55 protein-coding genes and 2 pseudogenes (2 of these 57 only partly in view) are annotated in these 57,671 nt (G+C 50.2%); 32 read left to right on the top strand and 25 right to left on the bottom strand.

Going from position 1 to position 57,671, the window contains the following annotated elements; translation table 11 throughout:
• Positions 1 to 367: the 3' portion of a phosphoenolpyruvate carboxylase gene (ppc, locus tag C2M34_RS10845; RefSeq protein ID WP_105258764.1), read on the top strand. Its footprint begins 2,258 nt before the window's first position; only the last 367 of its 2,625 coding nucleotides appear in the window; its start codon lies beyond the left edge, outside the window; it ends in the stop codon at positions 365 to 367.
• Positions 368 to 459: 92 nt separating this feature from the next.
• Positions 460 to 1,347, top strand: a complete 888-nt coding sequence (gene cdd, locus C2M34_RS10840; protein WP_158681429.1) for a cytidine deaminase — start codon at positions 460 to 462, stop codon at positions 1,345 to 1,347.
• Here the strand turns inward: cdd and udp are convergent.
• Positions 1,308 to 2,066: a uridine phosphorylase gene (gene udp / locus C2M34_RS10835; protein ID WP_105258762.1), complete on the bottom strand. Its 759-nt coding sequence runs from the start codon at positions 2,064 to 2,066 to the stop codon at positions 1,308 to 1,310. The two genes, cdd and udp, sit on opposite strands and share 40 nt — an antisense overlap.
• Before the next feature lie 164 nt (positions 2,067 to 2,230).
• Here udp and C2M34_RS10830 point away from each other — a divergent pair, with 164 nt between their 5' ends.
• The 4 genes and pseudogenes from C2M34_RS10830 (at position 2,231) to C2M34_RS10815 (ending at position 7,891) form a co-directional block, all read left to right on the top strand.
• Positions 2,231 to 3,010 (top strand): DUF2189 domain-containing protein, encoded by a 780-nt coding sequence (locus C2M34_RS10830; protein ID WP_105258761.1) that lies wholly within the window; start codon positions 2,231 to 2,233, stop codon positions 3,008 to 3,010.
• A gap of 288 nt (positions 3,011 to 3,298) precedes the next feature.
• Positions 3,299 to 4,408, top strand: a complete 1,110-nt coding sequence (locus tag C2M34_RS10825; protein ID WP_105201509.1) for an arginase family protein — start codon at positions 3,299 to 3,301, stop codon at positions 4,406 to 4,408.
• Between the two features lie 111 nt (positions 4,409 to 4,519).
• Positions 4,520 to 6,181: a hypothetical protein gene (locus C2M34_RS10820; protein ID WP_105258760.1), complete on the top strand. Its 1,662-nt coding sequence runs from the start codon at positions 4,520 to 4,522 to the stop codon at positions 6,179 to 6,181.
• 88 nt (positions 6,182 to 6,269) lie between these two features.
• Positions 6,270 to 7,891: pseudogene (locus tag C2M34_RS10815) on the top strand (diacylglycerol kinase family protein).
• Positions 7,892 to 8,058: 167 nt separating this feature from the next.
• Here the strand turns inward: C2M34_RS10815 and maiA are convergent.
• On the bottom strand, positions 8,059 to 8,685 hold the full coding sequence (maiA, locus tag C2M34_RS10810) for a maleylacetoacetate isomerase (RefSeq protein WP_105258759.1): 627 nt from the start codon (positions 8,683 to 8,685) through the stop codon (positions 8,059 to 8,061).
• On the bottom strand, positions 8,685 to 9,986 hold the full coding sequence (gene hmgA / locus C2M34_RS10805) for a homogentisate 1,2-dioxygenase (protein ID WP_105258758.1): 1,302 nt from the start codon (positions 9,984 to 9,986) through the stop codon (positions 8,685 to 8,687). The genes maiA and hmgA overlap by 1 nt, the downstream gene beginning before the upstream one ends.
• 114 nt (positions 9,987 to 10,100) lie before the next feature.
• On the opposite strand from hmgA, the gene C2M34_RS10800 reads away from it, so the two are divergent.
• Positions 10,101 to 10,547 carry a MarR family winged helix-turn-helix transcriptional regulator gene (locus tag C2M34_RS10800; protein ID WP_105201504.1) on the top strand — a complete coding sequence of 149 codons (447 nt, stop codon included), beginning with the start codon at positions 10,101 to 10,103 and terminating at the stop codon, positions 10,545 to 10,547.
• A 52-nt stretch (positions 10,548 to 10,599) separates the two neighbouring features.
• Here the strand turns inward: C2M34_RS10800 and C2M34_RS10795 are convergent, their stop codons facing one another.
• Both C2M34_RS10795 and C2M34_RS10790 read right to left on the bottom strand, forming a co-directional pair.
• A complete protein-coding gene (locus C2M34_RS10795; protein ID WP_105214262.1) occupies positions 10,600 to 13,743 on the bottom strand; it encodes a TonB-dependent receptor in 3,144 nt (1,047 codons plus the stop codon).
• An 87-nt stretch (positions 13,744 to 13,830) separates the two neighbouring features.
• Positions 13,831 to 14,619 (bottom strand): S1/P1 nuclease, encoded by a 789-nt coding sequence (locus C2M34_RS10790; RefSeq protein WP_158677908.1) that lies wholly within the window; start codon positions 14,617 to 14,619, stop codon positions 13,831 to 13,833.
• A 262-nt stretch (positions 14,620 to 14,881) separates the two neighbouring features.
• Here C2M34_RS10790 and C2M34_RS10785 point away from each other — a divergent pair, with 262 nt between their 5' ends.
• Positions 14,882 to 15,772, top strand: a complete 891-nt coding sequence (locus tag C2M34_RS10785) for a PhnD/SsuA/transferrin family substrate-binding protein (protein ID WP_105201502.1) — start codon at positions 14,882 to 14,884, stop codon at positions 15,770 to 15,772.
• Positions 15,769 to 16,758 carry a hypothetical protein gene (locus tag C2M34_RS10780; protein ID WP_105258757.1) on the top strand — a complete coding sequence of 330 codons (990 nt, stop codon included), beginning with the start codon at positions 15,769 to 15,771 and terminating at the stop codon, positions 16,756 to 16,758. The genes C2M34_RS10785 and C2M34_RS10780 overlap by 4 nt, the downstream gene beginning before the upstream one ends.
• Here C2M34_RS10780 and ushA read toward each other — a convergent pair.
• Both ushA and C2M34_RS10770 read right to left on the bottom strand, forming a co-directional pair.
• Entirely contained in the window at positions 16,745 to 18,364 is a 1,620-nt protein-coding gene (ushA, locus tag C2M34_RS10775; protein ID WP_105258756.1) for a bifunctional UDP-sugar hydrolase/5'-nucleotidase UshA, read from the bottom strand. The two genes, C2M34_RS10780 and ushA, sit on opposite strands and share 14 nt — an antisense overlap.
• A gap of 133 nt (positions 18,365 to 18,497) precedes the next feature.
• Entirely contained in the window at positions 18,498 to 18,683 is a 186-nt protein-coding gene (locus C2M34_RS10770; RefSeq protein ID WP_105214243.1) for a hypothetical protein, read from the bottom strand.
• 236 nt (positions 18,684 to 18,919) lie between these two features.
• Here C2M34_RS10770 and C2M34_RS10765 point away from each other — a divergent pair, with 236 nt between their 5' ends.
• Entirely contained in the window at positions 18,920 to 19,687 is a 768-nt protein-coding gene (locus C2M34_RS10765; RefSeq protein WP_105258876.1) for a peptidylprolyl isomerase, read from the top strand.
• A gap of 18 nt (positions 19,688 to 19,705) precedes the next feature.
• Here the strand turns inward: C2M34_RS10765 and C2M34_RS10760 are convergent, their stop codons facing one another.
• Positions 19,706 to 20,119, bottom strand: coding sequence for an MAPEG family protein (locus C2M34_RS10760; RefSeq protein WP_105214241.1), 414 nt, complete (start codon positions 20,117 to 20,119; stop codon positions 19,706 to 19,708).
• 347 nt (positions 20,120 to 20,466) lie between these two features.
• Here C2M34_RS10760 and C2M34_RS10755 point away from each other — a divergent pair, with 347 nt between their 5' ends.
• On the top strand, positions 20,467 to 23,343 hold the full coding sequence (locus C2M34_RS10755) for an insulinase family protein (protein ID WP_105258755.1): 2,877 nt from the start codon (positions 20,467 to 20,469) through the stop codon (positions 23,341 to 23,343).
• Positions 23,344 to 23,468: 125 nt separating this feature from the next.
• On the opposite strand, the gene C2M34_RS10750 is transcribed toward C2M34_RS10755, so the two are convergent.
• The 4 genes from C2M34_RS10750 to C2M34_RS10735 all read right to left on the bottom strand — a co-directional run bounded on the left by C2M34_RS10750 (position 23,469) and on the right by C2M34_RS10735 (position 28,008).
• Positions 23,469 to 24,098 (bottom strand): PqiC family protein, encoded by a 630-nt coding sequence (locus tag C2M34_RS10750; protein WP_105214237.1) that lies wholly within the window; start codon positions 24,096 to 24,098, stop codon positions 23,469 to 23,471.
• Positions 24,098 to 25,756, bottom strand: a complete 1,659-nt coding sequence (gene pqiB / locus C2M34_RS10745; RefSeq protein ID WP_105201495.1) for an intermembrane transport protein PqiB — start codon at positions 25,754 to 25,756, stop codon at positions 24,098 to 24,100. The genes C2M34_RS10750 and pqiB overlap by 1 nt, the downstream gene beginning before the upstream one ends.
• A complete protein-coding gene (locus tag C2M34_RS10740) occupies positions 25,749 to 26,975 on the bottom strand; it encodes a paraquat-inducible protein A (RefSeq protein WP_105201494.1) in 1,227 nt (408 codons plus the stop codon). The genes pqiB and C2M34_RS10740 overlap by 8 nt, the downstream gene beginning before the upstream one ends.
• A gap of 241 nt (positions 26,976 to 27,216) precedes the next feature.
• Positions 27,217 to 28,008, bottom strand: a complete 792-nt coding sequence (locus tag C2M34_RS10735) for an acyl-CoA thioesterase (protein WP_105201493.1) — start codon at positions 28,006 to 28,008, stop codon at positions 27,217 to 27,219.
• 186 nt (positions 28,009 to 28,194) lie between these two features.
• Here C2M34_RS10735 and dnaK point away from each other — a divergent pair, with 186 nt between their 5' ends.
• Together dnaK and dnaJ are read left to right on the top strand one after the other, a co-directional pair.
• Positions 28,195 to 30,111 (top strand): molecular chaperone DnaK, encoded by a 1,917-nt coding sequence (gene dnaK / locus C2M34_RS10730; RefSeq protein WP_105201492.1) that lies wholly within the window; start codon positions 28,195 to 28,197, stop codon positions 30,109 to 30,111.
• Positions 30,112 to 30,195: 84 nt separating this feature from the next.
• Positions 30,196 to 31,326 carry a molecular chaperone DnaJ gene (gene dnaJ / locus C2M34_RS10725; protein WP_105201491.1) on the top strand — a complete coding sequence of 377 codons (1,131 nt, stop codon included), beginning with the start codon at positions 30,196 to 30,198 and terminating at the stop codon, positions 31,324 to 31,326.
• 220 nt (positions 31,327 to 31,546) lie between these two features.
• On the opposite strand, the gene C2M34_RS10720 is transcribed toward dnaJ, so the two are convergent.
• The 10 genes and pseudogenes from C2M34_RS10720 to C2M34_RS10675 all read right to left on the bottom strand — a co-directional run bounded on the left by C2M34_RS10720 (position 31,547) and on the right by C2M34_RS10675 (position 39,652).
• Positions 31,547 to 31,774: a hypothetical protein gene (locus C2M34_RS10720; RefSeq protein ID WP_158677907.1), complete on the bottom strand. Its 228-nt coding sequence runs from the start codon at positions 31,772 to 31,774 to the stop codon at positions 31,547 to 31,549.
• Positions 31,775 to 31,958: 184 nt separating this feature from the next.
• Positions 31,959 to 32,246, bottom strand: coding sequence for a hypothetical protein (locus tag C2M34_RS10715; protein WP_105201688.1), 288 nt, complete (start codon positions 32,244 to 32,246; stop codon positions 31,959 to 31,961).
• A 182-nt stretch (positions 32,247 to 32,428) separates the two neighbouring features.
• A complete protein-coding gene (locus tag C2M34_RS10710) occupies positions 32,429 to 32,827 on the bottom strand; it encodes a hypothetical protein (protein WP_158681428.1) in 399 nt (132 codons plus the stop codon).
• A gap of 357 nt (positions 32,828 to 33,184) precedes the next feature.
• Complete coding sequence (locus C2M34_RS10705) at positions 33,185 to 33,619, bottom strand: hypothetical protein (RefSeq protein ID WP_105201488.1); 435 nt, start codon at positions 33,617 to 33,619, stop codon at positions 33,185 to 33,187.
• Positions 33,620 to 33,736: 117 nt separating this feature from the next.
• The gene (locus tag C2M34_RS10700) at positions 33,737 to 34,102 is read right to left on the bottom strand and encodes a hypothetical protein (RefSeq protein WP_105258753.1); all 366 of its coding nucleotides are present in this window, start codon (positions 34,100 to 34,102) and stop codon (positions 33,737 to 33,739) included.
• A gap of 13 nt (positions 34,103 to 34,115) precedes the next feature.
• The gene (locus C2M34_RS10695) at positions 34,116 to 35,090 is read right to left on the bottom strand and encodes a hypothetical protein (protein WP_105258752.1); all 975 of its coding nucleotides are present in this window, start codon (positions 35,088 to 35,090) and stop codon (positions 34,116 to 34,118) included.
• Positions 35,091 to 35,279: 189 nt separating this feature from the next.
• On the bottom strand, positions 35,280 to 36,296 hold the full coding sequence (locus C2M34_RS10690) for an ABC transporter ATP-binding protein (protein WP_105258751.1): 1,017 nt from the start codon (positions 36,294 to 36,296) through the stop codon (positions 35,280 to 35,282).
• Positions 36,297 to 36,309: 13 nt separating this feature from the next.
• A complete protein-coding gene (locus C2M34_RS10685) occupies positions 36,310 to 37,800 on the bottom strand; it encodes an ABC transporter permease (RefSeq protein WP_105258750.1) in 1,491 nt (496 codons plus the stop codon).
• A complete protein-coding gene (locus C2M34_RS10680; RefSeq protein ID WP_105258749.1) occupies positions 37,800 to 38,840 on the bottom strand; it encodes a substrate-binding domain-containing protein in 1,041 nt (346 codons plus the stop codon). Before C2M34_RS10680 ends, C2M34_RS10685 begins: the two co-directional genes overlap by 1 nt.
• A pseudogene (locus C2M34_RS10675) lies at positions 38,841 to 39,652 on the bottom strand (hypothetical protein).
• Positions 39,653 to 40,030: 378 nt separating this feature from the next.
• Between C2M34_RS10675 and ybaK the strand changes: the two are divergent.
• From ybaK to C2M34_RS10645, 6 genes are all read left to right on the top strand, one after another.
• Positions 40,031 to 40,492, top strand: a complete 462-nt coding sequence (gene ybaK, locus C2M34_RS10670) for a Cys-tRNA(Pro) deacylase (RefSeq protein ID WP_105258748.1) — start codon at positions 40,031 to 40,033, stop codon at positions 40,490 to 40,492.
• Positions 40,493 to 40,823: 331 nt separating this feature from the next.
• Entirely contained in the window at positions 40,824 to 43,085 is a 2,262-nt protein-coding gene (locus tag C2M34_RS10665; RefSeq protein WP_105201687.1) for an acyl-CoA dehydrogenase, read from the top strand.
• Between the two features lie 111 nt (positions 43,086 to 43,196).
• Positions 43,197 to 43,589: a thiol-disulfide oxidoreductase DCC family protein gene (locus tag C2M34_RS10660; protein ID WP_105258747.1), complete on the top strand. Its 393-nt coding sequence runs from the start codon at positions 43,197 to 43,199 to the stop codon at positions 43,587 to 43,589.
• Positions 43,582 to 44,280 carry an SDR family NAD(P)-dependent oxidoreductase gene (locus C2M34_RS10655; protein ID WP_105258746.1) on the top strand — a complete coding sequence of 233 codons (699 nt, stop codon included), beginning with the start codon at positions 43,582 to 43,584 and terminating at the stop codon, positions 44,278 to 44,280. The genes C2M34_RS10660 and C2M34_RS10655 overlap by 8 nt, the downstream gene beginning before the upstream one ends.
• Before the next feature lie 20 nt (positions 44,281 to 44,300).
• The gene (locus tag C2M34_RS10650; protein ID WP_105258745.1) at positions 44,301 to 44,936 is read left to right on the top strand and encodes a flavin reductase family protein; all 636 of its coding nucleotides are present in this window, start codon (positions 44,301 to 44,303) and stop codon (positions 44,934 to 44,936) included.
• 81 nt (positions 44,937 to 45,017) lie between these two features.
• Positions 45,018 to 45,419, top strand: a complete 402-nt coding sequence (locus C2M34_RS10645; protein ID WP_234398801.1) for a cytochrome b562 — start codon at positions 45,018 to 45,020, stop codon at positions 45,417 to 45,419.
• A 190-nt stretch (positions 45,420 to 45,609) separates the two neighbouring features.
• Here the strand turns inward: C2M34_RS10645 and C2M34_RS10640 are convergent, their stop codons facing one another.
• The 3 genes from C2M34_RS10640 to C2M34_RS10630 all read right to left on the bottom strand — a co-directional run bounded on the left by C2M34_RS10640 (position 45,610) and on the right by C2M34_RS10630 (position 48,182).
• Positions 45,610 to 46,281 carry a glycine-rich domain-containing protein gene (locus tag C2M34_RS10640; protein ID WP_199878788.1) on the bottom strand — a complete coding sequence of 224 codons (672 nt, stop codon included), beginning with the start codon at positions 46,279 to 46,281 and terminating at the stop codon, positions 45,610 to 45,612.
• A gap of 79 nt (positions 46,282 to 46,360) precedes the next feature.
• A complete protein-coding gene (locus tag C2M34_RS10635; protein ID WP_105201476.1) occupies positions 46,361 to 47,443 on the bottom strand; it encodes a substrate-binding domain-containing protein in 1,083 nt (360 codons plus the stop codon).
• Positions 47,444 to 47,528: 85 nt separating this feature from the next.
• Complete coding sequence (locus tag C2M34_RS10630) at positions 47,529 to 48,182, bottom strand: DUF6058 family natural product biosynthesis protein (RefSeq protein WP_105201475.1); 654 nt, start codon at positions 48,180 to 48,182, stop codon at positions 47,529 to 47,531.
• 165 nt (positions 48,183 to 48,347) lie between these two features.
• Here C2M34_RS10630 and dapA point away from each other — a divergent pair, with 165 nt between their 5' ends.
• From dapA to C2M34_RS10565, 13 genes are all read left to right on the top strand, one after another.
• On the top strand, positions 48,348 to 49,265 hold the full coding sequence (dapA, locus tag C2M34_RS10625; protein WP_105258744.1) for a 4-hydroxy-tetrahydrodipicolinate synthase: 918 nt from the start codon (positions 48,348 to 48,350) through the stop codon (positions 49,263 to 49,265).
• Between the two features lie 116 nt (positions 49,266 to 49,381).
• Positions 49,382 to 50,092, top strand: a complete 711-nt coding sequence (locus tag C2M34_RS10620) for a beta-ketoacyl synthase chain length factor (RefSeq protein WP_105201473.1) — start codon at positions 49,382 to 49,384, stop codon at positions 50,090 to 50,092.
• Complete coding sequence (locus C2M34_RS10615) at positions 50,085 to 50,870, top strand: lysophospholipid acyltransferase family protein (protein WP_199774383.1); 786 nt, start codon at positions 50,085 to 50,087, stop codon at positions 50,868 to 50,870. The genes C2M34_RS10620 and C2M34_RS10615 overlap by 8 nt, the downstream gene beginning before the upstream one ends.
• A complete protein-coding gene (locus tag C2M34_RS10610; protein ID WP_105189045.1) occupies positions 50,867 to 51,130 on the top strand; it encodes a phosphopantetheine-binding protein in 264 nt (87 codons plus the stop codon). Before C2M34_RS10615 ends, C2M34_RS10610 begins: the two co-directional genes overlap by 4 nt.
• 14 nt (positions 51,131 to 51,144) lie before the next feature.
• Positions 51,145 to 51,390, top strand: a complete 246-nt coding sequence (locus tag C2M34_RS10605) for an acyl carrier protein (RefSeq protein WP_105201472.1) — start codon at positions 51,145 to 51,147, stop codon at positions 51,388 to 51,390.
• Positions 51,391 to 51,392: 2 nt separating this feature from the next.
• Positions 51,393 to 51,962, top strand: coding sequence for a hypothetical protein (locus C2M34_RS10600; RefSeq protein ID WP_105201471.1), 570 nt, complete (start codon positions 51,393 to 51,395; stop codon positions 51,960 to 51,962).
• A complete protein-coding gene (locus C2M34_RS10595) occupies positions 51,955 to 53,298 on the top strand; it encodes an AMP-binding protein (RefSeq protein WP_105258743.1) in 1,344 nt (447 codons plus the stop codon). The genes C2M34_RS10600 and C2M34_RS10595 overlap by 8 nt, the downstream gene beginning before the upstream one ends.
• A complete protein-coding gene (locus C2M34_RS10590) occupies positions 53,291 to 53,644 on the top strand; it encodes an ApeI family dehydratase (RefSeq protein WP_105214201.1) in 354 nt (117 codons plus the stop codon). The genes C2M34_RS10595 and C2M34_RS10590 overlap by 8 nt, the downstream gene beginning before the upstream one ends.
• A 3-nt stretch (positions 53,645 to 53,647) precedes the next feature.
• Positions 53,648 to 54,388, top strand: coding sequence for a glycosyltransferase family 2 protein (locus tag C2M34_RS10585; protein WP_105214199.1), 741 nt, complete (start codon positions 53,648 to 53,650; stop codon positions 54,386 to 54,388).
• 10 nt (positions 54,389 to 54,398) lie between these two features.
• Positions 54,399 to 55,346, top strand: a complete 948-nt coding sequence (locus C2M34_RS10580) for an LpxL/LpxP family acyltransferase (protein ID WP_105258742.1) — start codon at positions 54,399 to 54,401, stop codon at positions 55,344 to 55,346.
• A gap of 3 nt (positions 55,347 to 55,349) precedes the next feature.
• Entirely contained in the window at positions 55,350 to 56,894 is a 1,545-nt protein-coding gene (locus tag C2M34_RS10575) for an HAL/PAL/TAL family ammonia-lyase (protein WP_105258741.1), read from the top strand.
• A complete protein-coding gene (locus C2M34_RS10570) occupies positions 56,887 to 57,312 on the top strand; it encodes an acyl-CoA thioesterase (RefSeq protein ID WP_105214182.1) in 426 nt (141 codons plus the stop codon). Before C2M34_RS10575 ends, C2M34_RS10570 begins: the two co-directional genes overlap by 8 nt.
• Positions 57,313 to 57,516: 204 nt before the next feature.
• Positions 57,517 to 57,671, top strand: partial view of a hypothetical protein gene (locus C2M34_RS10565; protein ID WP_105258740.1) — the 5' end (the start) only. The gene runs 199 nt beyond the window's last position; 155 of the gene's 354 nt are visible here — the first part of the coding sequence; its start codon is at positions 57,517 to 57,519; the stop codon falls past the right edge of the window.

The following is a 57,671-nucleotide window of genomic DNA, read 5'->3' as shown; positions in this document are numbered from 1 at the left end:
ATGGCCCTTTTTCCGCACCCGTTTGGAAATGCTGGAAATGGTGTTTTGTAAAGCCGACAGCTGGCTTAGCGCCTATTATGACCAACGCCTGGTGGCGTCGCATCTGCAACCCTTGGGTGAGCAACTGCGCAGTGAACTGGCACAGGCCACGGCGCTTATCAAGGAGTTGAGCCCTGAGCATACCTTGCTCGGTCATCAGCCCTGGATCCGCGAGTCCATTGCCCTGCGAAACCCCTATACCGACCCCTTAAATGTGCTTCAGGTTGAGCTATTGAAGCGGGTGCGCGCCGGTGGCTCGGTGGCCTTGGACAATGCTTTGATGATCACCATGGCCGGTATCGCCGCCGGGATGCGTAATACCGGCTAAGTTAGTGTAAAGTAGCGCTAATGCGGGCCAGGTTGCCGCGTTAGCGCCACTAGGTTACTATCGCCATAAACTGCTAAACAAAAGGACAGCTTGTGTGTCCAACCCCCATGCTTGAAAGTATCAAGCAACAGCGCGGCATTATTAGCGCACAGCAATTTGAAAATCTCAGCCAGTTGCTGGGAAATAATCACAAAGACACCGCACAGTGGCTGTTAACCCAGATACAGCCCTGGGCAGTCGCGCCCATTTCCCAGTTTCAGGTGGCGGCTTTGGTGCATGCCCGCAATCGTCATGGTGAAGAGTTCTACGCCGCCGGAGTCAATGTTGAGTTGCCCCATTGCGGGCTAGAGAGCGCCGTGCATGCGGAGCAAACCGCGCTGCATAATGCCTGGCTCAATGACGCCTGTGAGCTTCTGCACTTGTATGTCAGTGCCACGCCTTGTGGCTATTGTCGCCAGTTTATCAAGGAGTTTTGTGCCGATACTGGACTTGCAATCAGTATTGGTGAGGTTGAGGCGACGCTGAGCGAGTTATTACCTCTGGCGTTTGGGCCAAACGATCTAGGAGTGAGTGAACGTATCTTGGCTGAGCAAAAAGGCAATTGTTGCGGTCTTGGTAAATGTGATGATGTCGAGCCACTGCAGCAGCAATTGCATCGGCATCTGCAGCTCAGTTATGCGCCCTACAGTGGTGGCCAGGCGGCGCTGATGTTAAGCATGGGCGAGCAGCATTTTTATGGCCGTTATATTGAAAATGCCGCCTTTAATCCCAGCTTCCATCCCTTGCTGGCGGCCTTTAGTCAGGTGGCGCTCTTGGGGCAGGGCATTGATTTTAACGCCATCGACAGTGTGTCCCTCTGTGAGCGAGACAGCCTTAAATCACATCGGGACACCACCGAGGCTATGGTGCGACGCTTAGCGCCGCAGGCCAGGTTTCAGTATCACTGTGCCAATAGTAGCGCCGCCGCTGCCAGTACCTGAGTGATGGCGCGCTGCTCTATGGCGGCAATATCCACTGCCGGGATCTCCTGATCGCAACGATTCACCAGCACCCCGGCGATACAACCGGCGCGCAGCCCTAAGGCGCTGCACATGGTCAGCAGGGTGGCCGATTCCATTTCATAGTTCATTACTTTAAGGGCTTGCCACTGTGCCATGCTGCCTTGCAGGTGCTGAGGCACATAGCCGCTGTGGGTGTCGTAGCGCTCCTGACCCGGGTAGAAGGTATCGCTTGAGGCGGTAATGCCGATATGGTGTGCTTCCTTGCTTTGCTCGCAGGCAGCGACTAAGGCGGCGGTGGCTCTAAAGTCGGCAACCGCGGGGTAGCTGGCCGGAGCAAAATGGTGCGAGGCACCGTCGAGGCGTACCGAGGCATGGGTAATAAGCAACTCGCCCACCTTAATATGGGGCTGAATGGCGCCCGTGGTGCCGACGCGTAAAAAGGTATCGACCCCCAGTTGCGCCAGCTCTTCAACGGCAATGGAAGTTGACGGGCCGCCGATACCTGTGGAGCAGACCACCACACTGCGGCCGTTTAATTCGCCAAGATAAACATGGAATTCGCGATGCTGCGCCAGACATTGATGATTATCCAGTTGCTGCGCTATTACTGCGGCCCGCTCAGGAGCGCCGGGAATAATAGCCAGGGTGGCGCCGTTTAATTGATCTTTTGAAATGCCAAGGTGAAACATTGTTTTCATATTAACTCTCTGATCCCTATGCGTGTTAAGCGAGCAAGTAAGCCTATGCTGGCGCGCCGGGGCGTTTTTTATAAGGACATATGTCCGAATTTGCTCCTGTGCCCGCTTGCCAGCGCCGTAAATCTCAACTAGATGTTAAATAACATCATCAGAGGAGTTAGCGTATGGCCGTATCGTCAAATGCCACCAGTCATGGCGAGTTCGCTCGTTGTTTTGAATGTAATCGAATTAGCCCCTTGGCGCCACTGCATTGGTTAGCCCTGGCCTTTAACGATATGGCGCGGGCGCCGATTTTAAGCCTGATTTATGGTCTGGTTTTTACCCTGATCCCCGCCACCATTTTATTCTTTATTTATTCCAGTCAAACTCATTTGGTGATCTTGCCGGCAACCGTGGCCTTTGCCCTTGTGGGCCCGGCCTTTGCCGCCGGTCTTTATGATGTTGCCTGGGAGCTGGAAAAGGGTCATACCCCCACCTTATGGCACAGCCTTAAGTCCATGTTTCGTAACCCAGCCGGAGAGTGGGGCTTTGCGGTGCTGCTGATGGTGATCATGATAATCTGGATGCGCTTGGCGGCATTGGCGCACGCCCTGTATCCAAATACAGTGAACCCCAGCTTTGAAGAGTTGAGCGCGTTTTTAACCTTGGGCAGTATTATAGGTGGGGTCTTGCTGGTAACTGTGTTTGCCATTTCCGCCTTTACCCCACAGATCATGATGGAGCGCCGGGTGGATTTGATGACCGCCGTGGTCAGTTCCATGCATGCAGTACGCAATAATATTGCCGCCATGGTGGTTTGGTGCATCTGTATTGTCTGTTTGATTTTACTTGGCTTTCTGACCGGTGCCGCCGGCTTTATCGTGATTATGCCCTGGCTGAGTTATGCCAGTTGGCACGGTTACATCGCCACCATTAAAACCAAGCGCCCCCGTAGTTACGAGTAGACGAATTCGCTTATCGGCTGGCTTATGCAGCATTTATGCATAGCCAGTCACCTTCCCCAGTTACGCCTGTTCGCTTGTGTTTGACTTCTGCGCTCGGCTTGTATATTGATCCTGTATTGGTGCCGATTTAACGCCGATGTGAAATTGATAAATAAATAAAAATCAATGTCTTATATGTTGGTTTTTATTTTTCTGAGCGGGCTAAGGAAAATCCTTGAGGCGCTCTGGAGTCATTTTCATCGACACCGGCGGTAAATCGAAAAACTGCATAAATATTGAGGAGATAGCATGACCGCTAAGTGGCAAGACTTTCGAACTAAGGTAGCACAGTGCTTGTGTCCACCGGGTAATGGTGTATTTACGGTAAACACGGCGCAGGAGCGCAAGGCGGCATTGCAACAGAAGCTTTATGGCCAAACCGACAATATTGAAGCTCTGTGGCAAGCGTCTCTCGATGGTCTGCAAACGACCGAGCACAAGGCGGTAATGCTGGGGATCAGCTCAGACTGTGGCGGCGGTATTTTGCGCGGCGCCAACTGGGGTCCGCTATTTTTACGCAACACCCTGATTGAACAACAGCCTCAGGCGAAAGCCTTTGATTTGGGCGATGTGCGTGTCATTCCGCATCTGTTGCACGACAAGTATTTGAACGAAGGCACCATCAGCAACTGTCAAAAGGCCCTCTATGCGGATACCGACAGTGAGTACCATGTAAGCCCATTATCCATCACCGAGGACGTGTGCACCGACTTTTATGCTAACTTCCCAGAAAAGGGGATCTTCGGTATCGGTGGCGACCACTCAATCAGCTATCCTTTGACCAAGGCGTACCTAAAAGCCAAGCGCGAGCAGGGCAAGAAGGTAGCCATCATTCACTTTGATGCCCACACAGATCTTTTGGTAGAGCGATTGGGTATCGATTTGTGCTTCGGCTCTTGGTGCACCCATATCCTTGAGTACTTACCAAGCCCGGCGCATTTGATCCAATTCGGGATCCGTTCAAGTGGCAAGCCTAAATCCCATTGGGAAGGCACCTTTGGCGTGAAGCAACACTGGGCTCACGAAATCAATGAGCGCGGCACCGATGCGGTAGTAGCTGAAGTATTGGCTCAGCTACGTGCTGATGGCGTTGATGAGCTTTATGTCAGCTTTGATATTGATGCCCTGGACTCGGAATTTGCCTCGGCCACCGGCACACCGGAAAAAGACGGTCTTAATCCACAACAGGCATTGGATATTCTTGGCGCACTGGCCGCCGAGTTCCCTATTACCGGCGCCGATATGATGGAGATTGCTCCTTTCACCGACAGCTCGTTAGAGGGTAAGTCGAGCTCGGAAACGACGTTGCGTGAAGGTGCAAAAATCTCGGCATTCTTGCTTGAGCAAATGAATAAATAAGCTTGATTTTCCAGAGAAATCAGCAATAAAAAGAGCGCATTAGCGCTCTTTTTTGTGGCCGCTTTGTGGCAATATAAACAAGTGTCAGCATAAAATTTTGCGAGTGTTTCTATGAGCTATCCCTTCTTTCACCTTTGCAGCCTGACTCCCCGAGCCTTGTTACTGAGCGCCAGTGCTTTGATTATGTCCTTTATGTCTGGCCAGGCATGGGCGCAAACTCAGGTCTTGGTCGGCGGCGGTCTACAGGTATGCTCATCTATGACGCCCGAGCATTGTCAACAGTCCTTAAAAGGCGGTAAAGCCAGTTCTCTGTTTAAAGTCGATGAAAACGCCCTGGCTCGCCTAGACAGACACTGGCCGTCTCAGTATCAGACACAAAAAGAGAGCCAGATAAAAGCGCTTAAAGCACTTGTTAGCGAGCAAGCGATGACGCAGGAGCAATTACTAACGCTTTGGTATCAACAAGCCCCTCAGGCTCAGCTTTTGGCTCGTCCCCTTTATTATTATGTACTCGATACCCTGGAGTTGGCTGAGCCTTCTCAGAAAGTGCGCCTCGATACCTACATAAATAGCCATGAGGCTACTGGGGACATACTTGCCTTTATGCAAAGCTCAATTAGCGTTGCTGCGGGGCAACAGGCGCAGCCACCTCAGGTGCTGATGCTAACTAGCGCCAGTCGCGACCCCTATGCCAGTGCTGATTACTACCAGCAATTACTGGCATCAAAGAGCATAGACGGTCAATGGTTGCCTTTAACACCTGCGCTGGCCAAGGCGCTTAGCCAGGGGCGCTGCGATAAGCTCAACGAATTTCGCCAACAAGCACTGATCTTTGACAGAGCGCGGGTGTACCCTGAGCGTATCGCCGAGGAGCAGGCACTGTGCAGCCAAGGAGTCGAGGCCCTGACAGCCCAGATAGAGGCAGCAAGTGCGGTATTTTTTAATGACGGCGATCAAACGCTTGCCAGCGCGGTGCTGTATGACGAGCAGGGCAAGGAATATCCTTGGACTGAAGCCTTGCGCACCCGCCCGGTTATTCTTGCCAATGGCACTGGCAGTGCAATACAAAGTGGCGGTAGTAACGCCAAGGGTGCCGTGGCCGTGATCACCGGCGGCGATGCCTTTGCTGCCCTTGAAAACAAGGTAGAACTTGCGACCAAGCCAACCAGTTTGCCTTCTGGCTATGCAGCCATCAGCTATGAGCCCGAAGGGGGCCTGGGAACCTTTAACTACGGGGTGCTGGATACGCAATTTAGCGATGACAACCGCAGCCTACGCTTGCACAGCCTGTTATATGGGGCCGAGCAACTGGCCGGCTACGGCATAGATGCCGGCAGCGCCTTGGTGGTTATTACATCCGGTCAGGACTATATAGGAACCGTGCTTGGTGAGGCGGGGGTTGTTAAGATCCAGCCCCTGGACACACGCAGCTTTCGTTACAGCTATTATCCGAGTGGCGTGCGTTTGACGTTAGAGCAGCAGCAATGGCGCTTAGCCACCGATACAAAGGCCATAGAGGTCAAGGGCCCAGACGCTCAGGCACTGCCACAAATGCGCTTTGGCGATATCCTCTATGATGGCAAGTTGCGCAGCCTGACTCAGGCCATGTGTTTATCAAACAGCAAGATGGCCTTGGCCACGCAATATACTCGCGGTCAGTATTGGGATTTTACCCTGCGCAGCGATCAGCAAACCCGTATGCTGAATACCGATATTCGTGCCAACGCCTGTGCCATCGAAGGGCTTATTATCGAATTTGCGCCACGGAATTAGTGTTTTATCAGCTAATTATTGATGACGGGCTTGCGTCTACTTGGTAGCGTGATACTTTTACAATATAAACGCTTACCAGGAGTGGTTGATGTTTGCAGCAATTGCATACTTGGTGTTGGCCGTGATCTTATGCACCACGGCTTGGATGATAAGGCTTCCCTATATCGCAATCTTTTTTTATTGGAGTGCGTTGTCCTTATTTTTGGTGTCTCTGGCTTATATTGCCAACGCCGGGAAGGTTTTCCGTAAGCGTCAAAACGGCACTATTCCCTGGTATATCCGCTGGGCCTTTATCCCCTTTTTGCTGGGGGCGCAACTTTATAACGCCTGGCAGCGACGCAATGATAAGGTGCCGCCCATCAGGAAGTCGAGCCCGGTTTATTCCTCGCCTGCCGACTTTTCCCGCCCGATGTTGATACCCTAAAACATGAAAACGTCACCGCCATTTTAGATGCCACCTGTGAATTTGATGGCCTGGACTGGACGGTAATGGGCGAGCATATCAGTTATTTAAATATTCCGGTTTTGGATCATGCCGCGCCAAACAGGGCGCAGTTGCGCCAGGCCATTAACTGGATCCACCATCACCGTAAGCGCAAACGTAACGTCGTAGTACACTGTGCTTTAGGCCGTGGCCGCTCTGTGCTGGTGATGGCCGCCTACTTGCTGGCCAAGGAACCTGATGCGGATGTCGATGAGGTGTTAGAGCGCATTCAGGAAACCCGGGAAACCGCCAATTTAAACCGCTTCCAGCGTAAAGCGCTGAAGAAAATGCACCAGCGCGGCGAGCTGGTGGTGCGCAACCGCGTTTGCCTTATTGCCAATCCGGTATCCGGGCGCAAGCTGTGGGCCGATAAAAAGCACGATATCATGTCCAGCCTCAACAGCTATTTTGATATGTCGATAAAAACCACTACGGAAACTAAAAATGGCACGGACTTAGCGCGTGAGGCCATGGCTGAGCATCCGGATATGATCATCGCCTGTGGCGGCGATGGCACCATAGCCGAGGTTGCTTCGGTTACGGTTAATACCGATGTGGCGCTGGGGATTATTCCCTTAGGCACGGCTAATGCCTTAGCCCATGTGCTGATGGGCATTGAAAGCAAGGCCTTTGGTGTGCAAAAGGCGCTGGACGTATTGATCAGCGGCGATGTAAAGGCCATGGACACAGCCACTTGTAATGACGAGCTGGTACTGCTTTTGGTGGGCATAGGTTTTGAGCACAAGATGATAGAGTCGGCGCACCGTGAAGCTAAGAACAACAGTGGTCAGTTTGCCTATTTGCAGGGCTTTTGGCAGGCGCTCAGCGAACATAAGGCCAAAGACTACACGCTTACTCTGGACGATATGCCGGCACAGGAAATTCACACCAATAGCATGATCATTGCCAATGCGGCGCCTGTCTTTACTTTATTGGCGCAAGGGCAGGGTCAACCGGAGCATGACGATGGCCTGCTCGATGTAAACTGGCTGGAGCCGACTAAAAATTCCAATGTGAATGTGCTCAGTATCGCTGAGCTGGCATTTAACAGTGTGGCGCAGACCCAGCTCGACAGACATGCTCACCACACTCACGCCAGGCGGGTAACGGTTAGTTGTGCTGAGGGCATAGACTATGTTATCGACGGTGAAACCCGTCAGGCAGAGTCATTGGAAATTAGGGTGCAACCGGCATCATTAAAAGTGATGGTACCGAGTAAGCCCTAGGTAAGTTATAGATGAAGCCCTGGCTTAAAGCGGGCATTAGACTCGTGCGCGGATAGATGGGCTCGCGCCCATGCTTTGCTTGATGCGGCAACAGTCCCACTGTGCTTGCCGAAGCCGGCAAGCACAGTATGAGTATCACTTTGCTATTAAAAGCCGCATTTAGGCCCTTATTGTGCGTCGATTTGCTGCTCTGGGGCTGCGTCTGCGAATGCTTTAAGGGTATTACAATGCTGGTAAACTGCCATGATCTTCGGGTAGTTATCCATGGGTACCTTAAAGCGCAGGGCGTTAAATACCTGAGGTACTAAACATACATCGGCCAGGCTCGGCTGGTCGCCACAGCAAAACTGTGTGTCGCCAAGCAGTTGTTCAACCTTGTCGAAGCCGGTGATGATCCAGTCTTGATACCACTTTGTTTTTTGCTCATCGCTCACACCCAGCTCATTACTTAGGTATTTCAAAACGCGTAGGTTATTAAGCGGATGAATGTCCACGGCAATGGCATAGGCCAGGTTGCGAATTTGTGCGCGCTGCCAGGCATCGCCACTGAGCAGAGGGGCCTGCTCTGTGGTTTCATCCAGCCACTCAAGAATGGCCAGAGATTGCGCCAGCACGCCTTGCCCCGTCTCTACCGCCGGCAATAAGCCTTGCGGGTTTTTGCCGAGATATGCTTCGCCTTCTTGCTCAGACTTAAGCAGGTTAACCGGTACTAATTCGTGATCGACGTTTTTCAGATTCAGGGCGATACGCACCCGATAAGCCGCCGAAGAGCGAAAATAGCTATATAATTTCATTACTTAGCTCCGTTAAAGTGCTTTTTGATGCCTTTCCAGCAATCTAGGTAGTCGCCTTGACGCTCCTGACCCTCGAGTGCGTATTTGGTCGGCGCTATGATGTAGCGAGACTCAAACATAAAGGCAAGTGTGTCTTCGTAGCGTACCGGCTCAAGCTCAGCATTGCTAGCCTTTTCAAATACTTCAGCTTCTGGACCATGAGGCGACATACAGTTGTGCAGGCTTGAACCGCCAGGCACAAAGCCCGCTTCTTTGGCATCGTACACACCTTTGATCAGACCCATAAACTCGCTCATGATGTTGCGATGATAGTAAGGTGGGCGGAAGGTGTGCTCGGCAACCATCCAGCGCTCAGGGAAGATCACGAAATCAACGTTGGCCACGCCTGGGGTGCCCGACGGTGAGGTCAATACGGTGAAAATTGATGGATCCGGGTGATCATAGCTCACCGTGTTCATCACATTGAAGCGCGCCAGGTCGTACTTGTACGGGGCGCTGTTACCTGTCCAGGCGACAACGTCTAGTGGTGAGTGCTTGATATCGGCGCGATAAAGCTGACCGCTGAATTTAGCCACGATCTCGAAGTCGCCTTCGATGTCTTCAAATGCGGCAACCGGGTATTGGAAGTCACGGTCGTTGGCGTAACCATTGGCGCCCACTGGACCACGCTCAGGTAAAATATATGGGTTGCCGTAGTTTTCACAGATATAACCACGTACCGGGCCATCCGGTAGTTCTACAGAGAACTTCATACCGCGCGGGATCACCGCAATTTCACCGGCGCCGATCTCTAAAATACCGCACTCGGTTTTCAGGCGCAGACGTCCTTGTTGTGGCACAAACAGCATTTCACCGTCGGCATTGTAGAAGTAACGACCTTCCATAGACTGGTTAGCCACATAAATATGAATACCAATACCGGCTTGGCCATTCACACTGCCATTGGCGGCCATGGTCACCAGACCGTCGATAAAGTCGGTTGCCTGCTCAGGGATAGCAACCGGATTCCAACGCAACATGGTTGGCGGCGTAGGCACTTCGGTAATAGGGGCTGAGCGCAGCAGGCCATTGTCCATTAACTCGTAATCGCCTTGAATTACTGAAGGGCGAATGCGGTATAGCCAGGTACGGCGGTTTTCGCCACGAGGCGCGGTAAAGGCGGTGCTGGAAAATTGCTCCGCGTACAGGCCATAGTTTACTTTTTGTGGGCTGAACTGGCCGATAGGCAGGGCATTCTCAAGGGCTTCGGTTTCAAATTCGTTACCAAAACCTGTCATATATTCAAGGCTGTTATTTGTCATGGTGTCACTCCTGTTGTATTGTGTTTGAAGATACTCTCATGTGAGACTAATTTCAAATCCCATCTCTAATTCGGGTGTAAGAAATTATTTACGTTAACTTAAGGTAAGCAGACTATGGCTTTTAAGCTGGACACCTTTATTCCTTATTTGATGACCTTAAGCGGCGCCAAGGTGAGCGAGGCCTTTGCTCAGGTCTATGGCGGGCAACTGACTAATCCGCAATGGCGCATCGTTTGCCATCTGGCTCAGACCGAAGAGGGCCTAACATCAAGGCAGTTATGCGATACGGCCATGTTGGATAAATCAACGGCCTCGCGGGCGATTAATGAATTAGAGCAGCTTGATTGGCTAACAGTGAGTGCCTGTGCCAAGGATAAACGGGCCAAACAGGTGCGTTTAAGTGAGCAGGGCAGACAGCAATTTAATGCCTTGATCCCAGAGGCTTTGCTCTGGCAGCAAGAACTGCTGGCGGGATTTTCTGAGCAGGAAAAGGCACTGCTGGTGGATTTATTGCGCCGCCTGGAGCTGCGCGCCGCGGATATAAAAAAGGCCCATCAGTAGGGATGGGCCTTGGCTTAACTTTGCGCCAGGCGCAAATTTGCGTTAAAGGTTATTAGAAGGTGTAACGAACACCGATACGCATTTCCCACAGTGACGCATCACGTTGAACTGCGGTATTTACGTTGTTGGCGTTGAAGTTATGATAAACGTACTGGCCATTTTCGTTGATGCTGGCACCTACTAGACGGTTACCTACGAATGAACCTTTTTCGTATGTACCCCAGTCGTCGTTAAGCAGGTTAGTCAGGTTATCGATAACGAAGAAGGCTTCGCCCTTATGACCGTCCATAAAGCCAGGAAGCTCTTGGCTTACTTTTAAGTCGAACTTAACAAACCAATCGGCGTTTTCTGAGTTACGGCCTGTGATAGAGCCACGCTTCAGATTTTCTTCTTCGATAAAGGCATTGAATGCTGCCAGATCGAAGTTCTCGCCGTAAACTACGTTAGGATCGTTCTCAAGTGGAATGTAAAGTAACTGGCGGCCGCCATTGGCGTTTTCGTCACCCCACAAGGCATCGCCTTGGGCACCCGTGCCTCTATCGCTACCCGCGAAGGTGTAGCTGTAAGGCAGGCCTTCACTTGCTTGACCGAATAGGCTAAAGCGCGTCGCATAACCATCGATAAACTCATGGGTATAGCCAAGGTTTAAAGTGAAGCGGTGCGGCACATTGTAGTCCGAAGTATGTGAACCCGGGTTGCCAGGGTTGGTTGTTGCTAGGTTGCCATAGTTAGAGCCGGCTACCGAGCTGGTCATTGGGTTTACGTCTTCAGAGTCGGTGTAAGAATACGCGAAGCTGAAGTCGATACCATTGTCATACTTCTTGCTGATGGCAGCAGAAAGTACAGTGGCTTCACCATCATCACTGCCTACGTTGGTAAGCATGTATTCGCCATCACGGCCTTCAAGTGATTCATAGATAGGACGACCGTCAAAGGTAGTGTCACCACTGTCTTTTAGTGCCAGGTCCGTAAGAATCGCAGAGTCTTGCTTACGTGAATGTAATAGATCTACGCTTAGCACGTAATCGCTTTCGAACGTGTATGTTGCACCGATTGAGTATTTCCACTCAGAAGGTACTTCGAAGTTAGGGTCGATCACGTTAACTGTGCCATCACCCTGACCGATAGGCGTATTGGCAACCTGATCATACTGGGCTTGAGGGATATCATAACCCGGTGTGCCGCCATCGAAGTTGGTCATTGCTGTGTTGAACAGGTCAACATTGCTTAAACGGGTGTAGATATTGGTTACACCGTCGTTTGAATAGGCATTCGATACCCATACGTTCGGGTTACCACCAGAGAACAGACCTACACCGGCACGCACTTCAAGGGCTTCATCCACAAACCAGTTAAAGCCAACGCGTGGCTGAATCAGGTCAATACCATCAAGGTTTTGCTGGTTAGAGAAACCGTAACGGTTCTCGAAGTTAGCATTGTAGTTCGGGTTATCGTCACTGGTGTATTTGTCGTAACGAACACCAAAGGTCAAGGTTGCATCCAGGTCGCTAAATGCATACTCGTCCTGAATATAGAAGGTATGCTGAGCGAATGAGAATTTCGCTGCTGCGTCCGCTGGGTTGTTGGTACCGGCCGAGTTATTGTACTCAATGCGATTAGCTAGACCCGCTTCAAAGTCATCGATTGAGCTGAAACGGAACTCACCCTGAGTATGCTGCATAAACATGTTGAATACGTCGATTTCTTCGTACTCATAACCACCTGTTAGGGTGTGCTGGTCAAGGTAATAAGTACCCGCTAGCTTGAAGGTAGTGGTTTCGTAGTTAAGGTCATTTGAATGACGTGAGTCATCCGGACCAATGTAAACCGTACCACCATCGGCAGTATTGATTTGGAATTCACCAAAACCAGAGGCTGCGTCAAGAGATTCTACGCGCGCGTCCAGCTCAGACTTACCGATACGTACTTCGGTTGAGAAGCTGTCGTTCCAGTCCGAGTATAATGAACCTATGATAGAGGTGAACTCGGCACCTTGCTCATAGTAGTGGCTGTTTAGCGATAAACGCGTGCTGCCAGTATCTGATTGTGACAGGGTAAAACCGTCGTTATAGTTGTATACCAAGCTGGCACGGTGATCATCATTGATGTTCCAATCTAGTTTAACCAAGATTTTTTCATCATCTACCGGCGCACTCGCAGGTGTAGTACCGGCGTCATAGTTGTACACGCGTTGGCTGATTTCTTGGATACGTGCCACGTCAGCAGCGCTTACACTGCCTGTGTCCAGGGCGCCATAGTTAAACTGGGCAACACCTTCAAGCTTCTCGTAAGAAGTGAATAGGAAGAGCTTGTCTTCTAATAGCGGCAGACCTACGTTGAAGCCGTAGCGCTTCTCGTTGTAGTCACCATTGTCGTATTCTTTACCATCGACTTCGTCACCCTTCATTGAATCATTGGTGTAGTCGAAGAATACGCCGCCGTGGATTTCGTTAGTACCAGACTTGGTTACGGCGTTGATGTTACAAGCGGTAAAGCCACCGTATTGAACATCGAAAGGCGCCATCTCAACGGCAACCTGCTCGATTGAATCGAATGAGAAAGGCGGGCGTACCGTTGGGTAACCGTTTGAACTTAAACCGAAGTTGTCGTTCATGCGCACGCCGTCAAGGGTTAAGCTGTTGTAGCGTGGGTTAGCACCACCACAGTGGATAGCATCACGGCTTTCGTCTACGTATACGCGCGGGTCGATACGAACGATATCTTTAATGTCACGGTTGATGGCCGGTGCCGTTTCCAGGTCTTCTTGAGTGAAAGTGGCTGTTGGGCCGGTACCGCCAGAAAATGAACTAATAGGACGACCGGTTACTACGATCTGTTCCATATCGGTTTTTGCTTGTAGCTGTACAGTTACCGGGTATTCTTTACCCAGTGACAGCTGTACGTTTTCGATCAACTGATCTTCGAACTTATCAGAGTCGATGATTACGTTGTAAGGACCACCTACGCGCAGACCCTTGGCACTGAAGTAGCCAGCGTCGTTAACAACGGCGGTTTTAGATGAGCCCGTTGGTAGGTGGATAATGGTCACCACAGTGCCAGCAGCAGGGTTGCCGGCAGGGCCAGTGATCTGACCTTTAATTGATGATGACGTTTCGTTTGCAAAAGCACCAGTGGATACACCCATGGTTGCTGCAATAGCAGCAGAGATGGCCGTTTTCCTAAGTTGCATTTTCATGTTGTTGTTTCCCGTGTTAAGTTTATCTAGTTAAACAATTCATTATCATCGGCCGCAAAGCTTGGGCCGAAAGTTATTTTTGTGCGGCTAGGCCGCGGTTCCTTGGTATAACTGGTTTAACAGCGCCGCCAGACGTAAGCCGCCGCGACGAAGTTGTTGTTCTACTACTGCCTGGTATTGATAGACATACTCGTACCCTAACTGCTCATTGCCCTGGGCATAGATGCTAGTTGCCAGTTGATGCGACTCCAGTAGCCAGGCTTTTACGTCAACGTTTTTATTTTGCGTGACTTGGCTTTGGGTACAGCATATAAAATCTTTATATTCAGAATATGACAATTGTTGATGCGCGATTAGTTGTGTGTCCCAAAGGCGATGTAAATTGGTCACTTGCGAGAAAAATTCGACATTAATGCGATTACCGCCACGGTCGGCGCTGCGGCCTACATGAAGGGGCTGATGAATATCGCCAATAAGGTGAATTAAAAAACGTAAATAAAATTGTTTGTCGGCGGCACTGGTATCCGCTTTGCTTAGCGCCGATATGGCGGTGAGAATAGCGCTGTAGGCATCTTTTATATCGGCCTTGTCGCTATGGGCTTGATGCTCGGTATTTAAAAATGCTTGCTGCGAGTCGATATTAATAAAGTGCCAGCGTGATGACTGACGTTGCCAAAATTGACCGGGAGCAGAGCGCATTTCATCGGCCCAGGTGCTGGCTCTTGCCAAACTCTGTCCTTCTAAAATAGCCATGACCTCGGCTTTTGCTTCGGCGCTTAAATGTTGCTCGGCGATGGCACCAATAATACGGTGACCATTTGCGCCCCAGGCCCATGCCTGGTTGCTAAAACTTATCCCAAAAGTTGTGCCCATCATCAAAACTGCTATTAGAGCGGCTTTAAATGAGCGGCGAATCAGCTGTAAATCCATTGTTGTTTTCACGTTGCATAGTTGCCCTGTGAGTTAAATTTTCCGAGTTTTTACAGTGAAAGAAAAGGACTTAAGGGGATTCATAATTACTTGTTAATAAATCTATTAAAACAATAGGTTATAATCTATGAATAAAATTACCTGTTGCAATAAGTAATAATAACTGGTGAAATGTCGGCAACGCAATTTCAATAAGCTATAAAGTCCGTTGCAATCGATCAAACGCTGGCGTGACAGCGCGCTGATATTAACAACTATTACCATTGTTGGTTTAATTAGTTATCTTGTCGGTCAGTATCGTCTGAATGCCCACTTGCCTCAGCTCGAATCCGTGCTTTCCACCTCATATAGCTGTAACACCTTGAGTGTCGGGAATAAAACCAGACTGACTCTGTTTGCGCCCAGTCAATCCCTAGCCAGTGAACTGGCACAGCAACTTTGTGTCGATGAGGTGGTATCAAAACAATATGGTGAGGTCTTTGCTTATTGGAGCGGCTCGTCTCAATACGAGGTGCATTTTCTTGGTAAGGGCCTGGCGCACCTGATTTTGGCCAAGGACAATATGATCCACGCCTTTGATGCCCGCAATACCTATGGCTATACGCCGCTGATTGGTTACCCCAGTTACACAGCTTACTTTATTGCCAGTCATGAAAAGCCAAAATTAGAGAAAGCGTATTTTCTCGATAAGCGTATCGGCCTAATTGACTATCCCACCAGTCGCTCGGGGCATATTATCCCCAAACAGGTATTTAAGGATTTGGATCTTAACCTTGATAGCCTGGATATCACCTTTGTGAACTCCCATGATGCGCTGCGTGACAAGCTAGCGCAGGGCGAATTAGATATTATCTCTTCTTACTGGCAGCAATCGGACCATCAGCGTTTTTCTGAGAACTATATCACCGCCATTGGCAGCAATATCAGCGGTAGTCACTGGTATCTTAAACGGGCTGCGGATAATCCTGATCTTGCCTGTGCCATTCAAACCAGGTTGATGACCCTGGCACAAGGGCGTGAGTCCAGTTATTTTAATGGCGCCAAACCCTATTGGCTGTGCCAACAGGGCGGTGGTCAATATTTAGGAGCGGGGCAATGAGTACCAGACGTTTAGTGGTGTCGCTGTTGCGCCGACGTTTTGCCAATCGCAGTTTTAATGCGCAAAAGGCGATCACCTTGTTTGCGCTCGGAACCTTATTTATCAGTATGCTGGCCTATTACCTGGGCGCTTTGGGGAGCTGGCAGCAAGGCCAGGCACAGGCATTGGCGCAGTTGAAAACACGTATCGCTTTAGATAGCAGCCATATTGGCTTGGCGTACCCTTTATTGGAAGTGCCCGCCGATGTTGAGCTTACCCAAGCCTACATAGAGAAACTGAACACGCATTTGCAGGCTCAGGATTACCCGCTGCAATTACAACAAATAGGCACAACGACCATCAACTCTGCGGCGGCGCCAAAGCACTTATTGTTGCAGCGCCCCGGAGCAGGTGAGCTGAGTATAGGATATTCATTGATGCCCATGCCGTTGCATCATGGGCTTAGCGTTTTGCCCCTGTTGTTGAGCATCTTGGCAGCCTTATTTATTTGGCCCTGGTTTAAGGCCATGGAGGTTAAGTTGCAGGTGTTGGCCGAGAAGCCAGAAATTAGGGTGGAGAAAAAGAGCCTGTTATTGGACTTGGCCGATAAAAGTATACGTTATGGCGAACATGGGATGCGTGTGACCCTGGCCAACAAGCCGCTGTGCTTTTATCTGGCATTGTTAGAGTTTGCCATAGAGCACCCGACTGTGACTCTGAATCAAAATAAAGATGTGCCGGCTGAGCTATTGGATTTGGCACACAAGTATTTCTCACGCCTGATTGAATTAGGCCACACCATTCGTAAGCGACCAAACTTCAGCAATAGCCTGGAGAAAACCCTGAGCGAGATCCGCGCTGCGTTAGACGAAGCCTTCACCGAGGACGGGGAGCAAAAAGACCCTTACTTCCCGCCTAAAGCCCATGGTGAAGGGTCACGCTCGCGGGTCCATCACTATGGGCTTAGCATCGCGGATCCCTCGGCGTTTGAAGTTATCGGCAAGTAAAGGCTGCGGGCACCTCAATGGTGTCGAGCGGGCTGTGCTGCTGCACATACGCGCTTAAAACGCTGGCATCAGCATCGCCGCTATCGACAAATCGCGGATCATTATTAAGCCTTGGATAGCCATCTCCACCGGCGGCATTGTAGCTGTTAATGCTCATGCGGTAGGTCTTGTCTGCCTTGATCGGCTCACCGTTAATACGTACCGACTTTAATGTAGCGCCGTCGCAGATGGCAGTAACATTGTTGAAATGAGCATAGGCGCCAGAGTCAGCCGGGTAGGCCGCTATTTTGCGAATATAGGCCAGCGCATCTTGGCCGCTAAAGTCGATATAACCGATGCGATTTTTAAACGGATGAACGCGCAGGATATCCTTATAGTTAATCTCACCGGCGACGATGGAGTCGCGAATTCCGCCGCCACTGATCACCGCAAAATCGGCCTTTACATGCTGCTTTTGTGCTTCGGTGATCACCTGTGCCAGGTTGGTAGGCATAAAGCGCACCTTGTTGCGATCGCCCTCAAGACGCACCTGGGTACTTCCCAGGGTAACGCTTAGCTTGCTCTGACCCTTGGCTTGATAAGGGGCAAGGAAGTTCACCATGTTTTGGTCGGGCTCAATATAGTTGCCAACCCATTGTTCTTGCTTATCTTTTAGATTTACCGGATGAAGTTGATAGTTAAGCAGGGTCACTTGCTCACCTTCGATGGCAAAGCGCGCCTCACCGACATACTTGCCCCACTCATGGGCCTGCATAATCCAGATGCCGTTTTGCTTATCCGGCTGGCAAGCCATGCCCGGGCGATAATCTGCAACCGCAACATTGGTGTCGTGCATACACACGGGCTCTTGCGAGTGGCCGCCGACTATCATGTCTATGGCGCCAGGGGCCAGCCGTCGTGCCAGGGTCACATCGCCCGGGGCATTAATGCCATGACCGGCATTAGTGTAATGGCCCATATGGGTTACGGCGATAATCACATCCGCTTGCTGGCGCTGCAAATCCGCCAAAATGGCATTGGTCGCCTTGGTGGGGTCGATAAAGTCGAAGGCACCGATAAAATCCGGGTTGGCGATTTTCGCCGTATCCGTGGTGGTAAGGCCTAACACGGCAATTTTAAGCCCTTGTTTATTGAGCATTACATAAGGCTGATAGGCATGCTTGCCATCGTCTTTATTTAAAATATTGGCGCTTAACAGCGGGAAATTCGCCCATTTTTGCTGTTTAGCCAACACAGGTAATGGATTATCGAACTCATGGTTGCCTATGGCCATAGCGTCATAGCCGAGCATGCTCATGGCTTTAAAATCCGGTTCTGCTTGTTGTAAGTCGGACTCGGGAATGCCGGTGTTGATATCGCCGCCGGAAAGCAAGATCACCGCGTCATTGCGTTCTTGTGCTTGGGCGCGTAATTGTGTCAGCAGCGTGGCGCGGGCGGCCATACCATATTCACCCTGAGCATTGGGCCAAAAACGGCCATGATGATCATTGGTATGCAAAACTGTGAGGTATTGGGTTTGGGCAGGCGCGTCTGGCGCGACATCCATGTTACTTGATTGTGTGCAGGCGCCGAGAAAAACGGCTGAAACTAAAAACAAAAGGCGCACGATACGATTCCCTTGAACGAATAAGTACGCCGATCTTAATGTAGTTTTATGAAGATTTCATTAGCATCAAAGGCTAATTAGGTTATTTACTCTAGCTTTTTACTCTGATGGTATGCGGCTATTGTCTATTTCTTCAGTGATTTATGGCATTAACGCTTTTTTGTACCGCCTGCTCGCGGCGCGCTAGTTCGGCCTTAGCGATACCCGCCTGTTGGTGATTTACACCTATCATCCAATTGAGGAAGCAAGCAGGGAGTTGTTTATAAGATTCGCCCTTATGTACACCAAAGTCGCAAATGACATTATTATTCTTGTTCATGGTCACTGTCGAAAAGTTGCTGAAATCATGCACACCATAGTAGGCAATTGTAGCGGGTTTGATAAGCTCAATTTGTTTTATAAATTTAAAGGTCTATAACTTTTTATTATAAAAGTTTAGGGTAAATGTAACCGCCGTTTACATTTAGGTATCAATTTGTTTTTGCGCTCAGTTAGTCGTGGAGAAAGGGGGCGGTGGGCGCTAAGGTAGGCGAAAAAGATAATCAAGGAATTTTTATGAAAGCTTCTCGCGCTGCAACACCTCTAGCAACCAGTGTGGTCACCGGCCTGACAATCGCTGCTGCAACCCTGGCCACACAGGCCCATGCCACCATAGTTGAGTTCCAAACCTCACAAGGCAGTTTCCAGGTCAATCTTTTCGACCAAAAAACGCCAACCACGGTAGCTAACTTTCTTGGTTATGTAGAGCGTGGCGACTATCAATCGACTTATGTTCACCGTTCGGTTGAGGACTTTATTATTCAAGGTGGTGCATACAGCTTTGACGGTCAGGCCGAAGCCATTGAAACGCAGGCACCCATTATCAATGAGCCGGTGTTTTCCAATGTGGCCGGCACCATCGCCATGGCTAAGGTTGGCGGCAAGGTAAACAGTGCGACCAGCCAGTGGTTTTTTAATACCGCTGACAACAGTGCCAATTTGGATCTGCAAAACGGCGGTTTCACCGTTTTTGGCCAGGTTATCGGCGAGGGCATGAAGGTGGTCAATGCCATTAATGCGCTGCAAACCTGTGGCGAGATCCCCATGGTGGATTACAGTGCAGAGCAATGTAGCCAAGGCGAAGATGCGGTGCGTGCCAACCTGGTGATGATCAACGATATTGTTGTTATTGATAACGACCCGAATTCGGCAATCGATCTGACCCCGGTTGAAAATACCCTGATCGACGAGGTCGAGCCCCAGTCGGACTCTGACTCCGGTGCCGCCTGGTGGTTTGCGCCGCTGGCTTTGTTAGTGGCATTACGTCGCCGCACTGTACGCTAAGAACGCGCTAATAAATACTTAGATAAATCGCCAAACCAGCGTCAGCCACATGGCCAGAACCACCACGCAACCCGCTAAAAAGGTAAAATAGCGGCTGCGCAGGTGGTTTGTGCTTAGGTGGATGACGCTGTGAATTACTCTGGTCAATACAAACAACCAGGCCAGGGCAACAAACGCATAACCCGAATTGTTGGTGGCGAGGGCACAGAGCACGGCCACATAAAACAGCACGGGGATTTCAAATTGATTGATAAAATTTCGTCCGGCGACCTGCACCGACTCTGGCGCTGAGCCGAGCTCCATGGTGGCAAACTGACGCATCTGTATTTGTTTCTTTTTCGCTGCCCCAAAGCGGCGGCGCCCCATTATTACCATCACTATCAAGGTCAGTAGCACCTGGGCAAACAGGGCAAGTATAAGCTGGCTGGTCACGTTAAGACTCCTTAGGTCTGCTATCAAATACTTAAGTAGCTCATCATTCTAGCGGGCTAAATTATCATGCTCACGGCGTTGGAATTTTTATGTGTAGAATAACTACACAATAAAAATTCCGCCTTGTAATCACATCATTTATCCAGCGCTATCTCTGAGCACATACTTAACAGTATTGGTATTAAATTCGCAAAAATACCATGTGGTTAGCATAGTTATTACAATTATATGGCTAATAAGCAAACAAGATTTTCATAATCTGTTACAAACTTAGGTGTTTTTTTATTGCATTTTAAACGGTGATTTTTGATTATGAAGGGCAATATTCATCAATAAGATTCAGCATAATGAAGAAAACAATCGTCCTTAGCGCGCTAGCGCTGGCCGTGTTGGCTGGTTGCAGCGCAACCTCGACACCCACTAACACCGCAGTGCAACTTGTTCCAGACACATTGGTAGTCAGCCCTAACGATAAGCGTGCTTATGAAACGCTAAAACTCGATAACGAAATCGAGGTGATCCTGGTGTCTGATCCGAGTGCGGAAAAATCGGCGGCGGCCTTAAGTGTGGGTGTGGGCTTGTTAAATGACCCCATGACGCAGCAGGGCATGGCGCACTATTTGGAGCATATGTTGTTTCTTGGCACCGAGCGTTATCCTGATACCCAGGGTTACAGCGACTTTATGACCAAAAACGGCGGCGCCCATAATGCCTATACCTGGCTGGATATCACCAACTATATGTTCAAGGTGAATAACGATGCCTACGGCGAAGCTTTGGACCGTTTTAGCGACTTTTTTAAATCACCCAAGCTGTACCCGCAATATACAGACAAAGAGAAAAACGCGGTAAACGCTGAGTGGTCGATGCGCCGCGAAATGGACTTTTTCGGTCAGTTTAAACTGGCTCGTAAAATGATGGGTGAGCACCCGGCCAACCGCTTCCTTATCGGTAACTTGGAAACCCTGGGCGATAAAGAGGGCAGCTCGCTGCATCAGGAAACCGTAGACTTCTACAATACCTATTATTCGTCAAACATTATGAAGGTGGCGATGATTTCAAATCGTCCCCTAAATGAAATGCGCCAACTGGCGAAACAGTACTTTGCCGATATTAAAAATAAGGGCATCGACAAGCCAGGCGTGACTCATGCACTCAACTACGAAAACGTTGGCGGCAAGCGTGTACACTACAAGCCAAACGAAGACGTAAAACAGCTTAAGCTTGATTTTATTATTGAAAACAACCGTGACGATTTTGCCTACAAGCCTAACCGTTTCGTTTCTTACCTGCTAAGCAATGAAATGCCGGGCAGCCCGGCGCAAATCTTGCGTGATAAAGGTTGGGTATCACAGCTAAGCGTCTCGGATTCATACAACAAGTATGGCAACTATGGCGAATTGAATGTGAATGTCGAGCTGACCGATGCCGGCATGCAAAATCGCGAAGAGATCCTTGCCACCATTATGCGTTATATCGAATTGATTAAGGCTAATGGCGTTGACGCCAAGTACTTCAGTGAAATTCGTACCTCACTTAATAACCAGTTCCAGTTCCTAGAAAAGAGCGACGAATTTGGTTATGTGTCGGCCCTGACGCAAAGCATGCAGGATTACCCGCTTAATAATGCCATTAACGCGCCTTATTATTATGCCGAATTTAACGAGCGCGCTATTAATGAGGTGTTGGGACAACTGAATGCCGATACCCTGCGCGTTTGGTATGTGTCTAAGGGTGAGCAAACTGACAGCAAGCTGCACTTCTATGATGGTGAATACCGCATCGAAGACATCAGCGCCGAAGAGCAAGCCAGCTGGCAGCAGCCGAGCCAGTTTGCCCTGGCTCTGCCTAGCGTAAACCGCCTATTGCCAGAGCATTTTGATATCAAAACCGCCGCCGCTAATACAGAGCAAAAGCCTAGCATCAGCTATGATAAAAATGGCGTTAAGGTGTGGTTACAGCCGAGTCAGTACTTTGCCGAGCAGCCTAAGGGTGTGGTTGAGGTATATGTGAACAGTCCGAAAGCGCAGCAGGATATCAAGGCTGGTGTGCTGCTAAGCCTGTGGGCCGATCTTTACAGCCTGTCGCAAGCGGCATTATCGACCGAGGCGGCGATCGCCGGCATGGCGGTCAATATGGATCCGGGCAATGGCTTTAGCCTAAGCGTCGGTGGTTTTACCGATAAACAGCCTGTGTTACTGAGTGAAGCGCTGGGCAACTTGAAGCTAGATGTTGAGCCGCAAGCCTTTGCTCAGGCAGTAGACCGCTATACCCGTGGTCTGCAAAATGCCAAGAAGCAGTTCCCCTTCTATCAGGCCTTTGGCTTGTACTCGGATCTGGTGCGCTCTGGTAGCCATGACAGCGAGCAGCTGATCGCCACTGCTAACAGTGTTACTGTTGCGGATCTTAATGCCTTGATGGATGACGTACTAAGCCGCAATAATGTGCGCGTATTCGCCTTTGGTAACTATGACGATGCCAGCGTTGCCGCCATCGCCCAAAGCATTGCCAAGGCCCTGCCCGAGCAACAAAAAGACAGCGACTATACGCGCTCGAAAACCTGGAAGCCTAAAGCCGGTGAAACCTATGTGGTACAAAAAGACATAGAAGTTGCCGATGTGGCCATTATCGATATGGCTTATCACCCACAATCTGGCTATGCGCAAAAAGCCGCAGCCGCCGTGTTACAGGGTCACTTCCGTACCGTGGCTTTCGATAAGCTGCGTACCGAAGAGCAACTGGCCTACGCCGTTGGCGCCACCGCGCGTCCATTGGAAGATTACGCCGGTATTGGCTTGTATATCCAAACCCCGGTGAAGGATGCCAAGGCCATGCAGGCGCGTTTCGATGAGTTTAAGGTGCAATACGCCAAGGTGTTAGCCGAGCTGGACGAAGCCACCTTTGCTCAGTTAAAGAATGCCTCACTTGTGGCGCTAAAAGAGCAGCCAAAGAACCTGACCGACGAGCTGAGTCGTTTGATGCCGGATTGGTATCGTGAGCGTTTTGAGTTCGACAGTCGTGCCAAGTTACTGGCCGCCGTTGAAGCGCTGACCCTTAAAGATATGCAGGACTTCTATCAGCAGACCATGATGAACCCGGAGGCGGCTCGTCTAAACGTGCAGCTGCGCGGCACCAAGTTTGCCGACAAGCCGTTCGCAGATTTGCCCAAGCAAACGAAAATAGAGTCGGTGGCTGATTTCCACCGCGTCGTAAGCTGGCAATAAGCAAATAGAAAAGGCTCCCTCGGGAGCCTTTTTACACTGAGCTGTAGGTCGGTCTTTAGGCCGACAAAATATACAGCATATACACTTTGTCGGGGTGAACCCCGACCTACAATGCAATTGCTGCATTAGGTATTTGAAATTAACTTATTAATCTCAGCGCTCATTTCGCTCAAGGCTTGTTGCCAGGCTTGGCTTAAGGCCTTAGCCAGGGCTTCGTAGCCATCTTCGGCCAGGGCTTGGCTGTGATAAAAGCGGGCAATTTTCAACACATGCAGCTTGCCCTTGGCATCCACCTTAGACAGTCGCCAGGTGCCTGCTATTTCCGCATTGTTGTCCAAACCACCATTAAACTGCTCTATGCTGACATCGAGCTGAAAAAATGAGGCTTGCAACTGCTCGGCATAGACATCTGCACCCTTGACCACCATCACCTTATCGAGTTCTTGCATCAACTGCGACTGCGCCATGGTGGCCAGTAAATGCGCCGGTGCATCGGCCCAAAAATGATAGTTGGCGCTGTACACCTGATGCTCGGAGCGTTTGATCACCATGGCGCGGTTATTCAGTGTACCGCGCACAGCAATAGGGCTTAGGCGCAGCAGGTGTTCGCTTTGCAGATGATCGCGGCTAAACAGGGAACCCAGCGCCTCGTTTTGATTTGTGCCTTGCAACTGATAATGATGCAAACTCGTGCTGCTGCTTGAGCAGGCGCCGAGCAGGGCGCAGGCCATCAGTAATGTAAGTAATCGCGACATTAATCTTTACTCCTTGGGGTAGGGTCGACGGGCAGCTCCTTGTCGAAAATCAGCATATTCGGTTGCTCGTTCAGGCCTCGGGACAGCGGCTGTAATTCGTCCATAAGGCGCTGTACTTGCTGTAATGTGCTTTGCAGCTCCTGATACATGCCGGAGCCGTTTTGGAAGCTGGCCATGGTCAGCTCAAATTGCTCCATACTTTGCTCGAACTGACGCATACTTTGGCTGATATCGGCCATGTCCTTGCTAATATCACCGGGCAGGGCGCGTGTCGCAGGCTCATTAATAAAGGTGCGCATATCCGCGGCCAAAGCTTCATAATTGGCCATGGTCTGCTCAAATTGGGACAGGCTTTGTTCGACCTTGAGGTTTTTCACCTTGTTAAGCACATCGTTGAGCTGGTTCGCTAACGCCGAGATACCGCTCGATGTACTTGGGAATACAGTATATTCACCACGTTTGGTCAGCACCGCCGGCTCGGCATCCGGATACATGTCTAAATCCACATACACGGCGCCGGTAAGCAGGTTGCCGGGTTTAAGCGATGCTCTTAAGCCCTCGGCCAACCAACCTTCAACGCGGGATTGCCAATACTCCCTTGCTTGTTGGGTATCGCGATAGAGACGACCGTATTCGATGCGCACCAACACGGGCACTGCACTGCTGGTATCGCCAAAGTGGGCCGGAGCGCCATCTATGATCACCTCGGCAGGTACCTGCTCTACCGTTCCTATGCGCATGCCACGGTATTCCACCGGTGCGCCCTCGCGCAGGCCACGGATCGACTGTTCAAACTGCACCAGGTAATGGTCGAAATCATAAAAGCGTTGTTCTAGTGCCTTGCTGTAACTTTCACTGAGACTAAAGGTATGGCCTTCTTTAACCACGGGACCCGGTGAATTGTCCTCGGGAATTCCTAGCGAAATGCCGCCTTTAAGCAGTTTAGACAGTGAGCCGGTTTTTATACTGATGCCATCTGCATCCAGGTTCACCTCAAGGCCGGATTGCACCCAAAACACTGTGTTGAGTGTAACCAGATTTTCGTATGGTGCATTGATAAACAGGCCATAGCGCATCACCTGTTGATCCCAGTCGAAGTGGGCGGTTTCGATTTGGCCGATAAGATAACCTTTAAAGTAGACGCCTGTACCAACTTCAAGTACCTCGGCATTACGGCTGGAGAGCTTATAGCGGGCGCCTTTTACATCGTTGCCAATCAGGGCCGGCTCTTCTAGTAATTCAAATCGGTTAACCAGCTCGTCGCTTTCGCCAGGGGCAAATTCGATATACACGCCCGAAAGCAGGGTACTAAAACCGCTAACGCCGGTTTCATCGATGCGTGGTTTTACCACCCACATCTTAGCGTCTTCGCTCAGTAAGGAGTCGTAATGTTTATCGATTTGGGCTCGCACTATGACATGATCACGTGAATTGGCCAGGCGAATGGCATCAACCGTGCCTATTTTTACGCTGCGCACCTTGATCTCCGTTTTACCGGCGACTATGCCCTCGGCCTGAGCCATTTTTATATAGATGGTTTGCCCTTTATCTAATTGATATTCAAGCAACATCCATGCACCGACAAACAGCGCCAGCAAGGGGATCAACCAAATCGGTGAAATTCTTGCCGCGGCTTGTATGTATGCAGGTTTAGTCATTTACCACTCCCTTTACCTGTTCGGGGGGATCCCAAATCAATCTTGGGTCGAATGAATGAGCGGCGAGCATTTGACAGATCACCATAGCTCCGAAACACATGGCGCCGAATCCCGGCTCCACAGACATAAGATTGCCCAGCTGCACTAAGGCCACTAACAGGGCGACCACAAAAACGTCGATCATCGACCACTTGCCGATAAATTCGGTCACCTGATACAGGCGCGTATAGGTGCCTGATCGGCTGCCAACCTGACGATAGACCAGTACGCACAGGGTGGCCAGCACCATGGCCTTAGCGAAAGGCACCACCACACTGGCTAAAAATATAATGGTCGCTATGGGGTAAGAGCCCACTTCCCATAATAAAATAACACCGCCGATCAGCGTCGATGGCTCCCTAGAGCCCAGGCTGGTGGTATACATGATAGGCAATACATTGGCGGGTATATAAAGCAGCACAGAGGTGATCAGCCAGGCCGCCGCTTTTTGCAGCCCTTTCATATTGCGAAAATGGGTGGCGGTGTGACACCTGGGGCATCGTTTTTCTGTGGTTAACTGATGGCAGGTATGACAGGCGCGTAATTGCGCATCTATGGCGCGAATACCACTGCTGACCGGCACATCCTGATAGGGACTGATCTGCTGCCATAAACGCTCATTGTTAACCCGGCTCATGGTGGCGATATAACAGATCACAAAACCGGCATAGGCCCAAAAGCTCTGCCCGAAGGACACATCGGCCAGGCTCATGATCTTAACCATGCTGATCAACACGCCGACCAGGAAAATCTCCGACATCACCCAGAGTTCCAGCGCCAGGGTGAACTTTAGAACGCGCCTTCCCCATTGTTTGGGCAGGCTGCGCAGTAAACCCATGTGCAAGGGCACCAGCAAGATCAGCATCAGCAGCGGCAGGATAATAATGCTGATATCGATAAACACCCCAAGCAAGGTGCTGTCGTAGTTAAATAGCATGCGCCCGGCATCGGGCAGGGTGATGGTCTGGGTCAGGCCGTTACTGGAAAAAGAAATAAAGGGGTAAAACACCGAGCTGAGCAAAAGTATGATAGCGCTCAGGCTTAGGGCGACAACCTGGGCATCATTATTTTCGGTACGAAGATTAATTTGGCTGCGACAATGAGGACACTTGGCGACTTGCCCGGCTGCTAAGTCTGGAACTTCAACAATGAAATCACAATGTGAGCAGGCTAGACGCATGGCTTCCCAAAAATAATAAATTACCGCGTATCTGGTAAGAATAGCCGTTTTAGGCGCTTAATCCTAGTAACTTATTGTTACATAAATGCAGCTAAGTGGTGACTGAGTAAGATAAAAATGTGGTTAGGGCAGGGGAAATTTAAAAGCGGCTAAGTGCCTGTGACAATCCAGTGGCGGGAACATTGGCAACCTGGACCATGGCCGGTGCCTGGACACCGACCACAATTTAGCTAAAACCTGCCTAGGCAAATAAGGCGACGGTTTGCTTACTTTGGGCTATCACATCGCCGCTCTCGGTATATAAGGTGGCATCTTCATAGGCATAGCCGTTGTGGGCAGCCGTGGTGGTGATATCCACCCCCACCCAGTCGCCAGCGCTAAGCTTTGGCAGATGCAGGCATTCCACATGCCAGCTCATGCTACTGGCCGGCGCCGGGCTTGGGAAAACCTGAAGCTGCGACGGCGGCCAGCTGTCAATCAGGGCGATAAGATGAGTCCAGTCATAATCTTGCGTTTGCTCTTTAAAGCGCATCCAGCCACTTAAGTCAGTGGCTTGGCTGGAGCTGTAGGGCATGCCACCTGCCACTAAATTTAAATCCACATACTGAAAGAAATTGGGCATCACCCCCTGCACAAAGGGCAAGCAGTTATCGGCGTTAGGCGCCTGTTTCCCCTGCAATTGGGCGTAGGGTACTTCAACAATGGACGCGCGGTCTTTGGCAAACAAGCCCTGCACAGTTAAACAGACCTGATTATGTTGGGTAATGGTGGCCGCATATTGGCTTGAATTCTTACCTTCACGCAGCAAGTTAAAAGACAAGGTAAAAGGCTCATCCGGGGCGATGGGGCCGACAAATTGGGCGCTAAAGGAGCGTAGGGTGCGCTCGTCATGGCAATGCAGCAACATGGATTGCAAAGCAAAGGCGCAGGAGAGCCCGCCAAAAGCGGTGCGCCCCTGAGTCCATGTCTCTGGGAACTGCAGGGTTTGGGTGTCTTTTTCACTGACCAAGGCCATAAGCTGATCAAAAGTCATAATCTGATTCCTATTTGTTCTTGTCCGACCAGTTTAACGCGTAAACCTTGTTTGTAGAGTGGTCAATTTGAAAAAAATTTCAAAAAAACGAATTTTTTTTAGCTATCGCGCTTGAATTAGCAAAACTGACCCCTATTTAGTAAAGCATCAAACAGTTAAACAGATTTTTGAAGTTGGAGAAGATTCATGGGTAAGATTATTGGAATCGACTTAGGTACTACTAACTCGTGTGTTGCAGTACTAGATGGCGACAAGCCGCGCGTAATTGAAAACGCCGAGGGCGATCGCACTACCCCTTCTATCATTGCGTTTACCGAAGACGGTGAAACGCTAGTAGGTCAGCCGGCGAAGCGTCAGGCGGTAACTAACCCTACAAACACAGTATTTGCAATCAAGCGTCTTATCGGTCGTCGTTTTGAAGACGAAGAAGTACAGCGCGATATCGGCATCATGCCGTTCAAAATTGTTAAAGCAGACAATGGCGACGCCTGGGTAGAAGTGAAGGGCGAAAAACGCGCTGCACCTCAGATTTCAGCCGAAGTACTGAAAAAGATGAAAAAGACCGCCGAGGATTACCTTGGTGAAGAAGTAACAGGTGCGGTAATCACAGTTCCTGCCTACTTCAATGACTCACAGCGTCAGGCAACTAAAGATGCCGGTCGTATCGCGGGTCTTGATGTTAAACGTATCATCAACGAACCAACCGCTGCAGCACTTGCTTACGGTATGGACCGCAAACAAGGCGACAACGTAGTTGCAGTATATGACTTAGGTGGTGGTACCTTCGATATCTCAATCATCGAGATTGACGAAGTTGAAGGCGAGCACACTTTTGAAGTACTAGCGACTAACGGTGACACGCACTTAGGTGGTGAAGACTTCGATAACCGTGTAATCAACTACCTGGTTGACGAGTTCAAAAAAGAGCAAGGCATCGACCTGCGTAACGACCCGCTAGCCATGCAGCGTGTTAAAGAAGCGGCTGAAAAAGCGAAAATCGAGCTTTCAAGTGCACAGCAAACCGAAGTGAACCTGCCGTACGTTACTGCAGACGCAACTGGTCCTAAGCATATGAACGTGAAGTTGACTCGTGCGAAGCTTGAGTCACTGGTTGAAGACCTGGTAACCAAGTCTATCGAACCACTTAAGAAAGCCCTTGCTGATGCAGATCTTTCTGTAGGCGATATCAACGACATCATCCTAGTTGGTGGTCAAACACGTATGCCTCTGGTACAGAAGACAGTTGCTGAGTTCTTCGGTAAAGAGCCACGTAAAGACGTGAACCCAGATGAAGCGGTAGCCGTAGGTGCTGCGGTTCAAGGTGGTGTACTAGCCGGTGAAGTAAAAGACGTACTATTACTGGACGTTATCCCACTGTCTCTAGGTATCGAGACCATGGGTCAGGTTATGACTACGCTGATCGAGAAAAACACGACGATTCCAACGAAGAAGTCGCAAACCTTCTCGACTGCTGATGACAACCAGAGTGCAGTAACCATTCATGTGTTACAAGGTGAGCGTAAGCGCTCGGCTGACAACAAGTCGCTGGGTCAGTTCAACCTAGAAGGTATTCGTGCGGCACGCCGTGGTGAGCCACAAATCGAAGTAACTTTCGATGTTGACGCCGATGGTATCCTACACGTGTCTGCAAAAGATAAAGACACAGGTAAAGAGCAGAAGATCACCATCCAGGCTTCTTCAGGTCTAAGCGATGAAGAAGTAGAAAAAATGGTACGTGATGCTGAAGCCAACGCCGAAGCGGATAAAAAGTTCGAAGAGCTTGTAACTGCCCGTAACCAAGCCGATGCCATGGTTCACGGTACCCGTAAGCAAATCGAAGAAGCCGGTGATGCATTACCTGCAGAAGATAAAGAAGCTATCGAAGCGGCGGTAGCCGAGCTAGAAACGGCTATCAAGGGTGAAAGCAAAGAAGAAATCGATGCGAAAACTCAAGCGCTTATCGAGAAGTCACAAAAGCTAATGGAAATCGCGCAAGCGAAAGCCCAGCAGCAAGGTGGCGCCGATGCAGGTAGCCAGCAGCAAGCAAAGCAAGACGACGACGTTGTTGATGCTGAGTTTGAAGAAGTGAAAGACGACAAGTAATATACTTGTTGCACACGGGGCGCGCTGGCGGAAATCGCTTGACGCGCCCTTAGTGTATGTAGATTTTTAAAAATAGTGGTAGATATGTCAAAACGCGATTATTACGAGGTACTGGGTGTAGCCAAAGACGCCAGTGACCGCGACATTAAAAAGGCTTATAAGCGCCTGGCGATGAAATATCACCCGGATCGTACTGCCGGCGACAAGGAACTTGAGAGCAAGTTCAAAGAGGTGAAAGAAGCCTACGAAATTCTTAACGACGCGCAGAAACGACAAACCTATGATCAGTTTGGTCATGCTGCATTTGAACAAGGCGGTGGCGGTGGTCACGGCGGCTTTGGTGGCGGCGGTGATTTCGGTGATATTTTTGGTGACGTATTCGGCGATATCTTCGGCGGTGGCCGTCGCCAGTCTCGTCAACAACGCGGCGCCGATTTACGTTACAACATGGAACTGAGCCTGGAAGAGGCGGTTCGTGGTAAAGACGTCGAAATCAAGGTTCCAACCTGGGTGAGCTGTGAGCCCTGTGATGGCTCGGGTGCTAAAGCCGGCTCAACGCCGAAAACCTGTCACACCTGTCACGGTGCAGGTCAGGTACAGATGCGCCAAGGTTTCTTTGCGGTGCAGCAAACCTGTCCAACCTGTCAGGGCACAGGTCAGGTTATCTCGGACCCTTGTAACAGTTGTCATGGCCAGGGCCGCGTAGAAAAGACCAAGACTTTGTCGGTGAAGATCCCAGCAGGTGTTGATACCGGCGACCGAATTCGCCTGGCTGGCGAAGGGGAAGCGGGAGCCCATGGCGCACCAGCGGGTGACTTGTATGTGCAGGTGAGCGTGCGCGAGCACCCGATTTTTGTTCGTGATGGCAACAATCTGTATTGTGAAGTTCCGATTGGCTTCACCACGGCTGCCTTAGGTGGCGAGATTGAAGTGCCGACTTTAGACGGTCGCGCCAAACTGAAAATACCGGCCGAGTCGCAAACGGGTAAAATGTTCCGTATGCGTGGTAAAGGTGTGAAATCGGTTCGTTCAGGCTCAGTGGGTGATCTGATCTGTAAAGTAGTGATCGAAACCCCGGTTAACTTGAACAGCGAACAACGTGAACTGCTGGAGCAGTTGGAAAAGAGCATGGGCAAAGACAGCTCAAAGTACCGTCCTAAGGAGAAAGGTTTCTTCGATGGCGTGAAAAAGTTCTTTGACGACCTGACGAAGTAATACCAATTCACTTAAATAGCTAATCATTCTAGCGGGCTAAATATCGTGCTCACTGTGTTGAAATTTTTCTATGTAGAATAACTACATAAGAAAAATTCCGCCTAGTGAGCACATCATTTATCCAGCGCTATCTCTGCTCACATACTTAACAGATTTGGTATAAGCAGAAAATAGTGAAAAAGCGCCGTAAGGCGCTTTTTTTATGGCCTTTTACTCAGGCTCAATTTAGCAAAATGGCCTGTTCGCCGTCCGTACTGCACTGGCACAGTTCGGCGCTGTCGCTGTAACGAATATCATTGATGGCAGCAGCCTTCACCGGGGTTAGTTGTTCGCAGCGCATCACGCATTGGCGCTGTTGTTGCCAGTAACTGTATTCGGCTTGTACCAACCAGGTCAGCAGCAGGCAGACCAGAATCAGGGTGAACACCCTTAGTCGTTTTAAAAGCATAATCGCCTCCGCTCACTAAAGTCCGATACTTTAACTCTAGTGTAAAAACAATGAGCCTACCTAAGCAGATTTTATTTAGTGAGGTGTCGAGTGTTAAAAGAAGGGCGTAGAAGCGTGCAGTGACTACCTGGTTGGCTGGCTCTGTGTCAGTAGGTTCGAGAGGCGGGATTGTTACACTTGGGCGTTATTTATAGATTTTTTCGGTGACCTTTTTTAGCTCGGCATGCGGTAAAAATTGATCTGAGATGGTCAAAATTGCATGCAGGTTATTTTTAAGCTTTTCTAAGTCGAGTTCACCGGGGTTGAGTGACGTTTGCATTAGATGAATTGCCATGTCAGCAAGCAAAACCCGCTGTTTCTCCAGCCATTGCGGTTCTCCTTTAGCCGTTGTAAGGGCTAAATAACTACTTTCAACTAAGTTGTGTATTTCCCAGCTTGTTTTGATTATTTCGCGGCGTTGTTCGTTATTCATATCTAACCCCTTATTGATAAAGTGAACTTTTTTCATTTAGAGCAATAAGTTAGCAGTATACCTAGGGGGCAACAAGCAGATGTGCTTGGTTTTGAACTCGGTTATTAGACAGCCTGGTTATAGAGAAGCTAAAAGCGTTATATGAACATTTTATTGGCGCGGCCTGTTGCTTGTTTGCACCCTTACTCCACCCGGCAATAATACTGTTTAAATTGCCATTTACTGGCACGTATATAGTAGCAATTGCTTTCAAAGGTGAGGATCTGAATGATATCCGCTCTTTGGGGGCGGCTAAAATAGGTGGTTCTAATCGTAGTGTCACCAAGGATTTCCACCTTATGGGGAGTAAACTTGAGCTGCTCGGGCATGCGGTTGGCGGGGTAGGTGGTAAAGGCATGCTCATGCAAGACATGGACAATACCTGAGTTGATATTATCCCTAAGCATAAGTCGCTCTTCTGCGGGGATTTCATGTTGCGAAAGCAGACTGGCAAGGGTTTTGGCCTCATCGAGTTGCCAGGCGCCCACATAAAAGGGGGTCTGCCCTGCCTGATAAACAAGGTAAGTTAAAAGAAATCCCAAACCTAGAGGCACCTTCATAGTTCCCTCTGTTCAACCCGAACGCTTTATTGTTGAGCGTCCTTTAGGTGAATAATCGTTTGGCTGCAAACCTCTTTAACTGCTTTGTTCCTTGCCTATCGGCTTCCCCCAGCAGGTATGTAACACCTCTATCGGAACAACCAATTTGAAACCAAACCCGTTAGATAGATTAGTATAGTGCCTAATTTTAAGCCTGCTATTTAGGTGTGAAAATTGCTATTTAAGCCACTGAACTAGGGCGTATTTTTGTTAATTGGATAGGTAAGGGCGGTATTGTAGACTAGTGGAAGTGTTGAAGGCACAACTTATAACTAAGGCCGTGGTTGTGCCTATATGAGGCTAGTTAACCGCAAGTTCAAAGGTTTTCTCGTTGAGCAACTCCAATTGCCAGACGTCTTCGCAATCATCCGGGCCCAACATAAAATAGGTATAGCCTTTATCCTTTATCAGATAAAAGTGCATGCTTTGAATATAGAGGGAGGCAAGATCCTTTTTTTGCGTCGGTGAGAGCGAGCTCTGCTGCTGGGCAAATGTGGATTTTTGTTTTTCTAAATTCGTTTCTACCCAGGCCGAGTCCCTGACTATTTGTACAGCGTAAGAAATTAGCTGCGGGTTTGGCTCTAAGGCGCCCTGTTCGTGCTCCAGGGTGATGGCCTTGTTATTATAGTTGCCCACCCATTTATTACTCTCGCTATCGTATTTTAGCGTGCCTAAAATAGTGTGGTTTAGCTCTTTTGCCATTTTGGGTTTTTTCTTAAAAATCCATGAAAACATAAAATTCCCTTCTCGATTAAATCTCTTGGCCCCAAGGCATGGGGCTTGGGTTCGGCGCCATTCTAGCGGTAAATATTACAAGTTAAAAATATTTAAGATAAACAAGGCATAAGCCACTTATGTGTAAGCGGCTTTAACCCCAAAATCGACAGCACCGAGCAACAGGATAGTGGCAAATAGGCAGGCTAAAAATCCGGCGAATATCTTACTGCCTCGTTTAAAACCGAATTTACTGTAGCCATAGGCGGGAATGCCGATAAAACCGATTAGGGCGCAAAACAAGGGAAAATAACCAAGATGAGTTATTGAGTTCTCTGCGCCGTGGTACCTACACCAGGCAAAACAGCAAAAGGAAATAAACAGGGTATGAGGCAAAAAGGTAATGCTTTCCTTGTCGTGGGCATACAGAAAATAGCTGTCTATAAAGGCCGCAAGGATGTAAGAAAATAGCGCCAAGATGATTATTTTATTGGATTTTTTCATCTTCTTTGGGCCGTTAGGCAAGGCTGTATTCGCGATTAGCCTTACACAAGTCGTCGTGCAGCGCCATCACATGAATTGTCTTTGGGTCGGTGATATCGGAGCCGAGTTTCATCATAAATTTGCACGAGGCATAATCATTGGCCTTGCGCTCATAGGCGTTTATCCAGTCCTGCCGCTCTTTAAGGCGCTCCGCCTTAATAGGCCAGACCCCAGGGCGAGGACGAAGCCTTTCTATGCCCACTCGCCAGGGTTTGGGGCTGACCCTGGCCCTAAAACAGCGCTGATTGCGACACATTTGCATGTAGACCCTGTCCGAGCCAAGACTTTTTAACAGCGCCGCCGAGCGCTCACTGGTGGGCTCGTACGTTTGCTCCATAAAGAGAATGCGAAAGCCCATGGATGTCTGGTAAATGCGCATATGAAGCGCTGGATTATCGGCAGAGACCTGCTGAAAGCGGGTGATGGCCTCTTGCTCCAAACCACCCCTGCGGTTAATTAGCTGGTTATTGATAAAACCCGCAATGGGTGAAGAGAGCATCAGCGACGCCAGTAGCGCGGCAAATAAAACCCACCAGGAGCCAGTGACCACGCTTGTAACAGCCCCAGCAAGTGCCAGACCAATAAACACCCAGGTAACGAGTCTCGTCGAGGGCGCACTATCGAGATCTATGTCGGCAAACATCACATCTGGGGTATTTAAGCACAGGGCGCCATAGGAGTTTCTGGAAATAACAACGTCTTGATGCTTAGAGACGACCTCTTCGCGGATGGGAATACCCTCAGCACCGTTATAGGAAATTTTATGATCAATGCGTCGCACATCGCCTTGCTCGCTCAGGGTCTTGAGTGCGTCATCAAGACGCTGATCCGCGTGTTGCTTTGCATCTTCTTCACTGATATCTGACCAGCCAAAGCGCTTGATTGTGTATTGTCGGTTGTTGGCGCGGGTTTTTGCTTGCGATTCGGACCAATACTTGGGGACTATCATGCCGTCTTCCTTGGATGGCTAAGGCTGTAGAGCGAGAAAAGATAATGCTTACCTTAGCACCTTTTGAATTCTAAAAACTAGGCTTTATTTAGTAAAGGCAATGAGTTACCTCAATTTAGGCGGTAAAAAACTGGCCAGGTTAGAGTGGGGAGCGGGAGCCCGGCACTGCGGGCTCCTAGTAACGTTTTTTTATTGATGCTGCTGATACACAGCCAAGGGATGGGAGGTACTGAGCGAGATATGCACCTTATCTCCGGGACGTACCATCACCTCGTGGCTTACTCGGCTGGTGACTAGGGTATTGCAGGTCAACTCAACCGCACACAGACGACTGCCGCCTTCAAAGCGCACCCAGGTCACGGTACCGTTACTGTTATCGCCATTTTGCGCCAACAGCACGTCATCGGGGCGCAGCAGCACATCCACGGCGCCTGCATCACAATCTATGCCTTGCGCCGGTGCTATACCGATAGCGGTGCTGGCTTGGCCGTGTTGATAGTCGCCGGCAATAAAGCTGGCTTCGCCTAAAAAGCGCGCTACAAAGCGATTGCTCGGCAGGCTAAAGCAGTGCTCAGGAGAATCGATTTGTTGAATACGTCCGTCTTTGAGCACCCCTACTCGGTCACCTACCGACAGGGCTTCTTCTTGGTCGTGGGTCACCCAAATCGCCGGGACGCCGGCGTCTTTTAAGGCATTGCGAATATCCCAGCGCAAGGTGTCTTTAAGCGCCGCATCCAGATTCGACAGAGGCTCATCTAAAAGCACAAAGTCTGGCTGGTGAGCGAGCGTTCTCGCTAATGCCACCCGTTGCTTTTGGCCGCCTGACAGTGTGGCGGGCTTTTTATCGACAAAGGCACCAAGACCAAGCAGTTCAATCCAGTGCTCCGCTAAGGAGGTATCCTTTAAGCGAAAGCAGATATTTTGCTGTACGGTGAGATGGGGGAACAGGGCAAAGTCCTGAAACACCATACCGACACGGCGTTTTTCCGGGGGCACATGTAACTTTGGGGTGGCGCGCCAGGTGCCAAGATTGATTTCTCCGGCGCTGATCGGAATAAGCCCGGCGAGGGCCTGTAAAATGGTGCTTTTACCGCAGCCGGTAGGACCAACCAGCATCAGGATCTCGCTCTCACCCAATGAGAGATCTAAGTCGCTTACGACCCGATTACTACCATAATCGATAGCCAACTTACTAACAGATAACATGTATTCTTGATCCTTAATTACTGCGTTTTTCACCGGAAAGCATAATAGCTAAACCACAGGCGGAGATCACTACAAGCAAGAGCCCGGGGATGGCGGCGCGGCCAAAGTAGCCCGCTTCATAGACGCGCCATAGGTACGTCGATAATGTCTCGAATCCAGTCGGGCCGAGCAAGAGTGTGGCCTCTAATTCTCGCATTGATTCTAAAAATACCAAGGCAGCACCTGCGACTATACCGCGCGCGGTCAACGGCAAGGTGATGCGGGTAAAGGCCTCTCGTGGGCTGGCTCCTAATACCCGCGCCGATTTAACTAAACTGGCGTCCATATGCTCGGTGCTGGTGCGCACCGAGCCCACCGCCAAGGGTAAAAACCGCAGCACATACGCGATAACCAGCAGAGCCAGAGTTTGATAAAGCATGGGTAGTTGCAGGCCGGCGTAAACCAGTGCGGTGCCCATGACAATACCGGGAATACCAAAGCCAAAATAGGTAATACGTTCCATAACACGACCGGCCTTACCGCTAAGCGCCGCATGGGCCACAGGGATAGCAACGATCACCGCCACCAGTGCCGCTATGCCCGAGGCGTAGGCCGAATGCCAGGCAATGGTAAAGTCGAACTCGGCCAGACCATCGCGGGCCAGCCACAGCGAAAAAATGCCCAAAGGCAGGCCTATCGCCAATAGCAGTACGGGGGCGAAGGTGGCGAACAGGGCCGCTACTTGCCAGGGCTTGGGGAATAAGATCAAGGGACGACCATGGCGCTCGGTGGCGGTTTTTATTTGTGATTCTAAAAACAGCAAAAAGCCGACTATACACATCAACTGCAACGACAGCATGGCGGCGCGGTTTAAACCAAAGGCGTTGTATTCCACATAGATCACCCGGGTAAAGGTATCGAGGCGCATCATCGCCGGGGTACCGAAATCGGACAGGGTATACAAGGCCACCAACAAGGCGCCGGCGGCAATACCGTTTACCACCCGGGGTAAAATCACCTTAAATACGCTCATGGTCATCGACATGCCCAGGGTTCTTGCGGCATTGACCATGCTGGCATCGAGACTCAGCAGTGAAGAGCGGGTGGTCAGCATCACAAAGGGAAAGGTGTACAGGGTCATAACAATGGCGGCGCCACTGAGGCCATACATGGGCGGCGTGGCTATGCCAAACAGCTGGTTGATTTCTCCCCCGGGGCCAAAGGCCGCATACAGGGTAAAAGCGCCGATATAGCTGGGGATGGCTAAGGGCGCGGCAAACACCACTAGCCACATCTTCTTCAGCGGTAGATGTACATAAGCGCTGATAAAGGCCAGGGGCACGCCGATAATGATCGAGCCCAACACAGTAAGTACCATCAGCGACAGGGTATTGCCGAGTATGGTGAGGTTATGGCTGTCGAATACATTACTGGCGTCACTGGCGAGCGTGAGCAGCACATACACAGGGGTTAAGGCCACGAGCGCTGCCAGCAGCGCCATGGGGTAGGAAGCGGGTAGGCGCATTAGAGCACACCGTTGTTACGCATTAAATCCAGGGTCGGGCGCAAGTCTGCCAATTGCGTTAAGTCTATTTTAGGCGGTGAAATGCTGGCCAGTGAGGGCAATCCTTCGGGCGGTTTAATGCCTTCGATAAGCGGGATTTCATAGGCCTCACGGGCCAGATAACCCTGTACCTCAGCGCTTAATAGGTAACGCATAAAGTTGGTTGCCAGCGGGTCTTTATTCAAGGCCAAAATACCTGAGGCATTAACTAAACAGCCGGCATCATTTTGGGTAAAAGCAAGATCTAACTTGGCTTCGGGTTTACCCGCTTTAAGGCGCAGACTGTAGTAGTGATTGGCAAAACCTATGTCTACTTCACCGCGCTCCACAGCCATCACTACACCCAGTTCACCGGCATAGGATTTGGCTTTCTTTTTCACCTTTTTCAGCCACTTGGCGGTTTTATCATCACCTTCAAGCAAACGCATCGCGGTGATAAAGGACTGGAATGAGGCATAGGCCGGGGCCCAGCCAATACTCAGGTCACTGTCGGCAATGGCCATAATGCTGTCGGGGATCTGCTCCTTGGTCAAACGCTCTGTGTTGTAGGGCAGGGTGCGTATGCGGCCGGTCACTGGCGCCCAGCCCTCGTAGCGAAACTGAGGTTGCAGTTGTGCCGATAAGTCAGCAGGCAGCGGCTGTGCCAGCCCGGCATCGGTTACCAAGCCTATGGCACCGGAGTCCACCGCCCAGAATAAATCGGCGCGGCGTACGCCCATTTTCGCTTCCGCGACTATGGTGTTGGCCAGGGCAGCAGTGGGGCCGCGGCGAATACCCAGCTCTAAATTCGGGTTTTTATCTTGAATGGCTTGCAGGACATTTTCATACAGACCGCCTTCGCCACGGCCAAGGTATAAGGTTAGCTTGCCTTCGAGGGTGGGCAGACTGTCCACCGATACCGGGTTGGCAGCGGTGGCCGCGAATGCCCGCGCTAGGGGCAGCGGCAAGGTGCTGGCTACCCCAAAGGCGGCCAGACCCTGAATAAAGGTTCTGCGTTTCACTTAGAACACGTCCTTACGGGCTTTTTCGGCCTTTTCAATTAGTTTTTTGGCACGATCAAGCTTGCTTTGCATGGCAACAACCACAGCACGTACGTCATCGACACTTTGGTTATCGGCGATCGCCTTTGGCAAGGTCACATTGAAGTCTTTTTCCAATTCTTCTACCAGGTTGGCATCTTGCTCAATTAAGGTGCCTTCAACGCCTTCAAACAGGTGCAGGTAGGTGTCATGAACGATCTGCGTGGCTTCATCGCCAAGGCGTTCTGCATATTTGGCAACGACACGGTCGAGCTTATGCTTGATCTCGTCCATGGTGGCGCTTTGTGTCATGGTCTCTGTAGCCGTAGCCTTAACGCTCTGAAGCAGGCCTTTTTGCTGGAATTGCGCCGCCAGTTTAACTGCGCCCAGGCCTTGCCAAAGCGCGGCATTGAGTGCTTCTTGTTGCTTACGTGCTTCGGCCCTGGCGCTTTATTGTCTATGGCCATCTTGATGCCGTAAAGCCCTTGCCAGATAGAAGCATAAACGGGCACATAGTTAGTTTCGATGGCGCTGTGAAATTTAACCGATTCCCAGTATTCAACGAGGTCATCGCTATTGACCGCCTTGTTGCCTTTAGCCTCGTAATCGCTGACCATGGCATCAACCTTGCCAATCATCCATTGTACTTCTTCGGAATAATCTTTTAGGTTTTCTTGTAGGTGATTAACGTGTTCGCCGATAGGACCGTTGGCAAAGGCCGGCTGAAAGCTAAATGCAGAGGCGAATAACAGGCTCACGCCCAAGGTTTTGACTGATTTATACAATGAATTCATAGCGTGGGGATCCAAGGCTAATTGTAAATGATAGTTATTATCATATCCGCACAACTCGTTTAAATCAATACATTAAAGTGTCGTGTTCCGTTACTTTTTGTGCCAAACAGCACATCAGCAAGAGCAGGGTCTCATAGACCCGATGGAGCATAGACAAGTGCCCCAAGCAAACAGTATGCTGCTTGATGGTAATACCAATTCTGTTAGATATGTGATCAGATATAGCGCTGGATAAATGATATGATAACAAGGCGGTATTTTTCTTATGTAGTTATTCTACATGGAAAAATTCCAACGCTGTAAGCATGATATTTAGCCTGCTAGAATGATTAGCTATTTAAGTGAATTGGTATATCTACTTTGAACAAGGGATTGGACATGACCCCAGCGGTAACCTTTTTAACCAAGCATAAGGTGAAGTTTGAGCTCATCAGTTTTGAGCATGACGCCCAGGTTGATAATTATGGTCAGGAAGTCATAGATAAATTGGCGCTGGACGGGGCCTGCGTATTCAAAACCTTGGTGCTGGAAACCGCAGAGCAAGGGTTTGTGGTCGCCATTACCCCGGTGAACCAACAGGTGAATACCAAATCCCTGGCCAAACTGGCGGGCTGTAAAAAAGCGGCCATGGCCGCGGGGGCCGATGTGGAGCGGGTAACCGGCTATGTGCTCGGCGGCGTGAGCCCCTTTGCGCAAAAGAAACGACTGCCCGTGTATGTGCATCAAAGCGCCCTGGCGCAGGAAACAATTTATGTCAGTGCCGGCAAGCGCGGTGTTGAGCTGGCCTTGGCACCACAGGATTTAATTACCCTTCTAAATGCCCGTAGCGGTGAGTTTTAGCCCTAGTGCCTTTATTGCGCTCTCTATCGAGCGCGCTCTGTGTTGTTGGGCGCTTGCTGCGGCGCTCATTTTTCCCCAAACAATCTTCTCTCTGCGTATTTGTTTCATGCTTTTTCACTAGCGAAGCACTCGAACCCCCTCCTTGAATCACGTACTGAGCAAAATTATTTTTTGCGTACACCTGTACGCTCAAAGCGCGGTAATTCAGGCGCTTGGGGCGAATAAGGCAAATAAAGTTTGAAATTTGTGTTAAAAAAACTGGTTGGACCAATTGATCTATTCAGATTTTTATGACGTAATAATGGAAATTAACTGGTCAGATGAGTTGGTTATGAGCTTACGTACAAAATTAAAAAAAATCCTTCCTAGTATTTCCATCACAGAGCAAGAGGCGCTGGACGCCGGTGATGTATGGTTAGAAGGTTCTATCTACCGTGGTAAACCTGATTTCGCGGCGCTGCGCGATGTGCCAGCGGCAACCTTGAGCCAAGAAGAGCAAGCCTTCCTAGATGGCCCCGTGGCCCAGCTGTTGGAAATGATCGATGAGTCCGAGATTCAATCGGGCACGCATCTGCCTGAGCATATTCTAGAGTTCTTGAAAAAAGAACGTTTCTTCTCGCTGATCATTCCCAAGAAGTTCGGTGGTCTTGAATTTAGCCCCTATGCCAACTCGACCATAGTGGCCACCATTTCAACTAAGTCATCGGCGGTTGCCGTGACCGTGATGGTGCCAAACTCCTTGGGTCCGGGTGAGCTATTGCTGCACTATGGTACCGAAGAGCAACAAAATCATTATCTGCCGCGCCTTGCCAATGGTCGCGATATTCCTTGTTTCGCCCTGACCAGCCCGGAAGCGGGTTCGGATGCCGGTGGTATTCCGGATATCGGCGTGGTTAAAGAAGGTGAATACCAGGGCGAGAAGGTACTTGGCCTGGAAGTAACCTGGGACAAGCGTTATATCACCCTAGCACCTATCGCCACCGTATTGGGTTTAGCCTTTAAGGTGCAGGACCCGGATCACCTGCTGGGTGATAAGGAAGACCTCGGCATTACCTGTGCGCTGATTCCAAATACCCACCCGGGTGTGGAGCTGGGTAATCGCCACGACCCTATGGGCGTGCGTTTTTACAATGGTACGACGCGCGGTGAAAAAGTCTTTATTCCTATGGACTTTATTATCGGCGGACAAAAGAACATCGGTCGCGGTTGGCAGATGCTGGTGAGCTGTTTGGGTGCCGGCCGTGGTATTTCACTGCCAGCTTTAGGTGTGTCGGTATCTCAGGTTTCCTTTAAGGGCGCCGCCGAGTATGCCGCGGTGCGTGAACAGTTTGGTCTGGCTATCGGTCAGTTCGAAGGTATTCAGGAAAAGCTGGCCGATATCGCCGGTAAAACCTACTTACAAGAAGCCATGCGTGTGCTCACCACAGAAGGTCTGGGCATGGGTCTAAAACCTTCGGTAGTAACCGCCATTGCTAAGTACCATATGACCGAAATCGGCCGCGACGTGCTGAACTCGGCCATGGATATTCAAGCCGGTAAAGCCATTCAGCGCGGCCCGCAAAACACCCTGGCCAGCGGCTTTGTCGCTCAGCCCATCGCCATTACGGTAGAAGGGGCGAATATCCTGACGCGTAACCTGATGATCTTTGGTCAAGGTGTGATGCGCTGTCACCCTTACTTGCAGAGCATGGTGGAGTCCATCCACTCGCAAGAAAAAGATGCCGATGCCACCTTTAATCGTATTTTGCGTAAAACTGTGGGTTACAGCACCGCCAATGCGCTGCGTGCTTTCAAACATGGTTTATTGCCTTTTACCGCGCCAAGCGCATCGTCTTTGCCTGAAGTACGCCAGTATGAAAAGGCGGTGCACAAGTTGTCGTCACGCCTGGCCGTGTATGCGGATTTCTCCTTGTTGGTTTTGGGCGGAAAGTTAAAGCAGGCGGAAATGCTGTCGGCGCGCCTGGGCGATGTGATGAGCTATATGTATGCGGCCATGGCTTCGATTAAATACTATGAGCAAAAGGTCAGCAGCGCAGATCGCGAGCAAGCGGCGCCATACTTCCACTATGCGACCCGCTGGGCACTGCAACAGGCAGAGCAGGCACTGCATGCCTTCTTGGATAACTTCCCGGCATCGGGCACCCGTAAGTTTATGCGTTTCCTAACCTGGCAGTACGGTTACAAGATGCCAGCCATTGGCGACAACTTGGTTCGCGAACTGGCCCATCAGGCGCAACTGGATACGGCCATTAAAGCCCAGCTGACGCATCTGGTTAAACCAACGCCGGGCGATGGTCACGATATCAACGAGCAGGCCTACAAAGCCAAGCTGGCAAACCTTGAGAGCCTGGCCAAGGTACGCAAGGCCATTAAGTCGAAGCAGATTCGCTCTGGTGTGCGTTTTGCCGAGACGCTGGATAATGCCCTGGCAGCCAGTGTGATCGATGCCAACGAATATGCGTCTTTGGTAGATTATAACCGCAAGCGTGAGCTGGCTATTCGCGTCGATGAATTCGATTTCGATATGAACCTGCTGCGCCCGGACGGCACCCGTGCCGACGGTCAAGACATGAGTCTACGCAGCGCCAGCTAATTATTCCCTGTCACATTTGCATTACCACCAAGCCCTTACCTCTGCGTAAGGGCTTTTTTATTGGGTGATCTTAAGGCGGCCTCTGTTCGTAATGCCAGACGGAGGAAATGTATGCTCACTTTATTTTATGACGGCAATTGTCCGATGTGTGCCGCCGAGATCAGAAAATTAAAAGGGTGCGCTCATGAGGGTGCCCTTGTACTTATCGATATTAATAACGATGAAGACCTTTCACCTTTCCCCATGATTGATTATCACGCCGCCTTAAATACCTTGCATGCCCTTGATGAAAAAGGGCAGATTTTACTGGGGTTGGATGCCAATGTCGCCGTGTGGCGGGCGGTTGGTAAGTACCCTTGGTTAAGGGTGTTGCGCTGGCCATTGATCCGTATTGTCGCAGACTGCTGCTATCGAATTTTTGCGAATAATCGCCACCGGATAGCGGGTTGGCTATCGACTCGAGCTTGTAAAGAGCAGTGCGCAGTGGGTGAGCGACATGAGTAGAGCCCTGATAATTGGCGCCTCGAGTGCCATAGCCCAAGCTCTTATCGAGGAGTTGGAGTTACACGGGACGCAGGTGCACAGCGTGAGCAGAGCCAGGCTCACGCGTGAGCGACACAGCTGTTTGACTTACAGTGAGCAGGCGATTGCCAACTGGTGCCTTGATGCCCGGCAACAGGGGTTGGCCTTTGAACAAATTTATATTTGCAACGGCATGCTGCACGCAGAGGAGGTGCAGCCCGAAAAATCCCTAACTGCTTTTTCGCAGTCGGCCTTTTTCGAGGTGATGCAGCGCAACACAGTAGTCCCTATGTGGTGGCTGTCGAACCTAAGCAAGCTCCTGGCGCCCAAAGCGCAATGCGTGGTTACCATTTTAAGTGCCCGCGTGGGCAGCATCACAGATAACCGCCTAGGGGGCTGGTATAGCTACCGCGCCTCAAAGGCGGCCTTAAATATGCTTACTAAAACCGCCGCCATTGAAATCCGGCGCACGCACAAGCAAAGCAAATTTTTGTTGTTTCATCCCGGTACCACGGACAGTGCGCTGTCCAAGCCTTTTCAAAAAAATGTGCCTGCAGGCAAGTTGTTTACCCCTCATTTTGTCGCCCAGCGTTTACGGGAGCTCAGTACAGATTATGCCTTTCTTCCGCCCTGTGGCTTCTATGACTGGAATAGGCAACCCATTGAATTTTAAAGTTTATAGAGAAGATAATAATGCAATTTAGTAAAGACGATCTCGACGCCATGCCCTCACGCTATAGAGCGCACTTCGTAAACAGTCTGTCGGGGTATAAAAGTGCAAACCTGGTGGGCACCACAGATGGTAAGGGCAACCATAACCTAGCCATTGTCAGCTCTGTTGTGCACCTGGGGGCGCATCCCCCTTTGGTCGCCATGATCATGCGCCCGGATGTGGTGGAGCGCCATACCCTCAGTAATATAAGGGCCACGGGTTGGTATACCATTAACCAGGTGAACACTGGTTTTTGGCAGGCCGCGCATCAGACATCGGCGAAGTACGCTGTGCATGAAAGTGAATTTGATGCGGTTGGCTTAGAGTCTCAATTTATCGGTGAGTGTCCCGCTCCTTTCGTCAGCCAAAGCCTGTTGAAATATTCGGTGAAATTGGTTGCTGAGCAAGTCATAGAACAAAATGGCACCCTGATCTTGATTGGCGCAATCGAACAGGGGGAGGTCAGTGACAACGCCTTGTGCAGCGACGGCCATATCGACCTTCACAGTATAGATACGGTGGCGATAACGGGATTAGACGGGTACCATGTTGGCAGCCGCCTTGGCCGCCTCAGTTATGCACAACCTCATGTGTGGCCAAGCGCGCTGGATGACTAGTGTAAAGGGGATTGACAGCGCCCTTGTGTCGAGACTGTGCTGAGGTACAATGTCGGCAAGTTGAATTAAGAGGTTTCTCCCATGCGTTTAGTCTTATCCCTGTTTCTTGGTGTTTTTATTGGTCTTGCGTCAATGCCGACAACGGCTCAGCAGAGCGTTGATCTCGAAGCCGTGATGAAGAAAATGGGCCACAGCTTTAAACAAGCGATTAAAGCCGAAGATCAAGGGCAAATGCTTATGGCCTTGGACGAGCTAGAGACCTTGGTAGAGCAAGCCAAGCAGGCTCGCTTTAACAAAGAGCCGGAAAAGTCTCAGTTGGGGTTGGACAAGGTGTTGGAGCAGATTGCACTGGCTCGTACCTTGGCGCAGAACAACGAATTGGCGCAAGCGAGCGTGGTCCTAAAAAGCATTGACTCACTGCGCAAGGAATACCACGAGCTTCATGAGCCACCGGGCTTGTGGCAATTATTGTTTGGTCAATAATATTTATACCAATTCACTTAAATAGCTAATCACCCTAGCGGGCTAAATGTCGTGCTCACCGCGTTGGAATTTTTCTTATGTAGAATAACTACATAAGAAAAATTCCGCCTTGTTATCACATCATTTATCCAGCGCTATATCTGATCACATACTTAACAGATTTGGTATTAGTTTCTCACTGGTTGCGGTGTTAATCGCCGCCACCACAGCCTCCACCGCAGCTTGAGTCACCGCCGACACTATCGCTCGAGCTCGACGTTGAACCGCTGTCACCTGCACATCCCGATGAACAACCTATATGGGCGGCACAATAGCCATCGCCATACAGGGGCGACTTTTTATTCTTGCAATCTAAGGCGTAGACAAAGCCATCTTTAATTTCAAGCTGGCTATCGAGAGCGAACAGTAGGGGCAACTGCGTGGGTGCCGCAGCGGGTAAGTTGCTTTTGGCACAGGCTAAACGCCAAGCGCGCCTGATACCATCCTGGGCGACCACCTTGGTTCTCATGGCCTCGCTTGGGGTATGGTGCAAAAAGCGCCCGAGTGCCTTTTTACAAAACTGCTGATAGTTGCGGGTAAAGAGGATAAATTCATGCCAGGCCACGTCGACCACCTGCGAGGGCATGGCTACCATTTTATTGCCAGCTTGATGACAGATATAAAAGTAATCCCTTAGCCCTTGCAATACCAGCTCTACGTCCTTGTCTTTGAGATGGGGGTAAGCGTGCTTTACTTTGGCGGCTATCGCCGGGGCAAACTGATATCGCTCTATATACACTCGCTGTGCTTGCTTTTTGCGGCGCTGGTATAAATAGACGCTCAGACCTAAAACGATCAGCGCCGTGATGGATGTCATTAACATTTGCTGTCCCTACCCATGGGTTATTCTTTTTATTATTCAGCTAACTACGGGTTGCCCTTGGAAGCAAGTTGTTTTTTGGCTAACAGCCTTTTTGTATACACAGAGCTAGGTTTTGCAAGGTAAAGGGCCAGGGCTCTTGGTGTAAGCTGCTAAAGCGCTTAAAGTTAATATTGCCCAGGGTGCGTTCTTGTATGGCCTTGATCAGTATTTGATATTGCTCGGAATCGGGCTCAAATATGGCGAAGTTACTGCTAGAGATAAAGGTATCGCCCTGATGATGGGCATCGTGCAACATGATCAAGGCCGCAGCCCCCAATAACACATGGCCACCGACGGAAACATCAAGGTGTTCATCGGTGTCCATCTTATCCCAATTGATACCGCCGACGACCGGTAGCTGCGCCGAGTTTACACTCGCAGCAGCTCTAAGAGCGCCCCCTGCAATGGGGTCGTTGGCTGCCCAAATCATATTGATATTCTTGATATGACTAAGCACGCGAATACTTTTGCGATAGCCTTGCTCTGCGGACCAATTTGCCACTTCATGGTATACCAGGTTTACTTCCGGGTGCTGGCGTAAAAACAATTCCAGGCCACGCTGGCGGCTGAGTGCCGAATCGGTAGTGTGATCGCCATACAGTGCCAGCATATTGAGTTTGGCATCTTCACCAAAACGCTCAATGGCGCGCTCAAACAGACCGCGGGCCAGCTTATAACCGGCCTCGAAATGATTGGGAAGAATATAGCCGAGCAGCCAATCTGGTTTAGTGGTGAGAATGTGCTCCTGCGGAGCATTATAAATAAATAACAGTGGCTTATCTAATTCAGCATCGGCCTTGATCAGTTTGGTTATGGCTTTTTTCTCGTCAACCACTATGACATAGTCGGCATTGCTTCTGAGCGCGTCGTTCAGTTGCGACTTCATTAAAATATGATTGCGATTGGCATAGGTGACCGACAATTTAATATCGAGATCCTCGGCCACAGCTTCCATCGCCAGGGCCACGTTACGCCAAAACAGGCCGGTCGAATTATCGAACTGGTGACCGGGGTTCACAAAGCGTACCTTAAGCGGCTGGGCATCGGGATCGGCTTGAGCGCCTGCACTGATAAGCAGCAAGCTGAGGGTGAACGAAACGAGTAAAAAGCGGAAAATCGTCATTATTTCAACATATAACTGATATAGACCCTAGTGTATGTGGCGTGCGTGCATCAGTAAAGGAAGGGTCGACAATTTCCGCTTTAGTTTAGCGTTTTAACGATAAATCATACTTGAGCACCAGGGCATCCAGGTATTTGGCGCGCAGCGAATGCTTGTATTCATGGCCAGGCGGTTCAATAATCGCTTTGGAAAATTGTTTCATAATTGGGTGTAATTGCTGCCTTTGCTCGGCACTTAAGGCGGTGACCGTCATCCCTTCGGTAAGGGTGTCTATGCTGTAGCGTAATGCATCCATATGGATAATTTCTTCAATCTGCCCTTGTCGGGTTTGGGTACCGAATTGGCCGCTTAAAAATTGCTGCCACAGGTGGGTGAGTCGCTCGTCAATATCTTCCAGGTAGTCGTCAACCAGGTAGAGTCCCTCGTTTTGCAAAGAGTAAAGCGCCTGCATCGCCCGCTGGGCAAAGAGGTTAAAGGCTACACTGGCCGACTCTATGTTTGCCTTGGCAATTTGCCGTCCCCAGTCCTGCATAGCGATAGGGTAGTACTGCCAAAATACCTGACAGTCATAAATCCCCTGTACCGAATGGCATTGAATGGTGTTTTCCAGGCTATAGCTGGCCTGAGGAAAAATGCACAGATGCTGCCAGTGCTCAAGTTGCTCACGGTCTACACCCAGGTGTTGGCAAAGCTGATCTTCCCGGTAGAAAAATTGTTCCAAATAATCCAAAAGATGCATAGGTAAATCGATAGCTGTATATTTATACAGTTATCTTGATTCAAACCCGATTAAGTTGCAAGCCTTAAAATGGAGAAATTATTACGCAAAGGTGTCGTTCCTCTCGGCATAGGCGTTTGAATATGATTAAATTAGTAAAAATAGTTAGTGAGAGAAGCCAATAGCATGGGAACTATGGAGCAATTAAGACAGGCACGGGTGATTACTGCGATAAAGACCCCGTATAACGACGATGGCGAAATTTGCCTGGAAACCTTTGATGCTTTGGTGGAGCGCCAGATTGCCGCCGGTGTCGATGGTATAGTTGTTGGCGGTACTACCGGCGAAGGGCAACTGATGAATTGGGAAGAGCATTTAATGCTGATTGCTCACAGCGTCGCTACCTTTGCCGAACGTATCTTGATCATAGGTAACACCGGCAGCAACAACACCCGTGAAGCTATTAAAGCCACTAAATACGGTTTTGCCACAGGTATGCATGCCGCCTTGCAGATCAATCCTTACTATGGCCGTACCTCTGTGCTGGGCTTACAAGCTCATTTTAATGCCGTACTCGATATCGGCCCTGCTTTTATCTATAACGTTCCGGGGCGCACAGGTCAGGATCTCACCCCTGACTTTATCGGCTCATTGGCCCAGCACAAAAACTTCATCGGTATGAAAGAGTGCCAGGGCAACGAGCGCATTGCCGCCTATGAAAGCCAAGGTATCGCCTGTTGGTCAGGTAATGATGATGAAGCCCATGATGCGGTGCATCAGCACGGTGCCCATGGTGTGATCTCGGTGGCCACTAACCTGATCCCCGAGCTGTTTTGTGACTTGCTGAAATCACCTCAACCTGAGCTCAATGCCGAGCTTACGCCGCTGATGAATTGGCTGTTTTGTGAACCTAACCCCATTGCCATTAACACGGCGTTGGCGATGACAGGCGCAGTAAAACCTGTGCTGCGTTTACCCTATGTGCCATTAACACAAAAACAACAAGAACAGGGTGTTGAACTTATGTCCAAATTGGATGAAAAGTACCTGGTTGGTGAGCAAACAGCGGCTATCATCGCTGAAAATGCGTTTAAATTGTACTAAGTTAGCCAAGCAGTAACATTTTAAGACTTAACAGCCGGTTAATTGTACCGGCTTTTTTGCTATTTTTTTTACAATCCATTACTATTTGCGCCTTATGAATAAACGGACTTTTGGCGATGAAGTGTGCTGTCGAAAAGTTGGCCGTATATGCGGCGCAGCCAGCCTTAACAGAAAATATTGAGCTCAATAAACTCTTAGATGCATTGGCGTCAGAATTTATTGCGCTTGATGTCAGTTGGGTCAAGCCCATTCAACGTCGCCGTTTAAGCGCTTTTGCCAAGATGATCCTCAGTTGTGCCCATAAGGTAAACCCTGATGCTCAGCCGCTGCCGATTATTTTCTCATCCCGCCATGGTGATCTGCATAAAACGTCGGACTTGCTGGCACAACTTCAAGCGCATGAACCCTTATCACCTACTCAGTTTGGCTTGTCGGTACATAACGCCGTAGCCGGACTCTTATCGATTCTGACCAATAACAAGGCGCCCATTGTCGCCTTGGCCGGCGGCAATAACAGCATTAACAGCGCCCTGTGTGAGGCCTATATTCAGCTGCAAGACCCAGAGGTTGAGCGGGTGATGGTGATCCATGCCGATCAAACCTTGCCCGAGTTGTATCAGGAGTTTGCCGATGAGCCGCAAGTGGATCATTGCCTTGCCTTGGTGCTGAGCACAAACTCTGAGGCCATAAATAATGGTGCTGCTGTACGCCTTGAACAAGGCGATGGAACAACCAAGCCTACAGTGGCTGCAGCGCTGAGTTTAGCGCTGGCCCTGCACGAGCAAAAAAGCATTGAGCTTAGTGGATGGCGGTTGCACTATGATTAGCAAGCTCAACTACTGTTGGCGCGTGCTTGGCACGGGTTTTTGTTTTGCTCTCTTTGGTCTCGGTGGTATGATCTTAAGCCTGACCATCCTGCCTTTGCAGCGGTTAATTTACCGGCAAACCGAGGTGCGTCAGCGCAAGGCGCGAAAGCTGGTGCATTACACTTTTCGTTTTTTTGTGGCTGTGATGGATACCTTGGGGGTGATAGGTTTTCATGTTCACAACCGCGATGCCTTTAAAAACTTACGCGGGCAGCTGATCCTTGCCAATCATCCGAGTTTAATTGATGTGGTGGTGCTGATTGCCTCTGTGCCAAGGGCCGATTGCGTGGTTAAGGCGCATTTGTTTAAAAACCCCTTTATGCGCGGCGTTATTCAAAGCACCGGCTATATCAGTAATGATGATCCCGAAGGCTTGCTGGTGGATTGTTGTCGCTCGTTAGCCGCGGGCAATAATTTGATTATTTTCCCCGAGGGAACGCGCTCTGACAAAGGCTCACTGCAAAAATTTAAACGCGGGGCTGCCAATATCGCTTTGCGCTGTGGTTTGCCTTCGGGCTCGGTGATCACCTCGGTGCTGATCACCATGAAGCCCAGCACCCTGACCAAGGGCACGCCCTGGTATAAGGTGGCACCGAAGAAAGCGCATTTTTCGATGCATATTGCCGCGGAGCAACCGCAGCCCTGGCAGGGCCATGAGCATGAACCCATGAGCATGCAATCGCGGGGCTTGACCAAACACTTAGAAACTTATTTTCATAATCAAGTAGCGAATTTATGAGTGATTTAAAACTAGAACTAAAACAACTAATTATTACCAGCTTAGATCTGGAAGACATCGAAGTAGCAGACATAGACGACAGTGAGCCCTTGTTCATTGACGGCCTTGGCCTAGATAGTATCGATGCGCTGGAATTGGGTCTGGCCATTAAAAAGGCATTCGATGTAAAAATCGACGCTAACTCAGAACAAACGAAGGCTCACTTTGCATCTATCAATGCATTGGCTGAGTTTATTGAACAATCGCGCAACAACGCTTAATAGTGGAATAGAAGATGAAAACTGCTGCTGAAATTTACGACGTATTACGTGGCATTTTAGAGAATGACTTTGAAATCGACGCCGACGACATCAGTATGGATGCCAACCTATACGAAGAGCTGGACTTAGACAGTATCGACGCCGTTGATTTGGTTGTGAAACTAAGAGAAATCACCGGTAAGAAAATCGAGCCGGAAGCCTTTAAACAGGTGCGTACCGTAGCGGACGTAGTAAAAGAAGTAGAACAACTCGTTAATTAATCATGCTTAAAGGCATAGTGAATGCACTGATCTCCTTGTGCCTTTTGGCTTATCCTGTCTTGGTTTACCTGGGCTTAAGCCGGGGGTATGAGCAACAGGTAGCCTGGCTGTTGGCGGCCTTATTAACAGGGCGCGTGCTGTTGGCGCTGCGCCACAAGGCTATTGGCAACTGGCTATTACCTATCTCCGCAGTTGGCTTGCTGCTGGTGTTGATGGCGCTAATGCGCGGCTCATCCCTGTGGCTGCAACTCTACCCGATTATGGTGAACCTGATTATGGCCATCACCTTTGCCCTAAGTTTGCTGCAAAAGCAGAGCATGGTGGAGCGTTTTGCCCGCTTGCAGGAGCCACAATTGAGTGAGCAAGGCGTACGCTATACCCGTAAGGTGACCATGATCTGGTGTGCCTTTTTTGTCCTCAATGGTATCGCCGCCACCTACACGGTCTGGCTTGGTGATGTGGCTTTGTGGACCTGGTATAACGGCTTTATCGCCTATGTGCTTATCGGCCTTTTGGCCGCCAGCGAGTGGACTTATAGGCTGTGGTTAAAAAGGCAGGGCAAGCTTGTATAACTTAAAAAACCTCCTCGGTGAGCACATGGCCAGCCGTGATGGCTGTGCTTTTAGCAGCGCGCAATTTCTTGCTTTAGTCGAGAGTTTTTATCGCCGTTATGCGCCCCTTGAAGCCGGCTCCTCGGTGTTGCTGTATCACAGCGATAGCATAGAGTTTGCAGCGCGTTTGCTGGCGTTGGCGCAATTGCCGCTGGATATTGTTTTACCTCCTAACGCTCAGCCACAAACCTTGTGTGATTTGCAAAAGATCACCAGTTTCTATGCCGGTGAGTTGGAGGCGGATAGCCCGCCTGGCTATACCTATGTGGACGCCTTTGCCCCAGATTCTTCATTGGCGTGCGATTTACACTGGCCCGGCAGCGCTCAGGGCTCCGGCAGGCTGGTGTTTTTCACTTCGGGCTCCAGCGGTCCCGCCAAGGCCATTTATAAAAGCTGGGATGCCATTAACTGTGAACTAGAAACCCTGGAGCAGACCTTTATCTGCGCCGAGTCTAAGCCCGAACATCTGTCCTTTGTGGCCATGGTGTCGCATCAACATATTTATGGGCTGTTATTTAAACTGCTGTGGCCGCTGCGTTTTGGGCACTTCTTTGAAGCCAGCAGTTACCAATACCCAGAGCATTTAGCCAAGCGACTTGGCGATCATCGGCGTTGGCTGGTGGTGGCCTCGCCAGCTCAGTTATCCCGGCTTGTGGATGACAATGTTCTGGTGCCGAAGCGTGCACAGATAGAGCGCATATTTTCCTCCGGTGGACCCTTGGCGGACTCAGATGCCATTACCTTGGCGGAGCAGTTACATCAAGGCGTAGTGCAGGTTTATGGCAGCACGGAAACCGGCGGCATAGGCTATCGCAGTGTGCTTTCGACGACGGCAACGCCCTGGCAGCCTTTTGCTGGCATCAGTCTGAGCACAGACGAGGGCCGCTTGGCGCTGCAATCCCCCTTGATAGACGAGCCAATCCGGCTGTTGGATGACAAGGGCCAGGTATTGAGTGATGGTCGATTTTTGTTACTCGGGCGCGCCGATAGAACCGTGAAGGTAGCGGAAAAAAGGGTCGACCTGGTTGGTATGGAAGCGCGTTTGCGCCAGCACCCCCTGGTGCGCGCCTGTGCGCTGCTGCAACTCTCTTCGGGGCGTTTAGGTGCCTTGGTGGCACTTGGCAATGCAGGTGAATCGCAGGCTTCCAGCAGGGAAATAACCGTGCAGTTAAAGGCCTGGCTGGGGCAGGAATTTGAAGCCGTGTGTGTACCGCGTAAGTGGCGTTATTTTGAGCAGCTCCCCTACAACAGTCAGGGCAAGCTGATTTATTCGCAATTGGAGCAATATTTTGTCTGATCTAGTGATAACCGAGCCGCAGATCCGCGCCATTGAACAAACGGACGACCAGGTTGCGCTGACCTTGTATTTACAACCCGAGCTCGATTATTTTCGTGGCCACTTTCCGGGTGCGCCTATCCTTGCCGGTGTCGTGCAACTCGATTGGGCGGTGCAATACGCTCGTCAATATCTGGGCATGATCGGGGAGATAGCCGATATTGAGGTATTGAAGTTTCAGGTGGTGATGACCCCAGAATTGGAAGTGACGCTGCAATTGGCGAAGAAAAATAACGAAAAGGTACTCTTTAGTTATCACTCTGAAAAGGGTCAGCATGCCAGTGGCCGCCTGGTCTTTGCGAGCTAAGCCATGAACTTGTGTATCGTCATTCCTAACTACAACCATACCCATGCCATTGATCAGGTGCTGGCGCAATTAAGTGGTGCCGGTTACAAGATAGTCATGGTCGATGATGGCAGTCATGCCGAGGCGCAAAAATACTTCGACGAGCTGGCGCAGCAATACAGGGATTTGACCCTGCTACGCCATCAAATCAATCAGGGCAAGGGCGGAGCGGTGCAAACCGGTCTGCGCTGGGCATATGAAAACGGTTACAGCCATGCCCTGCAGGTGGATGCCGATGGCCAACATTGCCTGGCGGATATGAACCGACTGGTAGAATGTTCCCGGGAAAATCCAGAGGCGATTATCAGTGGTCGCCCCCTGTATGACGACTCGGTCCCCAAGCACAGATATTTAAGTCGTTATATCACCCATTTTTGGGTCTGGGTAGAAACCCTGAGTCTGTCCATTAAAGACTCCATGTGCGGCTTTCGCGTATATCCGCTGGCACCTTGTATGGCGCTATTTGCTCGCTGCGAGCTGGGTAAACGCATGGATTTCGATATTGAGATCATGGTGCGCATGTATTGGCGCGGTACGCCTTCGCGTTTTGTCGACACCCAAGTGATTTACCCAGAAGACGGGGTGTCGCATTTTCAGCCGCTGGCCGATAACCTTAAGATCAGCTGGCTGCACACCCGCTTGTTTTTCGGCATGTTGGTACGCCTGCCTAAATTGCTATGGCGTAAGCTCAGTGGTCAAAGGTAAGCGGCACGATATGAGCGAACAACATTGGTCAAAAACCAAAGAGCGTGGCAGCTATCTTGGCATGCAGTTTTTACTTGGTGTGTATAAGCTCTTTGGCCGCCGGGTGCTCTGGCTGTTTATGTTTGTGGTGGTGTTTTATTTTTATCTCAGCGGCAGAAAAGCACGCCGTGCGTCCCTTGATTATTGGCGCCGTCTCCACACGTTTGACTCCAGTCAACCTAAGCCTAGTTTTGGCACTGGGTTAAAACATTTTTGTACCTTTGCCGACAGCGCCTTTGATAAGATTGATGCCTGGCTTGGGCGTATTACGCCGGCGCAATTGCGTTATCAAAATCAACATCTGTTTGATGACTTGGTGGCCCGCCGCCAAGGCGCCATTTTTATCGGCTCGCACTTGGGCAACCTGGAAGTATGTCGGGCCTTGGGCATGCGTCATCAAAACTGTGTGATCAATGTACTGGTGTTTACCGAGCACGCGGTGGAATTTAATCGCACCTTGGGGCGCATTAACCCCAATGTCAGCGTCAACCTTATTCAGGTCAGCGATATGGGCCCGGATCTGGCGATTTTACTTAAAAGCAAGGTCGAGCAGGGTGAGTTTGTAGTGATTGTCGGCGATCGCACCAGCACCAGTGCGGTTGGGCGGGTGCACTATGCGTCCTTCCTTGGCGAGCCGGCGCCTTTTGCGCAGGGGCCCTTTATTCTTGCGGCGCTACTGGAGTGCCCAATATACTGGCTATTCTGTACCCGAAGTGGTGATGGCTTTGACGTCCATTTCAGTCATTACAGCGAGGCCTTATCCTTGCCGCGTAAAACCCGGCAGCAGGCCCTGGCTCAGGTAATAGATGATTACGCCCAAGAGTTGCAGCGCGTGACGCTGCAATGCCCTTATCAATGGTTCAATTTTTACGATTTTTGGCAACGCGATGAAGACAGCGTGCGCCACAAGGAGAAGTAGTTCGTGTCTAGTATTCAATCCATCGAGTTTGGCGCTGCGCCGCTGCGTATAGAAGATATCGTTGCTTTTGCCCGCACTGATACGTTAGCACACATTAGTAATGACCAAGCCTTGGCGCGCAAAATAGACTCGGCGGTGGCCTTTTTAGATGAACTGCTCGAAAAAGAAGGGGTGATTTACGGCGTCACTACCGGTTACGGCGACTCTGTGACCGTAGGCATCCCCCTTGAGCTGGTGCAAGAGCTGCCTTTGCATCTCACCCGTTTTCACGGCTGTGGCATGGGCGCTCACTTTACTCATGCCGAGTCGCGCGCCATTTTGGCAACCCGATTAACCTCCCTGACTCAGGGCTATTCCGGGGTGAGTTGGGAACTGCTGTATTTGCTTCGCGATATGCTCAACCATAAAATCCTGCCCTTGATCCCGCAAGAGGGCTCGGTGGGCGCCAGTGGCGACCTCACGCCGCTTTCTTATGTGGCCGGTGCATTAGTAGGCGAGCGCGATGTGTATTTTCAAGGCGAGGTGATGGCCGCCAAAGACGCCTTTGCCAAGGTAGGGCTGAAACCCATCACATTGCGCCCCAAAGAAGGCTTGGCGATTATGAATGGTACGGCGGTGATGACAGCCATTGCCTGTTTGGCCTTTGACCGCGCCAATTACCTGCATAAGCTGGCGACGCGTATCACCGCATTAAGCTCCTTGGCGCTCAAGGGCAACAGTCATCATTTCGATGAAATCTTATTCTCGGTGAAACCGCACAGCGGTCAGCAGCAGGTAGCGGCCTGGATCCGCGATGACCTGAATCATCATAGTCATCCTCGCAATGCCGAGCGTTTGCAGGACCGTTATTCGATTCGCTGCGCGCCCCATGTCATTGGTGTGTTGGCGGACTCCTTGCCTTGGTTGCGTCAGTTTATCGAGAACGAGCTGAACTCCGCCAACGACAACCCCATTATCGATGGGCAGGGCGAGCATGTGTTGCATGGTGGTCATTTCTATGGCGGCCATATCGCCATGGCCATGGACAGCATGAAAACTGCGGTGGCGAATCTGGCCGACTTGGCCGACAGACAAATCGCCTCCTTGGTGGACACCAAGTACAACAATGGCCTGCCGAGCAACTTGAGCGATGCCCATGACGAGCGCAAGTACATCAACCACGGCTTTAAAGCGGTGCAGATCGGTGCTTCCTCCTTTACCGCCGAAGCCCTGAAACTGACCATGCCCGCCAGCGTATTTTCGCGCTCCACCGAATGCCATAACCAGGACAAGGTGAGCATGGGTACCATAGCCGCTCGCGATTGTATGCGGGTGCTGCAACTAACCGAGCAGGTGCTGGCCTGTACCCTGTTGGCGGCGGTACAAGGACTGCGTATTCGTATTGCTCGTGGTGAGGTGGATGAGCAGGGTTTAAGCACAAATATTCGTGCCATGTATAGCGATGTTTGTCGCTATTTTGATAACCTGACTGAGGACAGACCACTGGAGCAGACCCTGCGCACCACGGTGGATTACATAGTGCAGCAACGTTGGGACCTATATGAATAATAAAAATGCCTTGCTGGTTAGCTCAGTTGAAATAGAGATCCCGTTTCACGATTGCGATCCCATGAATATCGTTTGGCATGGTAACTATGCCCGTTACCTGGAGGTGGCGCGTTGTGAGTTGTTGCGCCAATTCGATTATGATTATTTGCAAATGCTTGAGTCGGGCTATGCCTGGCCCATTGTTGATATGCGCATAAAATACATAGACTCGGCGCTGTTCACCCAGCGTATACGTGTCGAGGCTTACCTTAAAGAATATGAGCAACGCTTAAAAATCGACTATGTGATCTTCGATGCCGCCAGTAATAAGCGCCTGACCAAGGCCTATACGGTGCAGGTAGCGGTTGCGCAAGACAGCGGTGAAATGCAATATGTGTCACCGCCGATTTTAATGCAGAAACTGGCCAAGGTACTGTAATGAAAAAGCTTTTAGTCAGTCTATGGCTTACGCTTATGTGTTGCTCCAAGCGCAGCTGCAAATGAGCCTAAGGTCCAAAGTGAGCAGGGCAGTTTTAGCCAGGCGAAAACCTTTGCCGGTTTTAACCAGCACTTTATCAGCAAGGGTGAATTCACCCTAAGTAGCGAGCAGCTGTTATGGCATACCCTGACGCCCATCGATTCCTTGCTGAAAATCGATGGTGATGGCGTGTTTGAGCGCCAAGCGGATGGCCAATTTCGCCGTCAAGGCCAGAGCGGACCTTACAGCAGTTTGTTGCAAGCCTTATTAGCCCAAGATCAGGCGCAGTTGGCGCAGTTCTTCACCAGCAGCGAGGCCCA

It is taken from the genome of Pseudoalteromonas sp. T1lg88, assembly GCF_002964765.1.
Classification (GTDB): Bacteria; Pseudomonadota; Gammaproteobacteria; order Enterobacterales; family Alteromonadaceae; genus Pseudoalteromonas.
Note: the sequence above shows the minus strand (reverse complement) of the source record. Positions and strands in the feature narration are given on the sequence as shown.

Coding starts and splice junctions, on each gene's coding strand:
- udp (WP_105258762.1), bottom strand. CDS start 2,066: ATGAAAACAATGTTTCACCTTGGCATTTCAAAAGATCAATTAAACGGC.
- C2M34_RS10830 (WP_105258761.1), top strand. CDS start 2,231: ATGGCCGTATCGTCAAATGCCACCAGTCATGGCGAGTTCGCTCGTTGT.
- C2M34_RS10825 (WP_105201509.1), top strand. CDS start 3,299: ATGACCGCTAAGTGGCAAGACTTTCGAACTAAGGTAGCACAGTGCTTG.
- C2M34_RS10820 (WP_105258760.1), top strand. CDS start 4,520: ATGAGCTATCCCTTCTTTCACCTTTGCAGCCTGACTCCCCGAGCCTTG.
- maiA (WP_105258759.1), bottom strand. CDS start 8,685: ATGAAATTATATAGCTATTTTCGCTCTTCGGCGGCTTATCGGGTGCGT.
- hmgA (WP_105258758.1), bottom strand. CDS start 9,986: ATGACAAATAACAGCCTTGAATATATGACAGGTTTTGGTAACGAATTT.
- C2M34_RS10800 (WP_105201504.1), top strand. CDS start 10,101: ATGGCTTTTAAGCTGGACACCTTTATTCCTTATTTGATGACCTTAAGC.
- C2M34_RS10795 (WP_105214262.1), bottom strand. CDS start 13,743: ATGAAAATGCAACTTAGGAAAACGGCCATCTCTGCTGCTATTGCAGCA.
- C2M34_RS10790 (WP_158677908.1), bottom strand. CDS start 14,619: ATGATGGGCACAACTTTTGGGATAAGTTTTAGCAACCAGGCATGGGCC.
- C2M34_RS10780 (WP_105258757.1), top strand. CDS start 15,769: ATGAGTACCAGACGTTTAGTGGTGTCGCTGTTGCGCCGACGTTTTGCC.
- C2M34_RS10770 (WP_105214243.1), bottom strand. CDS start 18,683: ATGAACAAGAATAATAATGTCATTTGCGACTTTGGTGTACATAAGGGC.
- C2M34_RS10765 (WP_105258876.1), top strand. CDS start 18,920: ATGAAAGCTTCTCGCGCTGCAACACCTCTAGCAACCAGTGTGGTCACC.
- C2M34_RS10755 (WP_105258755.1), top strand. CDS start 20,467: ATGAAGAAAACAATCGTCCTTAGCGCGCTAGCGCTGGCCGTGTTGGCT.
- C2M34_RS10750 (WP_105214237.1), bottom strand. CDS start 24,098: ATGTCGCGATTACTTACATTACTGATGGCCTGCGCCCTGCTCGGCGCC.
- pqiB (WP_105201495.1), bottom strand. CDS start 25,756: ATGACTAAACCTGCATACATACAAGCCGCGGCAAGAATTTCACCGATT.
- C2M34_RS10740 (WP_105201494.1), bottom strand. CDS start 26,975: ATGCGTCTAGCCTGCTCACATTGTGATTTCATTGTTGAAGTTCCAGAC.
- C2M34_RS10735 (WP_105201493.1), bottom strand. CDS start 28,008: ATGACTTTTGATCAGCTTATGGCCTTGGTCAGTGAAAAAGACACCCAA.
- dnaK (WP_105201492.1), top strand. CDS start 28,195: ATGGGTAAGATTATTGGAATCGACTTAGGTACTACTAACTCGTGTGTT.
- dnaJ (WP_105201491.1), top strand. CDS start 30,196: ATGTCAAAACGCGATTATTACGAGGTACTGGGTGTAGCCAAAGACGCC.
- C2M34_RS10720 (WP_158677907.1), bottom strand. CDS start 31,774: ATGCTTTTAAAACGACTAAGGGTGTTCACCCTGATTCTGGTCTGCCTG.
- C2M34_RS10715 (WP_105201688.1), bottom strand. CDS start 32,246: ATGAATAACGAACAACGCCGCGAAATAATCAAAACAAGCTGGGAAATA.
- C2M34_RS10705 (WP_105201488.1), bottom strand. CDS start 33,619: ATGTTTTCATGGATTTTTAAGAAAAAACCCAAAATGGCAAAAGAGCTA.
- C2M34_RS10700 (WP_105258753.1), bottom strand. CDS start 34,102: ATGAAAAAATCCAATAAAATAATCATCTTGGCGCTATTTTCTTACATC.
- C2M34_RS10695 (WP_105258752.1), bottom strand. CDS start 35,090: ATGATAGTCCCCAAGTATTGGTCCGAATCGCAAGCAAAAACCCGCGCC.
- C2M34_RS10690 (WP_105258751.1), bottom strand. CDS start 36,296: ATGTTATCTGTTAGTAAGTTGGCTATCGATTATGGTAGTAATCGGGTC.
- C2M34_RS10685 (WP_105258750.1), bottom strand. CDS start 37,800: ATGCGCCTACCCGCTTCCTACCCCATGGCGCTGCTGGCAGCGCTCGTG.
- ybaK (WP_105258748.1), top strand. CDS start 40,031: ATGACCCCAGCGGTAACCTTTTTAACCAAGCATAAGGTGAAGTTTGAG.
- C2M34_RS10665 (WP_105201687.1), top strand. CDS start 40,824: ATGAGCTTACGTACAAAATTAAAAAAAATCCTTCCTAGTATTTCCATC.
- C2M34_RS10660 (WP_105258747.1), top strand. CDS start 43,197: ATGCTCACTTTATTTTATGACGGCAATTGTCCGATGTGTGCCGCCGAG.
- C2M34_RS10655 (WP_105258746.1), top strand. CDS start 43,582: ATGAGTAGAGCCCTGATAATTGGCGCCTCGAGTGCCATAGCCCAAGCT.
- C2M34_RS10650 (WP_105258745.1), top strand. CDS start 44,301: ATGCAATTTAGTAAAGACGATCTCGACGCCATGCCCTCACGCTATAGA.
- C2M34_RS10645 (WP_234398801.1), top strand. CDS start 45,018: ATGCGTTTAGTCTTATCCCTGTTTCTTGGTGTTTTTATTGGTCTTGCG.
- C2M34_RS10640 (WP_199878788.1), bottom strand. CDS start 46,281: ATGTTAATGACATCCATCACGGCGCTGATCGTTTTAGGTCTGAGCGTC.
- C2M34_RS10635 (WP_105201476.1), bottom strand. CDS start 47,443: ATGACGATTTTCCGCTTTTTACTCGTTTCGTTCACCCTCAGCTTGCTG.
- C2M34_RS10630 (WP_105201475.1), bottom strand. CDS start 48,182: ATGCATCTTTTGGATTATTTGGAACAATTTTTCTACCGGGAAGATCAG.
- dapA (WP_105258744.1), top strand. CDS start 48,348: ATGGGAACTATGGAGCAATTAAGACAGGCACGGGTGATTACTGCGATA.
- C2M34_RS10620 (WP_105201473.1), top strand. CDS start 49,382: ATGAAGTGTGCTGTCGAAAAGTTGGCCGTATATGCGGCGCAGCCAGCC.
- C2M34_RS10615 (WP_199774383.1), top strand. CDS start 50,085: ATGATTAGCAAGCTCAACTACTGTTGGCGCGTGCTTGGCACGGGTTTT.
- C2M34_RS10610 (WP_105189045.1), top strand. CDS start 50,867: ATGAGTGATTTAAAACTAGAACTAAAACAACTAATTATTACCAGCTTA.
- C2M34_RS10605 (WP_105201472.1), top strand. CDS start 51,145: ATGAAAACTGCTGCTGAAATTTACGACGTATTACGTGGCATTTTAGAG.
- C2M34_RS10600 (WP_105201471.1), top strand. CDS start 51,393: ATGCTTAAAGGCATAGTGAATGCACTGATCTCCTTGTGCCTTTTGGCT.
- C2M34_RS10585 (WP_105214199.1), top strand. CDS start 53,648: ATGAACTTGTGTATCGTCATTCCTAACTACAACCATACCCATGCCATT.
- C2M34_RS10580 (WP_105258742.1), top strand. CDS start 54,399: ATGAGCGAACAACATTGGTCAAAAACCAAAGAGCGTGGCAGCTATCTT.
- C2M34_RS10570 (WP_105214182.1), top strand. CDS start 56,887: ATGAATAATAAAAATGCCTTGCTGGTTAGCTCAGTTGAAATAGAGATC.